Annotated in this window: 54 protein-coding genes, 2 tRNA genes and 1 pseudogene (2 of these 57 cut by a window edge); 35 read left to right on the forward strand and 22 right to left on the reverse strand. The window is 63.1% G+C overall.

Annotation, left to right across the window (positions count from 1 at the left end; translation table 11 throughout):
* Both THI_RS12840 and THI_RS12845 read right to left on the reverse strand, forming a co-directional pair.
* Window positions 1–1,351 carry the 5' portion of a DUF5666 domain-containing protein gene (locus THI_RS12840; protein WP_013106687.1) on the reverse strand. Its footprint begins 86 nt before the window's first position, so only the first 1,351 of its 1,437 coding nucleotides appear in the window; the start codon lies at window positions 1,349–1,351; its stop codon lies beyond the left edge, outside the window.
* Window positions 1,348–2,202: a DUF6502 family protein gene (locus THI_RS12845; RefSeq protein WP_013106688.1), complete on the reverse strand. Its 855-nt coding sequence runs from the start codon at window positions 2,200–2,202 to the stop codon at window positions 1,348–1,350. Before THI_RS12845 ends, THI_RS12840 begins: the two co-directional genes overlap by 4 nt.
* Before the next feature lie 127 nt (window positions 2,203–2,329).
* Here THI_RS12845 and THI_RS12850 point away from each other — a divergent pair, with 127 nt between their 5' ends.
* Window positions 2,330–3,082, forward strand: a complete 753-nt coding sequence (locus tag THI_RS12850; protein WP_013106689.1) for a hypothetical protein — start codon at window positions 2,330–2,332, stop codon at window positions 3,080–3,082.
* 37 nt (window positions 3,083–3,119) lie between these two features.
* Here the strand turns inward: THI_RS12850 and THI_RS12855 are convergent, their stop codons facing one another.
* Together THI_RS12855 and THI_RS12860 are read right to left on the reverse strand one after the other, a co-directional pair.
* The gene (locus tag THI_RS12855) at window positions 3,120–3,779 is read right to left on the reverse strand and encodes an HAD-IA family hydrolase (protein ID WP_013106690.1); all 660 of its coding nucleotides are present in this window, start codon (window positions 3,777–3,779) and stop codon (window positions 3,120–3,122) included.
* A gap of 23 nt (window positions 3,780–3,802) precedes the next feature.
* Window positions 3,803–4,792, reverse strand: a complete 990-nt coding sequence (locus THI_RS12860; protein WP_013106691.1) for an RluA family pseudouridine synthase — start codon at window positions 4,790–4,792, stop codon at window positions 3,803–3,805.
* Between the two features lie 753 nt (window positions 4,793–5,545).
* Here THI_RS12860 and THI_RS12865 point away from each other — a divergent pair.
* Entirely contained in the window at window positions 5,546–8,575 is a 3,030-nt protein-coding gene (locus THI_RS12865) for an Rne/Rng family ribonuclease (RefSeq protein ID WP_013106692.1), read from the forward strand.
* A 44-nt stretch (window positions 8,576–8,619) separates the two neighbouring features.
* On the opposite strand, the gene THI_RS12870 is transcribed toward THI_RS12865, so the two are convergent.
* Complete coding sequence (locus THI_RS12870) at window positions 8,620–9,546, reverse strand: SDR family oxidoreductase (RefSeq protein ID WP_013106693.1); 927 nt, start codon at window positions 9,544–9,546, stop codon at window positions 8,620–8,622.
* Between the two features lie 24 nt (window positions 9,547–9,570).
* Between THI_RS12870 and THI_RS12875 the strand changes: the two genes are divergently transcribed.
* On the forward strand, window positions 9,571–10,602 hold the full coding sequence (locus THI_RS12875; RefSeq protein ID WP_013106694.1) for a CDP-6-deoxy-delta-3,4-glucoseen reductase: 1,032 nt from the start codon (window positions 9,571–9,573) through the stop codon (window positions 10,600–10,602).
* Window positions 10,603–10,666: 64 nt separating this feature from the next.
* Here the strand turns inward: THI_RS12875 and THI_RS12880 are convergent, their stop codons facing one another.
* The 8 genes from THI_RS12880 to THI_RS12915 all read right to left on the reverse strand — a co-directional run bounded on the left by THI_RS12880 (window position 10,667) and on the right by THI_RS12915 (window position 19,922).
* A complete protein-coding gene (locus THI_RS12880) occupies window positions 10,667–11,380 on the reverse strand; it encodes an ABC transporter ATP-binding protein (RefSeq protein WP_013106695.1) in 714 nt (237 codons plus the stop codon).
* 2 nt (window positions 11,381–11,382) lie between these two features.
* Window positions 11,383–12,153, reverse strand: a complete 771-nt coding sequence (locus THI_RS12885) for an ABC transporter ATP-binding protein (RefSeq protein WP_013106696.1) — start codon at window positions 12,151–12,153, stop codon at window positions 11,383–11,385.
* A complete protein-coding gene (locus THI_RS12890) occupies window positions 12,150–13,271 on the reverse strand; it encodes an ABC transporter permease subunit (protein ID WP_013106697.1) in 1,122 nt (373 codons plus the stop codon). The genes THI_RS12885 and THI_RS12890 overlap by 4 nt, the downstream gene beginning before the upstream one ends.
* An 11-nt stretch (window positions 13,272–13,282) precedes the next feature.
* The gene (locus THI_RS12895; protein ID WP_013106698.1) at window positions 13,283–14,215 is read right to left on the reverse strand and encodes a branched-chain amino acid ABC transporter permease; all 933 of its coding nucleotides are present in this window, start codon (window positions 14,213–14,215) and stop codon (window positions 13,283–13,285) included.
* 359 nt (window positions 14,216–14,574) lie between these two features.
* Window positions 14,575–15,987: a replication-associated recombination protein A gene (locus THI_RS12900; protein WP_013106699.1), complete on the reverse strand. Its 1,413-nt coding sequence runs from the start codon at window positions 15,985–15,987 to the stop codon at window positions 14,575–14,577.
* Window positions 15,984–16,637: an outer membrane lipoprotein periplasmic chaperone LolA gene (gene lolA / locus THI_RS12905; RefSeq protein WP_231836194.1), complete on the reverse strand. Its 654-nt coding sequence runs from the start codon at window positions 16,635–16,637 to the stop codon at window positions 15,984–15,986. The genes THI_RS12900 and lolA overlap by 4 nt, the downstream gene beginning before the upstream one ends.
* Before the next feature lie 60 nt (window positions 16,638–16,697).
* Window positions 16,698–19,043 (reverse strand): DNA translocase FtsK, encoded by a 2,346-nt coding sequence (locus THI_RS12910; RefSeq protein ID WP_013106701.1) that lies wholly within the window; start codon window positions 19,041–19,043, stop codon window positions 16,698–16,700.
* 207 nt (window positions 19,044–19,250) lie between these two features.
* Window positions 19,251–19,922 carry a Crp/Fnr family transcriptional regulator gene (locus tag THI_RS12915; RefSeq protein ID WP_013106702.1) on the reverse strand — a complete coding sequence of 224 codons (672 nt, stop codon included), beginning with the start codon at window positions 19,920–19,922 and terminating at the stop codon, window positions 19,251–19,253.
* A gap of 212 nt (window positions 19,923–20,134) precedes the next feature.
* Here THI_RS12915 and trxB point away from each other — a divergent pair, with 212 nt between their 5' ends.
* The 3 genes from trxB to rpmG all read left to right on the forward strand — a co-directional run bounded on the left by trxB (window position 20,135) and on the right by rpmG (window position 21,613).
* Window positions 20,135–21,091 (forward strand): thioredoxin-disulfide reductase, encoded by a 957-nt coding sequence (gene trxB / locus THI_RS12920; RefSeq protein WP_196794234.1) that lies wholly within the window; start codon window positions 20,135–20,137, stop codon window positions 21,089–21,091.
* Between the two features lie 76 nt (window positions 21,092–21,167).
* Window positions 21,168–21,401, forward strand: coding sequence for a 50S ribosomal protein L28 (rpmB, locus tag THI_RS12925; protein WP_013106704.1), 234 nt, complete (start codon window positions 21,168–21,170; stop codon window positions 21,399–21,401).
* 41 nt (window positions 21,402–21,442) lie between these two features.
* Window positions 21,443–21,613, forward strand: coding sequence for a 50S ribosomal protein L33 (gene rpmG, locus THI_RS12930; protein ID WP_013106705.1), 171 nt, complete (start codon window positions 21,443–21,445; stop codon window positions 21,611–21,613).
* Between the two features lie 177 nt (window positions 21,614–21,790).
* Here the strand turns inward: rpmG and THI_RS12935 are convergent, their stop codons facing one another.
* From THI_RS12935 to purN, 3 genes are all read right to left on the reverse strand, one after another.
* Complete coding sequence (locus THI_RS12935; protein ID WP_013106706.1) at window positions 21,791–22,996, reverse strand: DesA family fatty acid desaturase; 1,206 nt, start codon at window positions 22,994–22,996, stop codon at window positions 21,791–21,793.
* A 111-nt stretch (window positions 22,997–23,107) separates the two neighbouring features.
* Window positions 23,108–24,415 (reverse strand): RsmB/NOP family class I SAM-dependent RNA methyltransferase, encoded by a 1,308-nt coding sequence (locus THI_RS12940; RefSeq protein WP_013106707.1) that lies wholly within the window; start codon window positions 24,413–24,415, stop codon window positions 23,108–23,110.
* Window positions 24,416–24,424: 9 nt separating this feature from the next.
* Window positions 24,425–25,048, reverse strand: a complete 624-nt coding sequence (gene purN / locus THI_RS12945; protein ID WP_013106708.1) for a phosphoribosylglycinamide formyltransferase — start codon at window positions 25,046–25,048, stop codon at window positions 24,425–24,427.
* Window positions 25,049–25,162: 114 nt separating this feature from the next.
* On the opposite strand from purN, the gene nrdR reads away from it, so the two are divergent.
* From nrdR to THI_RS13020, 15 genes are all read left to right on the forward strand, one after another.
* On the forward strand, window positions 25,163–25,654 hold the full coding sequence (gene nrdR / locus THI_RS12950; RefSeq protein ID WP_013106709.1) for a transcriptional regulator NrdR: 492 nt from the start codon (window positions 25,163–25,165) through the stop codon (window positions 25,652–25,654).
* Window positions 25,651–26,814, forward strand: a complete 1,164-nt coding sequence (ribD, locus tag THI_RS12955) for a bifunctional diaminohydroxyphosphoribosylaminopyrimidine deaminase/5-amino-6-(5-phosphoribosylamino)uracil reductase RibD (protein ID WP_013106710.1) — start codon at window positions 25,651–25,653, stop codon at window positions 26,812–26,814. The genes nrdR and ribD overlap by 4 nt, the downstream gene beginning before the upstream one ends.
* 6 nt (window positions 26,815–26,820) lie before the next feature.
* Window positions 26,821–27,453 carry a riboflavin synthase gene (locus tag THI_RS12960; RefSeq protein ID WP_013106711.1) on the forward strand — a complete coding sequence of 211 codons (633 nt, stop codon included), beginning with the start codon at window positions 26,821–26,823 and terminating at the stop codon, window positions 27,451–27,453.
* The gene (locus THI_RS12965) at window positions 27,446–28,258 is read left to right on the forward strand and encodes a class II glutamine amidotransferase (RefSeq protein WP_013106712.1); all 813 of its coding nucleotides are present in this window, start codon (window positions 27,446–27,448) and stop codon (window positions 28,256–28,258) included. Before THI_RS12960 ends, THI_RS12965 begins: the two co-directional genes overlap by 8 nt.
* 146 nt (window positions 28,259–28,404) lie before the next feature.
* On the forward strand, window positions 28,405–28,983 hold the full coding sequence (locus THI_RS12970; RefSeq protein ID WP_013106713.1) for an Antimicrobial peptide resistance and lipid A acylation PagP: 579 nt from the start codon (window positions 28,405–28,407) through the stop codon (window positions 28,981–28,983).
* A 42-nt stretch (window positions 28,984–29,025) separates the two neighbouring features.
* Entirely contained in the window at window positions 29,026–30,192 is a 1,167-nt protein-coding gene (gene ribBA, locus THI_RS12975; protein WP_013106714.1) for a bifunctional 3,4-dihydroxy-2-butanone-4-phosphate synthase/GTP cyclohydrolase II, read from the forward strand.
* Window positions 30,193–30,244: 52 nt separating this feature from the next.
* Complete coding sequence (gene ribH / locus THI_RS12980) at window positions 30,245–30,730, forward strand: 6,7-dimethyl-8-ribityllumazine synthase (RefSeq protein WP_013106715.1); 486 nt, start codon at window positions 30,245–30,247, stop codon at window positions 30,728–30,730.
* Window positions 30,727–31,335, forward strand: a complete 609-nt coding sequence (gene nusB / locus THI_RS12985; RefSeq protein WP_013106716.1) for a transcription antitermination factor NusB — start codon at window positions 30,727–30,729, stop codon at window positions 31,333–31,335. The genes ribH and nusB overlap by 4 nt, the downstream gene beginning before the upstream one ends.
* A gap of 193 nt (window positions 31,336–31,528) precedes the next feature.
* Complete coding sequence (locus THI_RS12990; RefSeq protein ID WP_013106717.1) at window positions 31,529–32,710, forward strand: pyridoxal phosphate-dependent aminotransferase; 1,182 nt, start codon at window positions 31,529–31,531, stop codon at window positions 32,708–32,710.
* A gap of 10 nt (window positions 32,711–32,720) precedes the next feature.
* On the forward strand, window positions 32,721–33,242 hold the full coding sequence (locus THI_RS12995) for an ATPase (protein ID WP_013106718.1): 522 nt from the start codon (window positions 32,721–32,723) through the stop codon (window positions 33,240–33,242).
* Window positions 33,239–33,451 (forward strand): hypothetical protein, encoded by a 213-nt coding sequence (locus tag THI_RS13000; protein WP_013106719.1) that lies wholly within the window; start codon window positions 33,239–33,241, stop codon window positions 33,449–33,451. Before THI_RS12995 ends, THI_RS13000 begins: the two co-directional genes overlap by 4 nt.
* Window positions 33,448–33,930, forward strand: a complete 483-nt coding sequence (gene ybgC, locus THI_RS13005) for a tol-pal system-associated acyl-CoA thioesterase (protein ID WP_013106720.1) — start codon at window positions 33,448–33,450, stop codon at window positions 33,928–33,930. Before THI_RS13000 ends, ybgC begins: the two co-directional genes overlap by 4 nt.
* 143 nt (window positions 33,931–34,073) lie before the next feature.
* Entirely contained in the window at window positions 34,074–34,826 is a 753-nt protein-coding gene (gene tolQ / locus THI_RS13010) for a protein TolQ (protein ID WP_013106721.1), read from the forward strand.
* A gap of 50 nt (window positions 34,827–34,876) precedes the next feature.
* Entirely contained in the window at window positions 34,877–35,344 is a 468-nt protein-coding gene (locus THI_RS13015) for a biopolymer transporter ExbD (protein ID WP_013106722.1), read from the forward strand.
* A 46-nt stretch (window positions 35,345–35,390) separates the two neighbouring features.
* Entirely contained in the window at window positions 35,391–36,389 is a 999-nt protein-coding gene (locus THI_RS13020) for a cell envelope integrity protein TolA (protein ID WP_013106723.1), read from the forward strand.
* Here THI_RS13020 and dnaE read toward each other — a convergent pair whose 3' ends face one another.
* Genes dnaE through THI_RS13035 form a run of 3 tightly spaced genes read right to left on the reverse strand, consistent with a single transcriptional unit; the run spans window position 36,390 to window position 40,409 of the window.
* Window positions 36,390–39,830, reverse strand: a complete 3,441-nt coding sequence (gene dnaE / locus THI_RS13025; protein WP_013106724.1) for a DNA polymerase III subunit alpha — start codon at window positions 39,828–39,830, stop codon at window positions 36,390–36,392.
* A 37-nt stretch (window positions 39,831–39,867) separates the two neighbouring features.
* Window positions 39,868–40,188, reverse strand: coding sequence for a type II toxin-antitoxin system PemK/MazF family toxin (locus THI_RS13030; RefSeq protein ID WP_013106725.1), 321 nt, complete (start codon window positions 40,186–40,188; stop codon window positions 39,868–39,870).
* Window positions 40,188–40,409, reverse strand: coding sequence for an antitoxin MazE family protein (locus THI_RS13035; protein ID WP_013106726.1), 222 nt, complete (start codon window positions 40,407–40,409; stop codon window positions 40,188–40,190). Before THI_RS13035 ends, THI_RS13030 begins: the two co-directional genes overlap by 1 nt.
* Window positions 40,410–40,692: 283 nt before the next feature.
* Between THI_RS13035 and THI_RS13040 the strand changes: the two genes are divergently transcribed.
* Genes THI_RS13040 through THI_RS13055 form a run of 4 tightly spaced genes read left to right on the forward strand, consistent with a single transcriptional unit; the run spans window position 40,693 to window position 45,227 of the window.
* Entirely contained in the window at window positions 40,693–41,925 is a 1,233-nt protein-coding gene (locus tag THI_RS13040; protein WP_013106727.1) for a cation:proton antiporter, read from the forward strand.
* Complete coding sequence (locus THI_RS13045; protein WP_013106728.1) at window positions 41,922–43,064, forward strand: YbdK family carboxylate-amine ligase; 1,143 nt, start codon at window positions 41,922–41,924, stop codon at window positions 43,062–43,064. The genes THI_RS13040 and THI_RS13045 overlap by 4 nt, the downstream gene beginning before the upstream one ends.
* Window positions 43,042–44,073 carry a glycosyltransferase gene (locus THI_RS13050; protein ID WP_013106729.1) on the forward strand — a complete coding sequence of 344 codons (1,032 nt, stop codon included), beginning with the start codon at window positions 43,042–43,044 and terminating at the stop codon, window positions 44,071–44,073. The genes THI_RS13045 and THI_RS13050 overlap by 23 nt, the downstream gene beginning before the upstream one ends.
* Before the next feature lie 50 nt (window positions 44,074–44,123).
* Window positions 44,124–45,227, forward strand: a complete 1,104-nt coding sequence (locus THI_RS13055) for a glycosyltransferase family 4 protein (RefSeq protein ID WP_231836201.1) — start codon at window positions 44,124–44,126, stop codon at window positions 45,225–45,227.
* Here the strand turns inward: THI_RS13055 and THI_RS13060 are convergent.
* A complete protein-coding gene (locus THI_RS13060) occupies window positions 45,176–46,972 on the reverse strand; it encodes an ATP-binding cassette domain-containing protein (RefSeq protein ID WP_013106731.1) in 1,797 nt (598 codons plus the stop codon). The two genes, THI_RS13055 and THI_RS13060, sit on opposite strands and share 52 nt — an antisense overlap.
* A 47-nt stretch (window positions 46,973–47,019) precedes the next feature.
* Between THI_RS13060 and THI_RS18520 the strand changes: the two genes are divergently transcribed.
* From THI_RS18520 to THI_RS13100, 10 genes are all read left to right on the forward strand, one after another.
* Window positions 47,020–48,243, forward strand: a complete 1,224-nt coding sequence (locus tag THI_RS18520) for an O-antigen ligase family protein (protein WP_231836203.1) — start codon at window positions 47,020–47,022, stop codon at window positions 48,241–48,243.
* A gap of 1 nt (window position 48,244) precedes the next feature.
* Window positions 48,245–49,006 carry a glycosyltransferase family 2 protein gene (locus THI_RS18525; protein ID WP_079668505.1) on the forward strand — a complete coding sequence of 254 codons (762 nt, stop codon included), beginning with the start codon at window positions 48,245–48,247 and terminating at the stop codon, window positions 49,004–49,006.
* On the forward strand, window positions 48,990–49,865 hold the full coding sequence (locus THI_RS18530) for a glycosyltransferase (protein ID WP_079668506.1): 876 nt from the start codon (window positions 48,990–48,992) through the stop codon (window positions 49,863–49,865). The genes THI_RS18525 and THI_RS18530 overlap by 17 nt, the downstream gene beginning before the upstream one ends.
* A 185-nt stretch (window positions 49,866–50,050) precedes the next feature.
* A complete protein-coding gene (gene tolB, locus THI_RS13070) occupies window positions 50,051–51,367 on the forward strand; it encodes a Tol-Pal system beta propeller repeat protein TolB (RefSeq protein ID WP_013106735.1) in 1,317 nt (438 codons plus the stop codon).
* Between the two features lie 120 nt (window positions 51,368–51,487).
* Complete coding sequence (pal, locus tag THI_RS13075; protein WP_013123969.1) at window positions 51,488–52,030, forward strand: peptidoglycan-associated lipoprotein Pal; 543 nt, start codon at window positions 51,488–51,490, stop codon at window positions 52,028–52,030.
* Window positions 52,027–52,842: a tol-pal system protein YbgF gene (ybgF, locus tag THI_RS13080; RefSeq protein ID WP_013106737.1), complete on the forward strand. Its 816-nt coding sequence runs from the start codon at window positions 52,027–52,029 to the stop codon at window positions 52,840–52,842. The genes pal and ybgF overlap by 4 nt, the downstream gene beginning before the upstream one ends.
* 170 nt (window positions 52,843–53,012) lie before the next feature.
* Window positions 53,013–54,128, forward strand: a complete 1,116-nt coding sequence (locus THI_RS13085; protein ID WP_013106738.1) for a YeeE/YedE family protein — start codon at window positions 53,013–53,015, stop codon at window positions 54,126–54,128.
* A gap of 11 nt (window positions 54,129–54,139) precedes the next feature.
* Entirely contained in the window at window positions 54,140–54,940 is an 801-nt protein-coding gene (locus THI_RS13090; RefSeq protein ID WP_013106739.1) for a tRNA threonylcarbamoyladenosine dehydratase, read from the forward strand.
* Window positions 54,941–54,960: 20 nt separating this feature from the next.
* Window positions 54,961–55,036, forward strand: a tRNA-Lys gene (locus THI_RS13095).
* Between the two features lie 36 nt (window positions 55,037–55,072).
* Window positions 55,073–55,148 (forward strand) — tRNA-Lys (locus THI_RS13100).
* Between the two features lie 210 nt (window positions 55,149–55,358).
* On the opposite strand, the pseudogene THI_RS13105 reads toward THI_RS13100, so the two are convergent.
* Both THI_RS13105 and THI_RS13110 read right to left on the reverse strand, forming a co-directional pair.
* A pseudogene (locus THI_RS13105) lies at window positions 55,359–56,159 on the reverse strand (IS1634 family transposase); the annotation flags it as partial.
* A gap of 63 nt (window positions 56,160–56,222) precedes the next feature.
* Window positions 56,223–56,307, reverse strand: the 3' portion of a protein-coding gene (locus THI_RS13110; protein ID WP_013104896.1) for an IS1634-like element ISThsp7 family transposase. The gene runs 1,607 nt beyond the window's last position; the window shows 85 of its 1,692 coding nt (coding positions 1,608–1,692); the start codon falls outside the window, past its right edge — the gene reads right to left on this strand; it ends in the stop codon at window positions 56,223–56,225.

Here is a 56,307-nt window from a genome sequence, read left to right on the forward strand (position 1 = left end):
CTGTCGGCGTCACAACGACGGGCACTTGCGGCGGTGCGACCACGGGGGGCGCCACGGTGAGCATGTTGACGGCGGGCATTTGCGGCACCTGCGGCACGGCGGGCGCCGCGGGAATCGAGGGTGCGGTGAACCCCGGCTGGATCACCGTAGGCACTGTCGGCGCAACGAAGGCCGGGCTCGACAGGTTCAGCCCCGCACCGTTCGATATGAACTGGGGTGTCGCGCCGGTCACCGAGCCCTTATCGCCCGCTTTTGCAGGAGGCGTCTGCCCACCGGCCAGGGGCGGCAGCGCAAATTGCAGGGCGTTCACGTTCGGGATCACGCGCTCGACCGCCACCGTCTGCGCTGCTGTCAAGGTGCCGGCGATGAACACCGGCGCGGCCTGCGACCGAGCGGCGGACTGCAGTTGCGCCTGCATCAGCGCGTCGGCGCCCCTGATCTGAAAGCCTTGCAATTCCCAGCCTGGCCTGCCCTGCGACCCGGCCTGCAAAAAACCCACCATCGCCACACGCGTGCCGATGGGCGCGGCCAAGGGCGCTATCGCCTGAAGAGAATCGATCACATTTCCTTGGCTCTGCTGACTGCCGCGCGCCACGACCTCGGCGCCGACCGTCAGCCCGGTTTGCGCCGCCCCGCTGCGCACAGACAGCCAGACGCCATTGATCTTGACCCGCTGCGGTTGAGCGCTGGTCGCCTCGATTTTGCCGCGCAGCAAGAACGGCGAACCGTGTCCCGCGGGCTGAACCGAGAGCTGAGTCAGCCGCATCGCCTGCCAATGCCCCGCGCCTTGATCGAGCGCGCTGATGCGCACCTCGTCGCCCACCTTCAGGCGTGATAGCGGCAAAGGCTGATCTTCAGCGGTGCGCAACAAAGTGCCGGGCAGGATTTGCACGGTCTGGCCCAGCACCACCAGTCGCCCCTGAGATTGATCGATCTGCGATACGCGACCGATCACCGCATAGCTGATGTCCACCGCCAGCGCATCCAGCCGCCCGCCCTGCTCTACAGCATGGACGCGCACCAGATCGCCCAAATGCAGGCTGTTCTCGGACGCGGGCTGACCATCCGCGCGATAGCGTGTCTGCGCGGGCAGTTCATATTCGCCGCCGTTGACGAAAATGCTGCCGAAACGCTGAACCGGGCCGATGGCCACGATTCCCGTCCCGCCGATTCCACCAGGGCTGATGCCGGTGCCGCCGATGCCGCCGGGGTCGATACCCGTACCGCCGATCCCGCCTGGCGTGGCCGCAATCGAGCCCACCAGACCCAGCATCAACCCTAAGCAGGCCACGCCCACGAAGCGCAGCCCCGGGAGCCAGGCACGAACGACGGCTTTCAACGTGGCTTTCACGGCTGCTCCCCGGCTGAGTTCGAAGCGGGCATATCGTCTTCGTAGTAATAGACACCGAGGCGCAGGCGCTTCTTGCTGGTTTGCGGCGCACCGAGATCGTCAGCTTGCGCGGATTGAGCCGTCTTTTCCGCACGCACGATGCGCTGGTAGGCCTCCTGCAAAACCTGTTCACCGAGCTGACGCAGATCGTCGCGCATCTCGCCCGGCACGATGGGCGGCAGATCGTCGAAATAGACCGATTGCTCCAGATAAGTCGGCGTGCGACCTTCCAGGTTGTGAACCGTGGCCCGCAGATGGTCGCCGATATGCGCCCCCATGAAAGCCAGCCTGTCCTCGGGCAGATCGGAGACGTAGCCGCCGCGCGCCAGCCTCACCATGTCATCCTGCTGCTCCACCACGCCAGCGCGCAGCAGTTCATCCAGCACGGTACGCGGCCGCATGTCGGCCTTCACCAGCCGCACCAGATTTTCAAAACTGGCCGCGGCGCCCGCAGCGCGCAGCGGCAGGGCAAGCGGTTCACCTTGCGGGTCGCGATACGCCTCGCAAGCCACCCAGGCCGCCACCACCTGCGCCGACATATTGGCGCCATGCCGCAGGGCAATCTCACCCGATCCGCTCTGCAATTCTTCTCGCAGACGCCGGACTTCCTTGCGGTGGATGCCGCTGAGCAGACTCACACGGCTATCGGTCGGTACGGGTTTGCCGTCGCGCTGATCGAGCGCGATGACTTCGCCCACATAGACAAATTTGAGCAACTCGGCCAGAGCGCCATAAGTCCAGCCCTGCGTAATGAGATAGCGCACGAAGGGCCGCAAGATGGACAGGGCGGCAGATTTGAGGGCGGCGGACATGGCAAAAGGATAAACGAAGCGATTCGGCTTGACGTGGGAAATTTTGCCACTATTATAAACACAAGCGCTTCAGTGGGAATATTTGCCACACTGCGTGAATCATCCTTCCTTCTTTCAGGAGAACATCATGTCCAAGACCCGTACCCTCGCCGTTCTGTCCGCCGCTGTTGCAGCCGCTTCGCTCTCCATCGGTCTCGCTTATGCCCAAACCGCCGTGAATGCCGTTCAGGACGGTCAACTCTCGGCGACGACCTCGACGCGCACGGCCGATCAACAGGCCAAGCCCGCCACTCGCTCCGAGACCGCCACTTTGGCAAACACCCGTGCTGAAACCCGCACCACGACCCAGAACCACACCCGCACATCAAGCGGCGAATCGGTGCGCAATACATCCGGCCAAACCGGGGCGCAAAATCGCACCGAAGCGCAGCATCGCAATACGGTGCAAACACGTTCCGCTACGCAAGGTCAGACGGGCGCCGCCGGAGCAGCCGCTCCCACGCTGCGCACAGGGGACGCGGGCGTTGGCCAAGGGCTAGGCGCGCGCGCAGGGGCGCAAGTCACCACGCAGGCACCCTCGGTGCAAACTCCTTCAGTGCAAACCCCCAATGCGCCTGCCGTTGCCTCGCCTGCGGTCACCATTCCCGTGATCAATAGCCCAGCGGTCAATGTGCCTTCGGTCAACACGCCGTCGATCAACGTGCCCGCGGTGACAACGCCGCAAATCAACATCCCCGCGGTGGCAACGCCCTCGGTCAACGTGCCGGTAGTGACAACTCCGAGTGTGAATGTTCCGGTGGTGCAGACTCCCACGGTCAATGTGCCGGTAGTGAATTCCCCGGCCATCAACATCCCGAACTTGATGCGTCCGCAGATGTAAGACGCGGCGGCAGTCAGCGAGTGGCTGACTGCCGCGCTTACCCGTGCTGGGCGAGAAATTCCTGCAGTTCCGCGACGGAATGCACCAGCCCAGCGGGGGACAGCGACTCCAGACGCGCCACATCGTGCGCGCCGTAGCTCACGCCGATGGCATCGCATTCGGCGTTGAGCGCCATTTGCAGATCGTGCGTGGTGTCGCCCACCATCACGGTGCGCTGCGGCGGGCTGGCAAGTTCGGCCATGATTTCGTGCAGCATCGCCGGGTGCGGCTTGGAAAAGGTTTCATCAGCGGTGCGGGTGGCGTCGAACAAGCCGCGCAGTTCGGGCCGGTCCATCGCCCGCGTCAGACCGATGCGAGACTTTCCGGTCGCCACCGCAAGGTTGTAGCCGGCCGATTTGAGTTCATGCAGCAAATCCAGCACCCCGTCGAACAGCACCAGTTCGCCATCGAGCGCGAAGTAATGCTTGCGATAGGCCGCAGCCAGTTTGGGATAGTCGGCATGCGGCAACTCGGGTGCGGCGTGCCGCAGGGCATCCTCCAGCCCGAGGCCGATGACATACGACGCCGCCTCGCGACTGGGAACCGTCAGCCCCAGATCCTTGCAAGCCTGCTGGATCGCCCCGGTGATGGCCGCGGTGGAATCCATCAGCGTGCCGTCCCAGTCGAACACAATCAGGTCATAGTTCTGTCGGTGCATGGTGCGGGCAAGGGTTCAGGAAGTCAGGACTGCGCGCATTGTGCCCGCAAATGATGAAGCCACTGCGCGCAGTTTTCGGGCAAGGGCGCGCGCAGTTCCAGCCGCTCGCCGCTTGCCGGGTGCGCAATCGCCAGCGACTCGGCGTGCAAAAACATGCGCCGGAAGGGCGGCACGCCCGCCTGGCCCCGCGCCAGCAGGGCGTTGAGGCTGTCATCCCCATATTTATCGTCGCCGACGATGGGATGGCCGCAGTGCGCCAGATGCACCCGGATCTGATGGGTGCGTCCCGTCAGCAACCGCGCCTGCATCAGGCTCAAGCCGCCCCAAGGCCCCAGGCCCGGCAGCGCAAATTGCTCTTGGGAACGAAACTGAGTACGCGACTCTTGCCCCTGCTGCACGTCCACCCGCACGCGCCGTTCGCCATTGGCGAGCAGGTATTTATGCAGCGGCGCCTCGATCATCACCGCCCCACGCGTCCAGAGCCCGGCAACCAGCGCGAGGTAGCGTTTGTCGGCGTGACGTTCGCGCAGCGCCGCGTGCAGCGTGGTCAACGCGCTGCGCTTCTTGGCGATAAGCAGCAGACCCGAGGTGTCGCGGTCGAGCCGGTGCACCAGTTCGAGAAACTTCGCCGTGGGCCGCGCCGCGCGCAAAGCCTCGATCACGCCGAAGCTAACCCCCGATCCGCCATGCACCGCCACGCCTTCGGGTTTGTTGATCGCCAGCAGAAAATCATCTTCAAACACCACGGGAAACTGCAGCGCAGGCGCCGCGCGCGGCGCGTCGGGCTGCGCCACCCGCACCGGCGGAATCCGCACCTGATCGCTCGACTGCAGTTTCTGATCTGCGCTGGCCCGACCGCCATTGACCCGCACTTCGCCCGATCGCACGATGCGATGAATATGGCTGCGCGGCACGCCCTTGAGGTGGCGCGCCAGAAAGTTATCCAGCCGCTGCCCCTCGCCCGCATCGCCGACCTGAAGGAGCCGAACCTGGGGAGATGGCGCGGTGTGCATATAATCGAGCGTGAAGTTGTGAAGTTGGAAGACCGAATTTTGGCAATATTTCCGCGAAGTTGCGTGCAGTTTTACATGATGCACCTGCGCGACGTGCCAAAAGCGGAAAGACTGCTTCCTGACAGGTTTTCGTGCGGGTACTGCATGTGCCCGGGTTGCTGATATCACCCGATACGAGTGCATGCGAAACCGGCGAATCTGCCGTGACAGGAAAGGCATTCTAGGTTCAGCTTCACACTGCTCGTTTTGCCACACCACCGATTCCGGTCGGGGCAGATCGGACAGACTTCACCGAAATGAGCGTTGGCCCAAAGCCCGAGTGATGCCGTCGCGCAAATGCGTTTGACGCCTGCGACGACCGCCCGGCTTTGCCATCCTGGATCTGAAACCTTGAATCGACTCTTCGCCCTCGACCGCCCCTCAGCACTGATTCTGCGCTGCGTGCTTTTGTTGTTGGCGAAATCTGCTTGTGCTCACCTGCCGCGAACCCTCTGCTCCCCCGCTGTTGCGCCTGATCGCTGCAACAGCCTGCGCATCGCCACGCCTGGGCCAAACGCCCTGCATCGCGAAGACCACGCGCTCCGAGGCAGACCGATTGGTGGAGGTTTTTGCATGAGTCCTGTCTGATTCTGCCCGCCGGGCGTGCCGCACATCAGCGGCGAACCCGGCCTGGTTTTAGCTCCGGAGATCAACGCATGGGGGCGCCCTGGCGCCCGCTTTGTATCGGCCGCATGAAGTGGCCAGGAGCTTGAAATGAAACGCATGTTGTTCAACGCCACGCAGTCGGAAGAATTGCGCGTGGCCATCGTCGATGGACAGAAACTTCTCGACATCGATATCGAACAGGCCGGGCGCGAGCAGCGCAAGGGCAATATCTACAAGGCCGTCGTCACCCGCGTCGAGCCCTCGCTCGAAGCCTGTTTCGTCGATTACGGCGAAGAGCGCCACGGCTTTCTGCCGTTCAAGGAAATTTCGCGCCAGTACTTCAAGGAGGGCGTTTCCCCCTCCCAGGCGCGCATTCAGGACGTGATCACCGAAGGCCAGCAACTGCTGGTGCAGGTGGAAAAAGAAGAGCGCGGCAACAAGGGCGCGGCGCTGACCACCATCATCTCGCTGGCCGGGCGCTATCTGGTACTCATGCCCAACAATCCGCGCGGCGGTGGCGTGAGCCGTCGCATCGAAGGCGAAGACCGCCAGGAATTGCGCGAGACGATGGACCAGCTCCAGCATCCCGAAGGCATGAGCCTGATCGCCCGCACCGCAGGCATCGGCCGCAGCGCAGAAGAATTGCAATGGGACTTGAATTACCTGCTCAAACTCTGGAGCGCCGTGCGCGACGCTTCGGAGACGCAAAAGGGCGCCTTCCTGATCTATCAGGAATCTTCGCTGGTCATCCGCGCCATCCGCGACTACTTCACCAGTGACATCGGCGAAATTCTGATCGACACCGAAGACGTGTTCGAGCAGGCACGGCAGTTCATGCTGCACGTCATGCCCGACACGGTCGACCGCGTCAAGCGCTACCGCGACGATCTGCCGCTGTTCTCGCGCTTTCAGATTGAGCAGCAGATCGAAACCGCCTATTCGCGCACGGTCAACCTGCCGGCCGGCGGCGCCATCGTCATCGACCACACCGAAGCGCTGGTGGCGGTGGACGTCAACTCCGCACGCTCCACGCGCGGCAATGCCATCGAAGACACCGCTCTGCGCACCAACCTCGAAGCCGCCGACGAAGTCGCCCGCCAGATGCGGCTGCGCGACCTTGGCGGCCTGATCGTGGTCGACTTCATCGACATGGAAGAGCCGCGCAACCAGCGCGCGGTCGAAGACCGCCTGCGCGACGCCATGCGCCAAGACCGCGCCCGCGTGCAGGTGAGCAAGATTTCCAAGTTCGGCCTGCTCGAACTCTCGCGCCAACGCCTGCGCCCCGCCCTGTCGGAAGGCGCTTACGTGACCTGCCCGCGCTGCAATGGCACCGGCCACATCCGCGATACCGAATCGAGCGCCCTGCAAATCCTGCGCATCATCCAGGAAGAGGCCATGAAGGAAGGCACGGCCGCCGTGCACGTGCAAGTGCCAGTGGAAGTCGCCTCCTTCCTGCTCAACGAAAAGCGCGCCGAGATCACCAAAATCGAACTGCGCCAGCGTCTGTCGGTGCTGCTGATCCCCAACAAGCACCTCGACACGCCCAACTACAAGCTCGAACGCCTCAAGCACGACGATCCGCGCCTGGACAATCTGCCCACCAGCTACAAAATGGCTGACGAGGCCGAAGAAGACACGGCCATCACACGTCGCGAAAAAGAACAGCGCCCGCGTCAGGAAGCCCTGGTGCGCGGCATCACCCCGGAAGGCCCGGCCCCGGTCATGCCCGCCCCGGCTGCCGACGAGGCTCCCGCCCCCGCACCGGCCCCGGCGGTTGCAACCCCCGCCGCCGCGCCTGCTGCTGCCGCAACGGCTGGCGGCGGTTTGTTTGGCTGGGTCAAGCGTCTGTTCTCCGCCGAACCACAACCCTCCGCTGCCGTGCAAGAGCCGCCGGTTGCGGCGCAGCCTGCCACCCCGGCCCTGACCAAGGCGGATGGGCAAGGCGGCCGCGGCGCACGCACGGCTTCCGGCCAAAACGGCAACCGCCGTCGCGGCGGCCGTGACCGCCAGCGCGAAGGCCAGGGCGAAAACCGTCAGCGCGGCAACCCGGCCGTTGGCACCCAACCCGCCGAAGCCGCCGAAACCGCAGCAGGAGAAACCACCAACCCCCGCAACCGGCCACCCCGCGGTCAACAGAGCCAAGCCGAACGCAGCGAGCGCCCCAAGCGCGAGCGCGACCCAGAAGAGGCCGCGGCCCGCAAGGAGCGCGCGCAAGCCGTACCTGAGCAAACCCGCGCACCCGGCGAAGAATCGGCCACGGATACGGCCGAACGCTCCTCCGAACGTGCATCCGGAAGCGGGCGTGGCGGCAATCGCCGCCCGCGTCGTGAGCCCGTTGAAGCGGCGCCCGAAGCCGAACTGATCGATGCTCAGGCGCTTGAAACCCAAGCCGAGGGTGATACCGAGGCAACCCCAGCCCTGACCGAAGGAAGGGGTGACGAAGCGCAGACCGAGCGCAAATCGCGCAATCGCCGCGGTCGTGGCCGCCGTGGTGGACGCCGCGAAGGCGCCGCCGCTGACGAGAACGGCAATCTGAGCGCCGAAGCGAACGAAGCCGTTACCGATGCCGATGCGGACGAAACAGCGGGTCGCAGCTTCGGCTCCCTGGCCGCGCCGCTGGCTTTGGGCGCCGTCGAAGCCCCCGCCGCGCCCGCGCTGGAAGATCAGACACCGCTGATCCTCATCAGGATCGACGCCCCGGCCGACCTGGCCCTGGAGGCTGCTCAGCCTGCCCCTCGGCCCGTTGCCCGGCCTTCCGAAGAAGCGCCGCTCGCCGCGCCCGACTCCCCGCCCGCCGCAGCAGAGTCGTCCTCCCTGATCGTCACAGCGGTTGAAAAAGCCACTGTGGCAACGACGTCCGCAGCCGAGCCCGCACCCGCACAGGCCGCTGCCGCCTATGTGCTGCCGGTCGATGCTCTGCAAGCAACGGCGCAAGCAGCCGGGCTGCAATGGGTGCAGTCCAATGCTGACGCCATCCGCCGCGTGCAGGAAGAACTGGCCGCGCAACCCGCGCCCATTCATGTGCCGCGCGAACGCAAGCCCGCGCCCAAGCTCGACGATGGCCCGCTGATTCTGGTGGAAACCGCTCGCCCGCTGCCTACGCTGCAACTGCCGGAAAACAATCCGCCGGCGCATTGATCGGCGGGATCGGTCGGCGGGATCGGTCGGCGAAATTGGTCGGCTTATCGAACCTCGCCTGAACGCAACCCTAGCAGCACCTCGGGGTAGCGCAGGCGAGCGCCGAGTTCGGCTTTCATGCGCGTGTTGTCCAGTCTTCTCGATTCGCGCATGAAACTGAGCATCATCGGGCTCAGGCCCGATGCTAGTGCCTGGTCACGCGCTACACGCACAGGCCGAGGCAAACCATAGAGATCGGCGGCGAGATCGAAGTAGTCTCCCATGCGCAGCGTGCTGTCGTCACAGACGTTATAGACCCGCCCCGGCGCGGCGCGCTCCAGCGCCAGTAAACACAGCCGCGCCAGATCGTCGGCGTGAATGTGGTTGGTGTAAACATCATCAGCAGGCGCCAGCACCGGCAATCCGCGCTCCAGTCGGCCCTTGGGCGAACGCGACCCACCGTCGTAAATGCCGGGGATGCGCAGCAAGCCCACGCGCCAGCGATGCTGCACACCGGCGCGGCGCCAGAGGCGCTCGGCATCGCAGCGGCGTTGCGCGCGTTCGGTTTGCGGTTGGCACGGGCGCGTCTCTGGCGCGAGTTCGCCCTGGCAATCGCCGTACACCCCCGAGGTGCTGGCATAGACCACGCGCAAGGTATTTTTCCCGGGGCCAGATAACATGCCCGACTGTTTCAGTCTGGAAATCAGGTGGCGACTGCGCTGATCGCGCGGGCCGGACGTATCGCCCGGCGGGGCCAGCATCAGCACCCGTTGGGGCGCAAGCTGGGCCAGCCGCCACAGGGTTTGCGGCTGATCGAGATTGCCGACGAGGGGCACGATGCCTGCGGAGCGCAAGCTCTCCAGCCGCTGGGGCGATGAAGTCAGCGCCAGCAGCCGGTAGCGCCCGCGCGCCAAGGCCGCCACCCGCATGCCGATGTCGCCACAGCCTACGATGAGCAGCCGTGGTCGGCCGCGTCCAGATTGATCGTTCACAGTTCACACCTAATCATTGTTCACATGAGTCATCAAGTCACCGTTCAGCCCAGCGGCCACCAATACGCCGCCGAGGCCGAAGAAACCCTGCTCGCAGCCGCCATCCGTCAATCGGTCGGCCTGCCCTACGGCTGCCAGGACGGCGCCTGCGGCTCTTGCAAATGCAAGCTGCTCCAGGGTGAGATCGAGCTGGGCGTTCACCAGCTCAAGGCGCTGAGCGAGGCCGAACGGGCGCAGGGCTTCATTCTCGCCTGCCGCGCCAAGGCGCTCACCGATGTGGTGATCGAAAGCCACGAAGTGGTTGGCGCGGGCGAATTTGCGGTGAAAAAAATGCCGGCCCGGGTCAGCAGCATCGAGCATCTCGCCCCCGATGTGGTGCGGGTGATGTTGCAACTGCCTGCGGCCGATCCGCTCCGCTATCGCGCCGGGCAATACATCCAGTTTCTGCTGCGTGATGGCGCACGGCGCAGCTATTCCATGGCCAGCGCGCCCAGCGAATCCCCGCAGGTCGAACTGCATCTGCGGCACATGCCGGGCGGCAAGTTCACCGATCATGTGTTCACCGCGATGAAAGAGAAAGAGATCCAGCGCATCGAAGGCCCGTTCGGTAGTTTTTTCCTGCGCGACGACCCCGAAAACAAGCCCTTGATCTTCTTGGCTTCCGGCACAGGTTTCGCACCGATCAAGGCCATCCTCGAGCAGATGCGCACCAACGCCGACCCGCGCGAGGTCACGCTGTATTGGGGCGGTCGCAAGCAGCAAGACCTCTACCTGCACGACTGGGCGGTACAACAATGCGCCGCCATGCCGCATCTGCGCTTCATTCCTGTGCTCTCCGAGCCTGACGCCGACTGGAGCGGGCGAACGGGTTTCGTCCATCGGGCCGTGATGGACGATGTGCCCGACCTTTCCGGCCATGCGGTTTACGCCTGCGGCGCTCCCGTCATGGTCGAAGCCGCGCAGCGCGATTTCACCCAGCAGTGCAAGCTCCCCGAAGACGCCTTCTTCGCCGACGCCTTCACCACCGAGGCCGACAAGGCAGGGGCGAAAGCCTGAAGCGCCAGACACCGTGAAAACAAAAAGGCCCGCATATTGCAGGCCTTTTTGATCATCGGATCGCTCACTCCCCCAGATAAGCCGCCCGTACACGCGGGTCGTGCAGCAACTCTTCGGCCGGACCGGTCATGGTGACCTGCCCCGAGTCCATGACGTAGCCGCGATCGGCCAGACCCAGCGCGCGCTTGGCGTTCTGCTCGACCAGCAGAATGGTCACGCCTTGCTTGGAGATGTCTTCGACTACCTCGAAGATTTTGTCGACCATGATGGGCGACAGTCCCATCGACGGCTCGTCGAGCAGCAGCACTTGCGGACGGCTCATCAGCGCCCGACCCATGGCCAGCATCTGCTGCTCGCCGCCCGACATGGTGCCGGCGAGCTGGTCGCGGCGTTCCTTTAGGCGCGGGAAAATGCCATAGACCTTGTCGATGTCGCTGTCGATCTCTTTGTCCTTGCGGGTGTAAGCGCCCATCTGCAGATTTTCTGCAATGGTCATGCGGGTGAACACCCCACGCCCTTCCGGCACCATGCACAAACCCTGCCGCACCAGGTCGTAGGCGCCCTGGCCATTGATGGTGCGCCCGGCGTAGTGCACTTCGCCGTCAGTGATGGGCTGCAGCCCGGTGATGGCCTTGAGCGTGGTGGTCTTGCCAGCGCCATTGGCGCCGATCAGGCTGACCAGCTCGCCCTTGCGTACCTCCAGATCGACGCCTTTGACCGCCTGAATGCCACCGTAAGAGACGCGCAGGCCCGTGATTTTGAGAACAATTTCGGACATGCTCAGTGCTCCCCTGCGCCCAGATAGGCTTCGATGACTTTCGGATTTTTCTGCACTTCGGCGGGCACCCCTTCGGCAATGATCTTGCCGTAATCGAGTACGGTCACCCGGTCGCACAGGCCCATGACCAGCTTCACATCGTGCTCGATGATGAGAATGGTGCGGCCGTCTTTCTGGATCGCGGTGAGCAGCTCGCGCAGCTGCAGTTTTTCCGTGGCGTTCATGCCGGCCGCGGGCTCGTCGAGCGCCAGCAGTTGCGGATCGGTAGCCAAAGCGCGGGCGATTTCCAGGCGGCGCTGGTCGCCATACGACAGCGTGCGGGCGCGGAAATCGGCATACCGCTCGATGCCCACATAGGCCAGCAGTTCACGCGCCCGTTCGCGGATGGCTTTTTCCTCGGTCTTGAAATGCCGGGTGCGGAACACCGCGCCGATCAGCGCGCTATTGGTACGCACATGCCGCCCGACCATCACGTTCTCCAGCGCCGTCATGTCCGGAAACAGGCGGATGTTCTGGAACGTGCGGGCAATGCCCTCACGCGCCACCTGATGCACCGCGGCCGGCTTGTAAGCCTTGCCGGCCAGGATGAAATCGCCCGAATCGGGCGGATACAGCCCGGTGATGACGTTGAAAAACGTGGTCTTGCCCGCCCCATTGGGGCCGATCAGGCCGTAGATCTGGCCGCGGTCGATCTGGATGCCGACATCGTTCAGAGCCTGCAAGCCGCCAAAGCGTTTGGATGCGCCACTCACGCGCAGAACCGTGTCGCTCATGCCTTGCCTCCTTCCTGCAGCGGAGTGGGCAGTTTGGCGAAGCTCTTGCCATGTTCGGGCGCAGGCCACAGTCCTTTGGGCCGCAGGATCATGATGATGATCATGGCAAGCGCATAGATGAGCTGACGCAGGATGCCGCTGTCCATATACACATGGCCGAAAGTGTGCTGCTGCCAGTCGGAGATGAAGCCCATATAGCGCAGCGCTTCGGGAAGCACCGAAAGCAGCACCGCGCCAAGAATGACGCCGGGAATGTGGCCCATGCCGCCGATCACCACCATGGCCAGCACGATGATCGACTCCAGCAGCGAGAACGACTCGGGCGAGACGAAGCCCTGGAAGGCCGAGAACATCACCCCGGCCACGCCGCCGAAAGTCGCCCCCATCGAGAACGCCAGCAACTTCATGTTGCGGGTATTGATGCCCATGGCCTTGGCGGCGATTTCATCTTCGCGCATCGCCATCCAGGCGCGGCCGATGCGCGAGTCTTGCAGGCGGTAGCTCAGTATCACCACAAACACCACCAGGACCAGGAACAGGTAGTAATACTGCGCCACCGAGGGTATGGTGAAACTGCCGATATTGATATTCTGGTTCAGATCCCAGCCGAACAGATGAATGCCGTGAATGCCCGAAATGCCTTGCGGGCCGTTGGTGATGTTGATCGGCGCGTTCAGGTTGTTCATGAAAATGCGGATGATCTCGCCAAAGCCCAGCGTCACGATGGCCAGATAGTCGCCGCGCAGTTTGAGCACGGGCGTGCCCAGCGCAATGCCCGCACTGGCCGCCAGCGCCGCCGCCATGGGAACGACCAGCCAGATCGACACATCGAAGCCATTGGGGAACATCGCCCCCAGCGCATCGAAATTGCTCGTGAGCTGGTTCGACGACAACAGCGCATACAAATACGCCCCCACCGCATAAAAGGCGATATAGCCCAGATCGAGCAGCCCGGCCAGGCCGACCACAATGTTCAGCCCCAGCGCCAGCATGATGTAGAGCATGGCAAAGGCTGCGATCCGCACCCAGGCATCACCTGCGATCTGCAGCACCATGGGCAGCGCGATGAGCGCAGCAGCGCCCGCCACAATCCAGACCCAGTTCTTTTGTTGGTTCATGTTCAGTCTCCTCAGGCGCGATCGGCCACGCGCTCACCCAGCAGGCCTTGCGGGCGCAGGGTCAGCACCAGAATCAGCACGATGAAGGCGAAGATGTCCTGGTAATTACTGCCGAACACCCCACCGGTGAGCGTGCCGATATAGCCAGCGCCCAGCACCTCGATTAGCCCCAGCAGAATGCCGCCTAGCATGGCCCCCGAAAGATTGCCGATGCCGCCCAGCACCGCCGCGGTAAAGGCCTTCAAACCCGGCGTGAAGCCCATATAGAAGTTCGCCGTGGCGAAGTTGGCAAACCACATCACCCCGGCAATAGCAGCGAGCATGGCGCCGATCACGAACGCCGAGGAGATGACGAAGTTGGGATTCACCCCCATCAGCGACGCCACGCGCGGATTCTCCGCCGTGGCCCGCATCGCCCGGCCCAGCTTGGTGTGATTGATCAGCCAGGTCAGCCCCGCCAGCAGCACGGCCGTAACTATCAGAATCATGATCTGTACCGGCGTGATGACAATACCGCCGACATTGATGACATTGCTCGGCAGCAACCCGGACGGGAACACCTTGTAGTCGCGCCCCCAGATGATCATCGCCAGCGTTTCGAGCAGGATGGACATGCCGATGGCCGTGATCAGCGGCGCCAGCTTGGGCGCATTGCGCAAGGGCCGGTAGGCGATGCGCTCGATAAAGTAGTTGAGCGCTCCCGTGGCCAGCATGGCGATGATCAGGGCGATAACCACGACCAACCAACCTGGAAGATGCGGGGCCACATGATCGAGCACCTTGAACACGGTGTAGGCCGTGAGCGCCCCCACCATCATCACGTCCCCATGCGCAAAATTGATGAGGTTGACGATGCCGTACACCATGGTGTAGCCGAGAGCGATCAGGGCATACATGCTGCCCAGAACCAGACCGTTGACGATCTGCTGAAGAAAAATATCCATACCTTGAATCTCCTGACGAGCGGATGGCTAGTGAGTGACGGCCCGACTCTTTTGGAGCGGCCGGGGTGAAACGAGTAAACCGGGGATGAAAGCAAAGCGCGTGCCGGGACCGCCGCACCGGTTGAGTGCATGCCTCCAGGACATCGTGTGTGAAAGTGGAGCGCCTGCGAGCGCGCACGATGCATGCCGCGTCTGGTACGCGGCGGCACCCGGCAACGATGCTGCCGGGCGAGGGTGAACAGGCTTCATGGTTTTGTCTGGGGGCCGGGCTGTCCTGACCCCTGTTTTTTTGGCTGGCGCGATGATAACCGCCTGCCTCGGGTCACCCGGCACCGGGTCAACCCGCAGTTTGAGGCCGCTCAGTCGCTGGATGGTTCAGTTGCGGCACTGTCACTTTCCGGCCCGAAAGATGACACCACACTACCCCGGGTATTGCGCGCAGCCAAGTCTTGCAGGCGGCGGGCGATGCGCTCCTCCACCCCGCGCGATGTGGGCTGATAGAAGCGGGGCGGCGTCATGCCGTCTGGAAAATAGGTTTCTCCGGCGGCAAAAGCGTCGGCCTCGTCGTGGGCGTAGCGGTAGTCCTTGCCATAGCCCAGGTTTTTCATCAGTTTGGTGGGCGCGTTGCGCAGGTGCAAGGGCACGGGCTGGGTGCCCTGCTCCCGAGCAAACGCGCGCGCGGCGTTGAAGGCCTTGTAAACCGCGTTCGACTTGGGCGTGACGGCCAGATAAACCACCGCCTCGGCCAGCGCCAGCTCGCCTTCAGGGCTGCCTAAGCGCTCGTAGGTTTGCGCGGCTTCGAGCGCAAGGGTCAGCGCCTTGGGGTCGGCCAGGCCGATGTCTTCCACCGCCATGCGGATCAGCCGCCGCGCGAGATAGCGGGGATCGGCGCCGCCTTCGAGCATGCGCGCAAACCAGTAGAGCGAGGCGTCCACATCCGAGCCCCGCACCGATTTGTGCAACGCCGAGATCAGGTCGTAGGTCTGCTCGCCGCCTTTGTCGAAGCGCAGCAGGGTCGCGCCCAGGGTTTGTTCGAGCAGGTCGGCGGTGAGCGTGGTTTGAGCGGCTCGCACAGCGGCCTGCAAAGCCAGCTCAAGCGCGCCCAGCAGGCGGCGGGCATCGCCATCGGCATGGCGAATGAGTCGTTCTTGCGCCGCGGGCTCGATGGCCTCGACGCCGCCACCCGCCAGCGCGCGTTGCAAAAGCAAGCGAAGATCGTCGGCGTCCAGCGGTTCGAGCACGTACACCACGGCGCGCGACAGCAAGGCGCTGTTGACCTCGAATGACGGGTTTTCCGTGGTCGCGCCGATAAAGGTGAACAAGCCGGATTCGACATGCGGCAAAAACGCATCCTGCTGGCTTTTGTTGAAGCGATGCACTTCATCGACGAACACAATGGTGGCCCGCCCCCGTTGCTGCGCGGCCTGGGCCTGGGCGACAGCATCGCGGATGTCTTTCACCCCGGCAAGCACCGCCGACAACGGCAGAAAGTCGGCATCGAAAGCATCGGCCATCAGCCGCGCCAGGGTGGTTTTGCCCACGCCGGGCGGCCCCCAAAACAGCATGGAGTGCAGCCGCCGGGTTTCAAACGCCACGCGCAGCGGCTTGCCGGGCCCGAGCAGGTGGCGTTGGCCCACCACTTCACCGAGATGATGCGGGCGCAAACGCTCGGCCAGCGGAGCGTTGGCCCCAGGCGCGGGCTTGGACGCAGAAAGCGGGCGGGCGGGCGCGGGCAAGTCCGCGTCGTCGAACAGGCCCGGGCCGCTGGTCATGGCTGGCTGATGACCGAAGCCCCTTTGGGCGGAGTGAAACGGAAGCTGTCCGGGCCGAAGGTCGGGTTGTGTTTGATGGCGGTGAAGCGCATGGTGGAAATCTGCCCGAAAGCATCGCGCAACTGAAGCTCGGCCACTTCCGGGCCTTGTGCCGTGCTGCGCAGACCGATGCGTATCCAGTCGAAATTGCTGTCCTTGGCCTTGGGTGTGGCCTGCACCCATTGCAGACCGCCGGCATCGGCTTGGGCCTGCAGGGTGAACAGCCGGGTCAGGTCGGTTCCGGCGAAGATCGCGGCAGGCGTGCCCTTGAACGCCTGCGTGACCGGGGTGATGGTCACCTGATCGAGGTCGTGGTCATAGGTCCAGAGCTGCTTGCCGTCGCTGACGATAACCTGGGCATAGGGCTTGGTGTAGTCCCAGCGGAAACGGTCGGGTCGCTCGAAGGCGAACTGCCCGGTAGCCGGCGCCTGCGCCGGGCCCTTGGGGTTGCTCACAGTCTGAGTGAACTGGGCGCTGGCGCCCCGGGTCTGCTGCAGCCACTGTTCGAGCAGTTGCACCGAATTCGCCGCGAAGGCCGCAGGCAGACTGGCGCCGAGCAGACCGCCCGCGAGAAAAAGCCGCATCAGCGTGGTGAGCCAGCGCGCGTTCATAAACATCATCATTCGGTCTTTCAAAAAATTCAAATCCGGGTGCGTGATGCAGGTGCAAGTTCACTCTGACCGTACCGGCACCAGAATGTCGCGGTTGCCGTTGGCGGTCAGCGCCGACACCAGACCGGATTGTTCCATCTGCTCCAGTAGTCTGGCTGAACGGTTGTAGCCGATGCGCAGATGACGCTGCACCAGAGAAATCGACGCCTTGCGGTGCTGCAGCACGATCTGCACTGCCTGATCGTAGAGCGGGTCGCTCTCGCCGTCTGAGCCGCCCGCGCCACCCACTGCGCCCGCCCCATCCACATCTTCCTCACCAGTGAGGATGCCATCGAGATAGTTCGGCCCGCCCCGGCTCTTGATGTCTTCGACCACGCGGTGCACTTCGGCATCACTCACAAACGCGCCATGCACCCGCTGCGGCATGCCCGAGCCGGGCGGCAGGTACAGCATGTCGCCCATGCCCAGCAGGCTCTCCGCGCCCATCTGGTCGAGGATGGTGCGCGAATCGATTTTGCTCGACACCTGAAAGGCCATGCGGGTGGGAATATTGGCCTTGATCAACCCGGTGATCACATCCACGCTGGGGCGCTGGGTGGCCAGGATGAGGTGAATGCCCGACGCCCGCGCCTTTTGCGCCAGGCGGGCGATGAGTTCCTCGATCTTCTTGCCCACCACCATCATCAGATCGGCCAGTTCGTCGATGACGACCACGATGTGCGGCAACTTCTCCAGCGGTTCGGGCGACTCTGGCGTGAGGCTGAACGGGTTGGTCAGCGGCTCGCCGCGCGCACGGGCCTCCTGCACCTTGGTGTTGTAGCCCGCGAGATTGCGCACGCCGAGCTTGCTCATCAGCTTGTAGCGGCGCTCCATCTCGCCCACGCACCAGTTCAGCGCCTGCGCCGCCTGTTTCATGTCGATCACCACGGGCGCGAGCAGATGCGGAATGCCGTCGTACACGCTGAGCTCGAGCATTTTCGGGTCGATCAGAATCAGCCGCACATCGCTGGGTTCGGCCTTGTACAGCAGGCTCAGAATCATGGCGTTGACGCCCACCGACTTGCCCGAGCCGGTGGTGCCCGCCACCAGCAGGTGCGGCATCTTGGCCAGATCAGCCACCACCGGGTTGCCCACGATGTCCTTGCCCAGACCCAGGGTCAGCATCGAGGCGGCTTCGTGATAGTTGTTGGAACCCAGAATCTCCGACAGCTTGATGGTGTGCCGCTTGGCATTGGGCAACTCAAGCGCCATGGTGTTCTTGCCCGGAATGGTTTCGACCACGCGGATGCTCACCAGCGACAAGGCCCGCGCCAGATCGCGCGACAGATTGACGATCTGCGCACCCTTCACGCCAGTGGCCGGCTCCACTTCGTAGCGGGTGATGACCGGGCCGGGATAGGCCGCCACTACGCGCACCTCCACGCCGAAATCCTTGAGCTTTTTCTCGATCAGGCGCGAAGTGAACTCCAGCGTTTCGTGGCTGACGGTTTCCGCCTGCACCGAGGGCGCGGCATCCAGCAGCCCCAAGGCCGGCAGGGAAGAGTCGGGCAGTTCATTGAACAGCGGTTTCTGCTTTTCCTTGAGCACGCGCGGAGACTGCGGCACATAAGCCACCGAAGGCTCGATCAGCACGGGAGCGAGCACCTCGCGCTCTTCCACCAAAGGCCGCTGCAACTCGACTTCCTTTTCGCGCTCCTGCTTGGCCTGCCGCCCGGCCAGCACATCGTCTTCGCGTCCGCGGCGTTCGCGCTGCCAGGTCCACAGCCGCTCGATCCAGCCGCCAAGGCGCTCGGCCGCATCGGCCCATGAAAAATGACCGACCCAGCTCAGCGAAAACAGAAAGACCGCCAGCAGCACCAAAGTGCCGCCAGTGTCGCCCAGCAAGGTATCAACGGCGATACCCAGACCATGCCCGAGCAAGCCGCCGGCCTCGCCCGGCAGGGCGGAAGCCAGACTCCACAGGCGCGTCGACTCCAGCGCCGCGCTGGAAAGCGGCAGCAGCAGCAGGCCCGCAGCGGCGGCCAGCGGCTGCAGCTTGCGCCACCGGCTCACTGGCGTTTGCTCCTCGGCGGCGGGTGTTTGCGCCTGGGTGTTGCGCCACATGCGCAGCAGTCCGTACAGACCCAGCGGAATCAGCCACAGGGCCGAGAAGCCCAGCAGAAAATAGGCCACATCGGAAAACCAGGCCCCAACCACGCCGACCCAGTTGACCACATGGCCATTGGTGCCCGAACTCGACCAGGACGGATCGGACTTGTGAAAGCTCAGCAGACTCAGGCAAAGCAAAATCCAACCGATGAAGGCGGCCGTCAGGCGTACCTCGCTCGCAAAACGCTGCAGGCGGCTGCGCGGCTCAGAACGGAGCGCCGCCTGGGAAGGGCGACGTCGGGTATCGATTTTCGGCATGGGAGGGGTGTTCAAAATCCAGGGTGATGCATCGCGCCCGCCATCAAAATGGGCTTCAGAGCGGATTTTGCCGCCTTCGCGGCGGTCATGGGCAAACAAGCCAACGCGACAGATCGCCCAGGCTCAGAATCGCAGGCGGATATAGACGACGGATAAGGGACAACGGATCAGGAGCGAGGACGAGGGGCCGTGCACACCCCGCTCGCATCAAATCAGAGTCGAGAGATGCTCTCGGATCAATAGGGTGCCGTCTTCGCGCTCGACCACAAAACCCTGCTGTTCAAAGTCCTTCATCACCCGGCTGACCATTTCGCGCGAGGCGCCGACCATCTTGGCCAGATCCTGGCGTGATAGCTTGTTGCGGATGACGTGCTCGTTCTGCATCTCGTCCGTGAGTTCCATCAGCGCGCGCGCCACACGTCCATAGACATCCATCAGCGCCAGAGATTCAATTTTCCGGTCGGCCCGACGCAGACGCAGCGCCAGCCCGCGCATGATCGCAAAGGACATGCTGGTGTTTTCAGGCAGGCATTGCAGAAACGCCACCCGGCCGAGCATCATCACATCGGTCTGCACCTCGGCCTGCACCGTGGCGCTGTGCGGTTCGCCATCGATCAGGCTCATTTCCCCGATGTAATCGCCCGCATGCAGCACGGCGATGATGACTTCGCGGCCTTTGGCATCCATGCTGATCACCCTCGCCCGGCCGGAAAGCAGAATGAACAGGGCATTCGACTTGCTGCCCTGCTCGACGATGTTCTCGCCGCGCTTGTAGCGCCGCTTGACGATGGATTGCGAAATCGACCAGGCCTGCGATTCGGTGAGCACGGCAAACAGCGGCACGCGCCGAACGAGGTCAATATCGGTGATTTGCGACATCAGTTTCTCCAGTTTATGGGGCGGCGGGGCAATTTCGAAGGCAGGCGGAGAAGCCAGAAAATAGCCGCATGCCGCACGCCCGATATGCCGCACCCCTAAAATCTTATCTATTGTGCGGCGGCTTGCCCTTGTTCTATTTTCGAGGACAGTCCGTCAGCAGCGGTTGCAGCGCAACCTCCTCCCCCATCCTCTCAGCCCGAAGTTTCTCACACATCATGACATCCAAACACGCCAAAGTGCTCATTCTGGGCTCCGGCCCGGCCGGTTACAGCGCCGCCGTCTATGCGGCCCGAGCCAATCTGAACCCCCTGCTCATCACCGGTCTGGCTCAAGGCGGTCAACTCATGACCACGACCGAAGTCGACAACTGGCCTGCCGACGTCGATGGCGTGCAAGGGCCCGACTTGATGGCGCGTTTTCAGGCGCATGCCGAGCGTTTCAACACCGAGATCGTGTTCGATCACATCCACACCGCGCATCTGCGCGAAAAACCCATCCGCCTCGAAGGCGACAGCGGCGTCTATACCTGCGACACCCTGATCATCGCCACCGGCGCCTCGGCCAAATATCTGGGACTGCCCACCGAAGAGGCCTTCATGGGCAAGGGCGTCTCGGGCTGCGCGACTTGCGACGGCTTTTTCTATCGCAACCAGCCGGTGTGCGTGGTGGGCGGCGGCAACACGGCCGTCGAAGAAGCGCTGTATCTGGCCAATATCGCCAGCAAGGTGACCGTCATTCACCGCCGCGACAAATTCCGTGCCGAGCCCATTCTGGTCGACAAACTCATGGCCCGCGCGGCCGAGGGCAAAGTCGAACTCAAGCTCTGGAGCGAATTGAAAGAAGTGCTGGGCGACGCCAGTGGCGTGACTGGCGTGCGCATCCACAACAGCCAGACCGGCGCCGACGAAGACATCGCACTGAATGGCTGTTTCATCGCCATCGGCCATCAGCCCAACACTGAAATTTTCAAAGGCCAGCTGGACATGAAGGACGGCTACATCATCACCCGCAGCGGCAACGAAGGGATGGCGACCGCCACCAGCGTGCCCGGCGTATTCGCCGCGGGTGACGTGCAAGATCACGTTTATCGCCAGGCGATCACCAGCGCAGGTACCGGCTGCATGGCCGCTCTGGACGCACAGCGCTATCTGGAGAATGCGGAGTCTTGACACCGATAGCGGTGGACAAGCAAATCTTTCCGGCTATAATCTTTAGCCTTTGTTCTACACAATTTCGAGGTGTGCCATGGCACGAGTGTGTCAAGTGACAGGTAAAGGGCCGATGGTCGGGAACAATGTGTCCCATGCGAACAACAAGACCAAGCGTCGCTTCCTGCCCAATCTGCAATATCGTCGTTTCTGGGTTGAAAGCGAGAACCGTTTCGTGCGTTTGCGTGTAACGAGCTCTGGGCTGCGCACCATTGACAAAAAAGGCATCGACGTCGTGCTGGCCGAGCTGCGCTCGCGCGGCGAGATCTGATCGCCCTCTCCATTCCTTCCTAGAACTGCACGGAACCCATCATGGCAACCAAAGGCGGACGCGAAAAAATCAAGCTGGAATCCTCTGCGGGTACCGGCCATTTCTACACCACCACCAAAAACAAGCGCACCACGCCCGAAAAGATCGAAATCATGAAATTCGATCCGGTCGCGCGCAAGCATGTGAATTACAAGGAAGGCAAGATTAAGTAATCTGATCTGTCTACCAAAGAACGATCCGCTGGATCGGCCACAGTGTTCAAATTCACTGCGGCCTGACTAGCGGATTTTTTGTGGGCGCCTCTTTTTCATGGGTGCCTCCTTTGGCGCTCCATCAATGTTTAGCCTGGGCATCCGGCATGAATGCCCAGGCGTCGTAAACATCAGAATTCAGGCTGTCGGCGTATAACGTCGCAGCCTCAGCGACAACTCCCGAAGCGGGGCCAAGCCACTGTCTTCGGCACGGCAGCACCAGTCCTGGAGCTTCAAGCGAAGCTGGTCGGCGTTCAGATTGGTCTGCTCCCACACCGATTTGAGTTCTTCGCGCATGTGCAGCAGCTTGCTCAGGTTAGGGCTGGCGCTCGCCGCGGCGTCCACCAAGGCTCGCGAACGCTCGCACAGAATCTCGCGCTCGATGCCGATCCAGCGTTTGGCTGCACGCAAAGTCGGCAGATGGCTCACCGCGCCCTGTTCTGCAGCTCGGGCCAGCTCGGCCTTGAGGGTGGACTTCAACCCCGCGGCATAGCGCGCCATCAACTCATAACGGTTGGCGATAACGGCTTGCAAAGTGAGCTGATCGACCTCGGCGCGCACCTCGCCCAGCCGGAACTGCGGCGGCAGTTTGCGTGGTTTGGCCAAACCCACCCAGGACAAAGCGCGGATATACGCCCAGCCGATATCGAACTCCCACCATTTGACCGAGAGTTTGGCCGACGTGGGATAGGTGTGGTGGTTGTTGTGCAACTCTTCGCCGCCGATCAGCAACCCCCAGGGCGAAATGTTGTGGCTGCGGTCTCGCGCCGAAAAATTGCGATAGCCCCACCAATGACCCAGCCCGTTGATCACCCCGGCTGCCCAGATCGGAATCCACAACATCTGCACGGCCCACACCGTGGCGCCGATCGCGCCGAACATCAGCACATCGAGAATGAGCAAAAGCCCGACGCCCTGCCAGATAAAGCGGGAATAAACGTTGCGCTCCAACCAGTCGTCAGGAGTGCCGTGACCGAATTTGCTCAGGGTTTCGGCGTTTCTCGATTCGGTTCGGTACAACTCGGCGCCGCGCAACAGCACCGTATCGATGCCGCGCGTCACCGGACTGTGCGGGTCGTCGACCGTCTCGCACTTGGCGTGATGCTTGCGATGAATCGCCACCCATTCCTTGGTGACCATGCCCGTGGTGAACCACAGCCAGAAGCGGAAAAAGTGCGAGGCGATCGGGTGCAGTTCCAGCGCCCGGTGAGCCTGAGCGCGGTGCAGAAAAATAGTGACGGACGCAATGGTGATATGCGTGGTGATGAGCGCAAATAAGACGATTTGCCACCACGATGCACGCAAAAGGCCGTGACCGGCCCAATTCAAAAACACATCAAACATCAGAAACTTTCAGATCGATACAACACAATTGGAACTTCGCCGTTGGCGAAAGTTGCATGCATTATCGGTCTTGCACTGACGACAGCACTCAGTGCAAACGAGAAGCCCTTGTCAGTCCGATAGTGTGGCATCGGCTTCGCCACGATCAGATGAGGTCGGGCGCCGCTGCAGCACGGCGGCGTAAAAGCCGTCAGTGGCGTGACGATTGGGCAACAGCTGCAAGTCCCCTTGGGTCACCAGGCCCTCGCCGTCCACGCCTTGCTGACGTAGAACCGTATCGGCGGGAACACGCTCGAAATCGGGGTGCGCGGCCAGAAAGGCATTGAAGATGCCGCTGTTTTCTTCCGGCAAGATGCTACAGGTGGCGTAAACCAAGCGCCCGCCCGGCTTCAGCAACGTTGCCGCCGATTGCAGGATGCTGGCTTGTTTTGTCCTCAACTCGGCAATATCTTCAGGCTTCTGTCGCCATTTCATATCGGGGTTACGGCGCAAGGTACCCAGGCCGGAGCACGGTGCGTCCACCAGCACCCGGTCGACCTTGCCAGCCAGACGTCTGACCCGTTCATCGCGTTCATGTGCGATGGCGACCGGGTAAACATTGGATAGCCCACTGCGCAACAGCCGGGGTTTGAGCTTGGCCAGGCGGTAGTCGGCCACGTCGAACGCATAAAGCCGACCCGTGCTGCGCATCATGGCGCCCAGCGCCAGGGTTTTGCCGCCGGCTCCGGCGCAGAAGTCGACCACCATTTCGCCGCGGCGCGGGGCCAGCAGTACGGCGAGCAGCTGACTGCCTTCGTCCTGCACCTCCACCCAGCCTTCGCGAAAGACGGTGAGATCCTGCAAAGCGGGTTTGCCTTCCAGGCGTACGCCCCACGGCGAATAAGGCGTTGGCTGCGCGGGCAGATTGAGGCGGGCGAACACGTCGAGCACGGCTTCGCGCCGCGTTTTCTGCACATTCACCCGCAAATCCAGCGGGGCCGGGCGCAACATGGCCTGCGCCAGCGCGGGATATTCCGCGCCATAGTTCGCCTGCAAAGCGGCCGCCAGCCATTCCGGCAGACTCCAGCGCACCGCTTCGGGCAGGGCCATCGCGTCTTGTGCCAGCAAGCGTTTGCGCCAGTCGAGTTGCTCGGGAGAAAGCGCCGCATGCAGCGATTGCGCGTTTCCCGACCAGCCCAGAATGGCCAGACGCAGTTCCATGGCGCCGCCGATGCTTTCGTCGGTCGCGGCCAGCGTCTGAAACAAGCGCAGATGCCGCAGCACCTGATAGACCGTGTCGGCCAGGATCTGCCGGTCGGTCTTGCCCAGTTGCGGCTTGGCACGGAACAGCCGCGACAGCACGGCATCGGCCGCGGCGTCGAAACGCAACATATCGCGCAGCACGTCGCGCGCGGTGTAAAGCAGGTCACGCGGTTTCATGGCGCTCTTTCAAAGGGAAGAATCGGAGGACGGACGGATGCGGGTGCGCAAGCCGTCGATCTGCACCCGTCCTTCCAGCAAAGCCCGCACGGCGTGGGGATAAATTCGGTGCTCTTCAAGCAAGACCCGCGCGGCCAGCGTCTCGACCGTATCACCATCCAGCACCGGCACGGCGGCCTGCGCCAGAATCGGCCCGTGATCGAGCGCGCCGCTCACCAGATGCACGGTAGCACCGTGCCACTTCACCCCTTCTTCGAGGGCGCGGGCATGGGTGCGTAAACCGGTGAAAGCCGGCAGCAAAGACGGATGGATATTCACCAGACGGCCCGCAAAGCGGTCGACGAACGCCGCACCCAGCACCCGCATGAAGCCGCACAGCGCGACGACGTCGGGCTCCAGCGCGGCAATCGCGTCGCCCAAAGCACCGTCGAACGCCTCGCGGTTGGGAAAGTCGGCGTGCGCGATCACCTGCGTGGGCACCCCGAAGGCGCGCGCAACATCCAGCCCTGCGGCATCAGCCCGGTTACTGATCACTCCACGCACGCAAACGCCCCAGCCCTGTTCGCGCTCGGCCTGAAGAATGGACTGCAGATTGCTGCCGCGCCCGGAAATGAGGAGAACCAGATTTTTCATCGGCGGGCAGTGTAGCCGCCGCGTCAGGCGTTTGATGCGCGCCGTGTTTGCGCGCGCTGCCGCGAAAACAGGCTGCGGCGTGAATAATGACGGGTTTAATGTTGCCACGCCGCCATGAAATGCCCCTTTTGCCAAAGCCCCGACACGCAGGTGATTGAAACCCGTGATGTGGAAGACGGCACCGCGCTGCGGCGGCGGCGGCGTTGCGGCCATTGCGACAAGCGCTTCACCACCTATGAGCGCGCGGAGGTCAGCTTTCCGGTGGTGGTGAAAAAAGATGGCCGCCGCACCGAATACGACCGCGACAAATTGCGCGCCTCTTTCCTGCTGGCCTTGCGCAAGCGGCCGGTCAGTGCCGACGCGGTGGATACCGCCATCGGGCGCGTGGAGCAAATGCTGCTGCAAAGCGGCGCGCGCGAGCTGCCCTCCACCCAAATCGGCGCCTGGGTGATGGAGGAATTGCGCACGCTCGACGGCATTGCCTATGTGCGCTTTGCCTCCGTCTATCACAGCTTCAAGGATTTGAGCCAGTTTCTCGATGTGCTGCAGGAAATGCAGCCGCCCTCGCCCGCCGCCAAACCCCGACGCGGCAAAACTCCGACATGAGCCCGGACGACGTTTCATTCAGCGAACAAGACCAGCGCTTCATGCGCCGGGCGCTCGATCTGGCGCACAGCGCGATGTACCGCACCAGCCCCAATCCGCGGGTGGGCTGCGTGCTGGTGCGAGACGGCCAGGTGCTGGGCGAAGGCGCCACGCTGGCGGCGGGGCAAGACCATGCCGAAGTCCAGGCAGTGAAGCAAGCCTGGGAGCGCGGCCACGAGGTGCGGGGCGCCACCGCCTACGTCACGCTAGAGCCCTGCGCGCACCACGGCCGCACGCCGCCCTGCGCCGACCTGCTGGCCACGCAAGGCGTCGCGCGCGTGGTCGCTGCGCTGGTCGATCCCAACCCGCTGGTGGCAGGCCAGGGATTGCAGCGTTTGCGCGATGCCGGCATCCAGGTCGATGTCGGGCTGTTCGCCGATGAAGCGCGCGAGATCAACCTTGGCTTCATCTCCCGCATGGTGCGCGGCACGCCCTGGGTGCGGCTGAAGGTGGCCGCCTCGCTCGACGGCGTCACGGCCCTGCCCAACGGCACAAGCCAGTGGATCACCAGCGAAGCGGCCCGCGCCGACGGTCACCACTGGCGCGCGCGCGCCTGCGCCGTGCTCACTGGCCTGGGGACGGTGCGGGCGGACGATCCCCAGCTCAATGTGCGGGCGGTGCAGACGCCGCGCCAGCCCATTCGCATCGTCGTCGACAGCCGCCTGGAATGCCCGGCGACCGTGCGCCTGTTGCAGAGCGCCGACTCGCCGCTGTGGATCGTCCACGCCCTGCCGCCGGAACAGGCCGCGCCGCGTCTGGCGGCGCTGCGCAGCGCGGCCACCGCCTCGCTCGATCTGCAAGACATCGCCCTGCCCGTCGATCCCGACAAGCCGGGCAAGACCGATTTGCGCGCGTTGATGCAGGTGCTCGGCCAGCGGGGCATCAACGAGCTGCACTGCGAGGCCGGCGAAAAGCTCAACGGCTCGCTGCTGCGCGCTGGCGTGGTCGATGAACTGCTGATGTATCTTGCACCCCAGTTGCTGGGCGAGGGCGCCGGATTGGCGGCGCTGGGGCCCTATCAGCAGGTCAACGAAGGACTCGCGCTGCGATGGCACGATGTGCAGCGGATCGGCGCCGATCTGCGCATCCTCGCTCGTTTCCCTCCTTCATTTTCTCCTTGAACCCTCATGTTCACCGGACTCATCACCAGCGTCGGTCGCATCGCCGAAGTCACCCCCCTCGGTTCCCAAGCCAGTCACGGCAAACGCGTGCAACTGCAGGTCGATCCGTCCTGGCTGCAGGGCGTAAAGCTCGGCGAGAGCATCGCCGTCAGCGGCGCCTGCATGACGGTGGTGGAGCTTCAGCCCGGTGGCTTTGCCTTCGACATTTCGGCCGAAAGCCTGGCGCGCACCACGGGGCTGGACGTGCCGGGCGCCCGGGTCAATCTGGAGCAGTCGGTCGCGCTGTCCACCAAGCTGGGCGGCCATCTGGTGACTGGGCATGTGGACGGCGTCGGTCAGGTGGCCCGGTTCGAGCCCTTCGGCGAATCCTGGCTGCTGGAGGTGGACGCGCCCGCCGCTTTAGGCAAGTTTTTTGCGTACAAGGGCTCCATCGTGATCAACGGCGTGAGTCTGACGGTCAACCGCGTCGAAGATCTGCCGCAGCATTGCCGCGTGAGCATCAACCTCATTCCGCATACCCTGCAGCACACCAATCTGCATCAACTTCGCGAGGGCAGCGCGGTGAATCTCGAAATCGACCTCATCGCCCGCTATGTCGAGCGCATGCTGGGCGCACCGGAGGGTCGGAAAGATGTGTGAGTTGTTCGCCTACTCCAGCCGTGTGCCCGCGCGGGTGCGGTTCGCCTTTCGTGAATTCGCGCGCCACGGCGGGCCGCACGCCGCCAATCCCGACGGCTGGGGCGCGGCGTATTACGAAGGCAGCGACGCGCATGTGCTGCGCGAAGCGCAACCCGCGCTGGCCAGCGCCTTCGTTCCGGTGCTCGAAAAGCACGACTTTCACAGCCCGCTAGTCATCGCACATATCCGCCGCGCCTCGCGCGGCCCGGTGACGCTGGTCAACACCCAGCCGTTCGCCCGCGAGCTGTTCGGCAAGCGCCACGTCTTTGCCCACAACGGCGATCTGCCCGACATCGAGCAGGCGCTTCCGCTGGCGCATGCAGCGCACCGCCCGATGGGCCAGACCGATTCCGAACATGCCTTCTACGTGCTCATGCAATCACTGCAAGTGCTCGATGCGGCGGGCGAAAGCGGCGATCTCAAACGCCGCATCGAAGCGGTCTCCGACTTCGCGGCCAAATTGCGCACTCTCGGCGCGGCGAACTTCCTGTTCACCGATGGCGACCTGCTGTTCGCTCACGCGCATCGCCGCCGCAGTCATCCGGGCAACACCTGGGTGCCCGGTTTGCACCTGCTCATGCGCGAAGCCGCCAGCGAACATCAGATGCGCGCCTCTGGGCTGCATGTTCAGGGCCGCGATGACAAACCCGCGCCCGCCGTGATGCTCGCCAGCGTGCCCCTCACCCCGGAAGACTGGGAGCCCCTGCCAGAGAACACCCTGCTCGTCGTGCAGCAGGGCCGATTGATCGCGCGTCTCGGTGCTTGATCATTGCCCCGATCAGCGCCCCAACCCGGCTCTGAACAGCGCTTGAGTCAGCCACACACATGCCGCCCGTTGCAAACGGACACAGGCTCAATCTTTTCCGCTGATAAAGTCTGGCCCGACTTCCCTGAGACGCCCGCCAAGAGCCCATGAAACATTTTCCAGCCCGCCTTCTATCCACTTTCGCCCTCCTCTGGCTGGCCCTGGTTCCCCGCGCGAGTTGGGCGCTCGGGCTGGGCGGCGTATCCGACTGGGCGCAGTCCACCTGGAATGCCGCGGTCAGCACCACCCAGACCGGACAGGACGATCTGTACTTCAGCGGCTACACCTGGCACGACCCCGGCACCTACACCGCCGCCAAGCGCGCCACGCTCAACAAACACGCCTGGGGCATAGGCTGGGGCCGCCATCACATCAATGCCGACGGCAACGAAGACATGGTGTACGCCATGATCTTCTCCGACTCGCACTGGAACGCCGAGCCCGTGGTCGGCTACGCCCATCAGTGGATGTTCAACAACGACGCGCCGGTGGGCTTCGGTCTGGGCTACACCCTGGCGGTGACCTCGCGCGCCGACATCTTCCACAACATCCCCTTCCCCATCGCGCTGCCCATCGCCTCGATCCGTTTCGGCAGGCTGTCGATTTATGGCACCTTCATCCCGAAGGTGAATAACAAGCTCAACAACGGCAACGTCGCGTTTTTCTTCGGACGCTACGAATTCTGACAAGGCAAGCGGCGCAAGCGCGCCGGGTGAGGCAGTTTTATAATGATGGGCTTTTCAGCAGCGCCCGTCCCCATCATGCCCCTGTCCCCCGTTCCCGACATCATTGCCGAGCTCAAGGCCGGGCGTATGGTCATTCTGGTCGATGAGGAAGATCGCGAAAACGAGGGCGATCTGGTCATTGCCGCCGAGCACATCACCCCGCAGGCCATCAATTTCATGGCCACGCATGCGCGCGGTCTGATCTGCCTGACCCTCACCGCCCAGCGTTGCGCGCAGCTTGGCCTGCGGCATATGGTCGAGCACAACGGCTCTTCGCACGGCACCGCCTTCACCGCGTCCATCGAAGCTGCCGAAGGCGTCACCACGGGCATTTCGGCGGCCGACCGTGCGCGCACCGTGCAGGCCGCCGTGGCGCGCAACGCACAGGCCAGCGACATCGTGCAACCGGGTCACATCTTCCCGCTCATGGCCGCTGAAGGCGGCGTGCTGATGCGCGCCGGGCACACCGAGGCCGGCTGCGACCTCGCCGCTCTGGCCGGGCTGGAACCCGCCGCCGTGATCTGCGAGGTGATGAACGCCGACGGCACCATGGCTCGCCTGCCCGATCTCGAACAATTTGCCGCGCAGCACGAGCTGAAAATCGGCGCCATCGCCGATCTCATCGAATACCGCAGCCGCACCGAATCGCTGGTGCAGCGCGTAGGCGAACACCCCATGCAGACACCGTTCGGCCCCATGCGCTGCGTGGCCTATACCGATCGCGCCGGTCATGGCCTGCATCTGGCGCTGGTGCATGGCGACCTAGCCGCGCAGGCCGCGCCGCTGGTGCGGGTGCACGAGCCCCTGTCCGCTCTCGACCTGCTCGATGCCGCCTGCCAGCGCCATTCCTGGAATCTACCGCAGGCGCTTGGCCGCATCGTGCGCGAAGGCGTGGGCGTGGCCGTGCTGCTCAACTGCGGTGAATCGGCCGCGCAATTGAAAAACCAGTTTGAGCGCTTGTTGCAGCCGGCGGCCACGCCGCCCAAATCGGGCGTCACCGCCTTGCGCGACTACGGCATTGGCGCGCAAATCCTGCGCGATCTCGGCGTGCGGCAGATGCGCCTTCTCGGCCAGCCGCGCAAAATGCCCAGCATGGCAGGCTACGGGCTGGAGATCGTCGGCTTCGAGTCCGCACAGGACAGCGCCCCCATCCTTGCGCCCGGCGCGTAAGCTGTTGCCCTTCTGCGCCCCGCGGCGCGCCACTCCTCTGCACTCCAACGCCATGCAAAACGTCCAGAACCGCATTCTTTCCGAACAACTCGATGGCCGTGAGCTGCGCGTCGCCGTGGTGCAGGCCCGCTTCAACACCGCCATTACCGACCGCATCACCCAGTCCTGCCTCGACGAACTCCAGCGCCTGGGCGTGAACGAAGACGATATCGGGCTCTACACCGTCCCCGGCGCGCTCGAACTGCCGCTGATGCTGCAGGCGCTGGCCGAGAGCGAGGCCTTCGATGCGCTCATTGCCATCGGCTGCGTGATTCGCGGCGACACCTATCACTTCGAGGTCGTCTGCAATACCAGCGCGGCCGGTATCGCTCAGATGGCGCTCGACTACAACATGCCGGTGGCCAACGGCGTGCTCACCGTGGAAAACGAAGCGCAGGCCGAAGCCCGCATCGACAAAGGCGCCGAATGCGCCCGCGTCGCGGTGGAAATGGCCAACCTGTTCATCGACATCAGCGACAACGACGACGAGGCCGCATGACCGCAACCACCGCCCCCAAAAGCGCGCGGCGCAAGTCGCGCGAGCTCGCGTTCCAGGGCATTTATGAATGGCTGCTCGCCGGCAGCGATACCGGCGCGATCGAAGCCTTTCTGCACGAGCGCTACCCCACCATCAAGCTCGACGACGATCACTTCCAGTCGCTGCTGCATGGCGCGCTGGCCGAGGCCGGGCCGCTCGACGCCCTCATTCAGCCGCACATCGACCGCCAGACCAGCGAGCTTTCCCCGGTAGAGCACGCCCTGCTGCTGATGGGCGCCTTCGAGCTGCAGCGTCATCTCGACGTGCCTTACCGCGTGGTCATCAACGAAGCGGTCGAACTCGGCAAGGTGTATGGCGGCACCGACGGCTACAAATACGTCAACGGCGTGCTCGACCGCATCGCCGCGCAATTGCGCAAGACCGAGGTCGAAGCCGCCAACCAGTCGCACCCGCAAGCGCAGCCCACGGCCACCGACTTCAGCCCGCCGCCCAACCCCTACGCGAACGTGCCCGTCAGCCACAAGGCCAAAACCCCGCCGCGACGTGCGGCCGCTTCTTTCCCCCGGCGCGCCAGTGCCAGCCCGCGCCCGCCGCGCAAAGACTGAGAGGGTGTGAACAAATCCGCCATGCCCGCTCCTCGCGCCCAAACACCCCCGCTCGGCGTTGCGTTCGGTGTTGTAAGCGCGCGCCGTGCCGATGGGCACGGCTGTGCTTTGCGCCTTGATCGGAAGCGTTTGGGCACGCTGCTCGGCCACGCCGGATTCATTTACACCCTCTGATCTCCCTCTGATAGCCGCCATGCGCTTAGCCCAACGCAACCAGTCCATCGAACCCTTCTACGTCATGGACGTGGTGCGCGCCGCGGCCGAACAACAAACGGCCTGGGAAGCGCAGGGCAGGCGCATGATCCATCTCAGCGTGGGCGAGCCCGATTTCACCGCGCCCGAACCCGTGGTCGAAGCCGCCACCCGAGCCTTGCGCGACGGCCGCACCGGCTACACCCTGGCGCCCGGCCTGCCTGCGCTACGCGAACGCATCGCGCAGCACTACGCCCAGGTGCACGGCGTGACGCTCGACCCGGCGCGCGTGTTCATCACCGCAGGCGCCTCGGGAGCCCTCACCCTGGCCAGCCTGCTGCTGTTCAATCCGGGCGATGAAGTGCTCATGCCCGACCCGAGCTATCCTTGCAACAAGAACTTCGTGGCCGCTGCAGGAGCCCGGGCGCGCATGCTGCCCGCCCCCGCCGCGCAACGCTTTCAGCTCACCGCCAGCGAAGTCGAGGCCGCGTGGACGCCGCAGACCGCCGGGGTGTTGCTGGCCTCGCCCTCCAACCCCACCGGCACCTCCATCGCGCCAGAGGAGCTGCGCCGCATCGCCGATGTGGTGCGCGCGCGCGGCGGGGTGAGCATCGTCGACGAAATCTATCTGGGCCTCAGCTATGAAGCCGGCTATGGTCACACCGCACTGGCCGCGGGCGACGACATCATCACCGTCAACAGCTTCTCCAAATACTTCCAGATGACCGGATGGCGGCTGGGCTGGCTGGTCGTGCCGCCCTCGCTCGTCGCTCCGCTGGAACGCATGGCCGGCAATTTGTTCATCTGCGCCAGCAGCGTGGCACAACAGGCCGCGCTGGCCTGCTTCGAACCCGACACCCTGACCGAATACGAACGCCGCCGCGCCGAGTTCCAACGCCGCCGCGACCTGATCGTGCCCGGCCTCGACGCCTTGGGCCTGCGCGTGCCCGTGCGGCCGGACGGCGCGTTTTATGTGTACGCCGACTGCTCCGCCTACAGCGCCGACAGCTGGGACTTCTGCTTCGAGGTCATGCGCGATACCGGCGTGGTGCTCGTACCCGGCAAAGACTTCGGCACCGCCGAGCCCCAGCGCTACTTCCGCCTGAGCTACGCCAACAGCATCGCCAACCTGCAGGAAGCGCTGTCCCGGCTGCGCGGCTATCTGGAACGCAAGGTGGCATGAAAATCGCCCAATGAACCCGGAGCATCGCATCCTGCTGATCGCGGGGCCGAATGGCGCTGGAAAAACCACCTTCGCCAAGATTTTCCTGCCCGAAGCGGATTACAGCGACTTCATCAACGCCGATCTCATCGCCTCGGGCTTATCCCCATTCGATCCCGATAGGGCTGCCCGACGCGCTGCGCGCCTGATGCTGGAAGAAATTGACTTACGGGTGAAAAACGGGAAAAGCTTCGCCCTGGAAACCACCCTCAGCGGGCGCGGCTATGCCGCGCAAATTCCGCGGTGGCGTGCATTGGGCTATCACGCCAAGCTCGTGTTTTTGTCCTTGCCCGATGCGGAAATGGCGGTACAGCGTGTGGCGGCCCGTGTGACGCAAGGCGGGCATGCCATCCCTGAAGCCGTCATCCGACGCCGTTTTTCAGCCGGATTACTCAATTTCCATCATCTCTACAAACCGTTGGTGAACGCCTGGGCACTTTATGACAACTCGGGTGATCTACCCTCTCTGATCAGCAGCGGGGACAACCCATGACCATCTCTCCGATCAAGCACACCCCGCCTTCTGTCGACCCCGACCTGCAAAAAGTCGAGCCCGCCCTGCGCCGTGCAGCCCAAAGCGCGCGTGAGCTCGCGCTGCGTACCGGCACGCCTTGCTATGTCTGGCGCGATGGCAAGCTGATCAACATTGGCAGCCCGCAGATGAATCCCTCAGCCGACACCCACACCACCGAGAAGGCATGAACTCGACCGCCAGACCTTCGGCGCAACCCCCTTGCCTCGCTGTTTTCCACTGGCCCGTGCGGGTGTACTGGGAAGACACCGACGCCGGGGGCATCGTCTATTACGCCAACTATCTCAAGTTCTTCGAGCGCTCGCGCACGGAATGGCTGCGCAGCCTGGGGCTGGCGCAGTCGGAGCTGGCGGCGCAATCGGGAATGGTGTTCGTCGTGGCCGACGTGCACCTGCGCTACGCCGCCCCCGCCAAACTCGACGACGCGCTGCAGATCCAGCTTCGCTTGCAGGACATCGGCAGCGCCAGCCTCACCGTCGCGCAACAGGCCTGGCGCTGCGACGCCAGCGGTGCGCCCGCCGCGCTGCTGTGCGAGGCCACGGTACGCGTGGGTTGCGTGGCGGCGGCCACGCTGCGGCCATCGCGCATTCCGCGGGAAGTCTTCGACCGCGTCACCCGCTGGGCAGCGCCTGCTTCACCCGCACCCTGAGCTGCAACCCTTCCTTTCGTGAACCTTTTTTCCTCAATCCTGTCTTCTCCGCAGCGGCCGCGCCCGTTGGGGATTTGTTGTAATGCAGGCTGTCTCTCCTGAGCCGCGCGCTCACTCTCCCACTACTACAGCCAGACCTCCCTATGGATCAAAACTTCTCCATCGTATCCATGGTGCTCGGCGCCAGCATCGTGGTGCAGCTGGTGCTCGCCCTTCTGCTCTCCGTATCGCTGGCGAGCTGGACCGTCATCTTCCGCAAATATTTTGCCATCAAGTCGGCGCGGGTGAAGTCTGAAGACTTCGAACAGGAGTTCTGGTCGGGCACGGGACTGAACGACCTGTACCAATCGGCGCTGAGCAACGGCCGCCACGGCAGCCCGCTGCAGCGCATCTTCGCCTCGGGCATGCGTGAATACCTCAAGCTGCGCGAGCGCCATGTGCTCGACGGCTCCACCCTGGTGGACGGCGCCCGCCGAGCCATGCGCGCCGCCTTCCAGCGCGAGATGGACGCGCTCGAAGCCAACTTGTCCTTTCTCGCCTCGGTCGGATCGGTCTCGCCCTATGTCGGCCTGTTCGGCACGGTGTGGGGCATCATGCACGCCTTCGTCGGCCTGTCCAATCTGCAGCAGGTCACGCTGGCCACCGTGGCGCCCGGCATTGCCGAGGCGCTGGTGGCCACGGCCATCGGCCTGTTCGCGGCCATCCCCGCGGTGATCGCCTACAACTTCTTCGCCCGCGACATCGACCGCTTGGCCAATCGCTACGAGTCGTTCACCGAAGAGTTCTCCAACATCCTGCAGCGCCAGAGCACGCCCGCGCCGAGCGCCGCGCAGTCGGCCGCGGCAGCAAGCGCCGGGCGAGCCGGGCCGGTCACCGGCTTTGGCGGAGGGCGCTGAGGTGACTCCCTCGCGCTCACTTCGTTCGCTGATCCCTGGGAACTTCTGACATGCCCGCCCTCCAATCGAGCAGTCGTGGGCATCGCTCGCGGCGCGCTCTGGCCGACATCAATGTCGTGCCCTACATCGACGTCATGCTGGTGTTGCTGATCATTTTCATGGTCACCGCGCCGCTCATCACGCCGACCATGGTCAAGCTACCTACCGTGGGCAATGCGCCGCAGGCCCCCAGTGTCTTGGTGCAGGTCACCATCCAGAAGGATGACATGCTCGAAGTCTCGCTGCGCGACCCTAAGAGCAAGGCCGCCAACGCCGCGCCGCAGCCCGTCAGCCTCAAGGACTTGCCGCAGACCGTGCAGCAACTGGCCGCGCAGGCTGGCCTGAGCCTCGATGCCATGCCGGTGCTGATCGCCGCCGACAAAAACGTGAAGTACAACGCGGTGATGCGCGCGCTCAATCTGCTCAAACAGCACGGTGTGGAGCGCGTGGGCCTGGCCGTCCAGTCCAACCCATCCTGATGCGTTTTTTCTCCCGCTTTTTAGCCCGGTTTTTTCCCCTTTTCCCATGAACACCGCGCGCTTATCCCCAGGCGACCCCTCCGCGCTGCAGCCGCCGCACGAACGCGGTACGCTGCGCGCCTTCGGCCTGGCCGCCCTGTTCCACCTACTGCTCATCGCCCTCATCGCCTTCGGCGTGCACTGGAAGAGTCACCCGCCCGAAGCGGTGGAGGCCGAGTTGTGGTCGCCCACGGTGCAGCGCGCCGCGCCCCGGCCCACCGCGCCGATGGAACGCAAGCAGCCGCAACCCCAGCCGCAGCCCGCCCCTCCGCCACCGCCGCCGCCCAAACCCGTGGCCGCCCCCAAACCCGAGCCGCAGGTGCAACAGGCCGACATCGTGCTGAAGCAAGAGCGCGAAGCCGCGCTCAAAAAACAGCAGGCCGAGCAACAGGCGCTGATCGAAAAACGGCTCAAGGAAGAACAGAAAAAACTCGCCGAGGAAAAGCAGCGCCTGGCCGAGCAAAAGCAGCAGCAGGAACTCAAACAACAACAGTTGGCCGAACAGCGCAAACAGCAGCAGGAACAAAAACTGCGCCAGGAAAAGCTGGCCGAGCAAAAAAAGCTGGCCGAACAAAAGCGGCTAGCCGAGCTGAAGCAGAAAAAACTGGAGCAGCAGCAGACGCAGCTTGCCGCCTCGTCGCGCGACGATTACATGAAGCAGTTGATGCAGCAGGCGGGCACCGGCGCGGCCAACAGCACCGGCACTGCGGCGCGCACCTCCGGTCCGTCGGGCACGTATGCGGCGCGCATCGCCAGTCTGGTGCGGGAGAACGTGACCTATCCCGAGATCAACCAGATCACCGGCGATCCGCGGGTGACGGTGCTGGTCAACTTGGCGCCGGACGGCGCCGTGCTCACCGCGAAAATCGAGCGCTCCAGCGGTGTGACGAGCTGGGATCAGGCCGTGCTGCGCGCCATCGAGCGGGTGCACCACTTCCCGCCCGACAGCAACGGCAAGATCTGGACGCCGATGTTGGTCAAAGCCGGGCCGCGCGACCCAAGCTGATCAGTAGTCGATCTCCGCCCGGCCATCTTTCGAGAGCTGGGCCAACGCGCTCAGGATCGGATCGGTGGGCGGCAGGCGGCAGGCCGGCACACTCAGGCGCACTTGCGCCCCGGCGCGCTCGACGTCGAGCAGCAGCGGCAAGCCATCTTCGCTGGCGTGCTGGCGGGCCAGCCCCACCAGCGGCTCGGCCGAGCTGGCGCCGTTGAGTTTGAGACGGATGCTCTTTCCCAGACGGGCGCGGGCTTCTTCGAGCGTCCACACCGAGTCGGCGTTGAAACGCAGCCCGCCATTGAAGCGGTCGGTCTGCGCCTTGCCACGCAGCACCAGCAGGGCGTCGTCGCGCAGGCGGTCGCGCACGGTGTCGAGCAGGCTTTCACCGATGACGATTTCCATCGCGCCCGATCGATCTTCGAGCGCGAGGATGGCGATGCGCCCGCGCTGCGACTGCACCAGACGCACCCCGGCCGCGATGCCCGCGATAAGCACCGGGTCGCGCGAATCGACCAGATCCATCAGCGCGGTCGGTGCAAAGCGCCGCACCTCCTCGGCGCTGGCGTCAAACAGATGACCGCTGAGGTAGTAGCCGATGGCGGTTTTCTCAAAGGAGAGCTTGGTGCGCAGATCCCAGGGCTCGACCTCGGGCAGCCGTGGCTCGTGCGCCGGGTTGTGGCCGCCATCGGCGGCGTCGGCGGCGAACAGGTCGAACAGCCCGGCCTGCTGCCTCGCGGCCTCGCGCTGCGCGGCGTAGTCCATCGCGGTTTCCACCGCGGCCATCACCGCGGCACGCTCGGGGTGCAGGCTGTCGAACGCGCCGGCCTTGGCCAAGGCTTCGAGCACACGTTTGTTGAGGCGGGTGCGATCCACCCGTTCGGCAAAGTCGAACAGCGAAGTGAAAGGCCGCTCTTGCCGCGCGGCGATCATGGCCTCCACCGCAGCCTGGCCATTGCCCTTGATGGCACCCAGGGCGTAGCGGATGGTTTTGCTGTCCACCGGATCGAAGCGCCACTGCGAGGCGTTCACATCGGGCGGCAGCACGTTGATGCCGCAGGCCTGCGCGTCTTCCACCAGAATCTTGAGTTTGTCGGTGTCGTCGAGGGCGATGCTCATGTTGGCCGCGAGAAATTCGGCGGGGTAATGCGCCTTCATCCAGGCCGTCTGTACGGCGAGCAGCGCGTAGGCGGCGGCGTGCGATTTGTTGAAGCCGTAGCCCGCGAACTTCTCCATCAAATCGAAGATCTCGTTGGCCTTCTCCGGCTTGATGCCATTCTTGGCCGCGCCTTCGGCGAAGATGCCGCGGTGCTGCGCCATCTCCTCGGGCTTTTTCTTGCCCATGGCGCGGCGCAGCAGGTCGGCGCCGCCGAGCGAGTAGCCGCCGATGACCTGCGCCACCTGCATCACCTGCTCCTGATAGACCATGATGCCGTAGGTTTCCTCCAGCACCGAGGCCATGCGCGGGTCGGGATAGACCACGTCTTCCTTGCCCGCTTTGCGCGCGCAGTAGGTGGGAATGAGGTCCATCGGGCCGGGGCGGTACAGCGCCACCAGGGCGATGATGTCTTCGAAGCGGTCGGGCTTGGCGTCGCGCAGCATGCCTTGCATGCCGCGCGATTCGAGCTGGAACACGGCGACGGTGTCGCCCTTGGCCATGAGTTTGTAGCTCTTGGCGTCGTCCAGCGGAATGTCTTCGAGTTTGAAGTCGGCGCGGTCGGGGTGGTTGCGACGGATGAGTTGCGCGCCCAGTTCCAGGATGGTCAGTGTGGCCAGGCCGAGAAAGTCGAACTTCACCAGCCCGGCGGCTTCGACATCGTCCTTGTCGAATTGTGAAACGGCGTCGGTGCTGCCCGGCTGCGCATACAGCGGGCAAAAGTCGGTGAGTTTGCCCGGCGCGATGAGCACCCCGCCCGCGTGCATGCCGATGTTGCGCGGCAGACCTTCGAGCTGCTGGGCGAGATCGAGTAGTTGCCTGACCTCCTCTTCCTCCTCGTAGCGCTGCGCCAGCAGGGGCTCCTGCTTGAGCGCGTCGGCTAGTGAGATGTGCTGGCCCGGTTTGGCCGGAATGAGCTTGGCGATGCCGTCACAGAAGGTGTAGCTCAGATCGAGCACCCGCCCGACGTCGCGCACCGCGGCGCGCGCGGCCATGGTGCCGAAGGTGGCGATCTGCGATACCGCATCCACGCCGTACTTCTCCTTCACATAATCGATGACGCGGTCGCGGTTCTCCTGGCAGAAGTCGATGTCGAAGTCGGGCATCGACACCCGCTCCGGGTTGAGAAAGCGCTCGAACAGCAGCGCGTACTCCAGCGGGTCGAGGTCGGTGATGCGCAGGCTGTACGCCACCAGCGAGCCCGCGCCCGAACCCCGTCCCGGCCCCACCGGGCAGCCGTTGTTCTTGGCCCAGTTGATGAAGTCGGCCACGATGAGGAAGTAGCCCTCGAAGCCCATCTTGGCGATGATGCCCAGCTCGTACTCCAGCCGCTGCTGATAGCGCGGGCGGGCCGCTTCGCACTGGTCGGCCTGCGGATAGAGCACGGCCAGCCGCTGCTCCAGCCCGTCCTGCGCCTGCTGGCGGAAGAACTCGGCGGGGGTCAGTCCCTGCGGCGTGGGGAACAGCGGCAATTGCGGTTTGCCCAGATCGAGCACCAGATTGCAGCGCTGGGCAATCGCCACGGTGTTGGCCAGCGCCGAAGGCACATCGGCAAACAGCGCCTCCATCTCGGCCTGCGACTTGAAATACTGCTGGGCAGTGAACTTGCGCTGGCGGCGCGGGTTGCCCAGGGTTTCGCCCTCGGCGATGCACACCCGCGCTTCGTGGGCATCGAAGTCGTCGGCCTTGAGGAATTGCACCGGGTGCGTTGCCACCACGGGCAAACCCAGTTCGGCCGCCAAGGGCACCGCCGCCTGCACGTGGGGCTCGCACGCGGCATGACCGCCGCGCTGCAACTCGATGTAGAAGCGCCCCTCGAACACGGCCGCGTGCTGCCGCGCCAGATCACGCGCGGTGGCCGTGTCGCCCTGCAGCAGCGCCTGCCCAATGGCACCTTCATGCGCACCCGAGAGCGCGATCAGACCTTCGGCCAGCCCGCCCTCCAGCCATTCCCACTGCACCACGGCACGGCCGCGCTGCTGGTTGTCCAGCCAAGCCCGGCTGAGCAAATCGCAGAGGTTGAGATAGCCGGTGCGGTTCTGCACCAGCAGCAGCAGCCGTGTGAACTGCCCCGGATGGCGGGCGCTGCCCAGCAGCACATCACAGCCGATGATCGGCTTGACCCCGGCGTCCAGCGCGGCTTTGTAGAACCGCACGGTGGCAAACAGGTTGTTGAAATCGGTGATCGCCAACGCCCCCTGCCCGTCGCGAGCAGCCGCGGGCACCATGTCGTCCACGCGCAAGGCGCCGTCAACGATGGAGTATTCAGTGTGGGTGCGGAGATGGACGTAGGGCATCGGGGTATTTTAGGGAGGCGCCGCCCGGTTCACAGCATCAAATCACGCCGATGACCAGCAGCAGCGCCCTGTCGACCGCTTTCATCCGCTCCTCATCGAGTCGCCCGCAAGGTTCGCTTATTTTGCTTCGCGGCAGTGTCGAGATTTTGTCCACCATGACCTGCGATAGTGCACGCAGTCCGTTCGCTGGATTCGGCTCGACGGTGACGCGAAACGCGGCATTGCGCAAATCGCTCGTCACTGGGCACAGCATGACGCTTTCCAAGTCGCCCAACAGGTCGGATTGAATGATCACCGCAGGCCTTGGTTTGCCGTAATCGCCCTGCAGAGAAACCGTCACCAAGTCGCCCCGCTGCATCACTCCCAGCCCTCAACTTGCGATGCAGCCTCTTCGGTGAATCGCAGCGCTTCGGCTTCTGCCGGATCGCCTTTCAGGTCTTGACACTGCCGACGCACTTGCGCCGCGAACTCGGGCGAGCGGGTGTCCGGCACCCAAAACTGCACCGGTCGCAGTCCGGCAGCGCGCATCCGCTCGCGGTGACGCGCGACCTTGTCGGTTGATTCATGGATGAATGGCATGATGCTCTCCGCTGGTTGCATACATGGTTACATGATACTCCGCATGCAACCCGTCGATCCGGCATGCTGATGTGTGAAGTTCGTGGCTCAAAGCCTCCCCATCCCTACCCTCCCCAAAAATGGGGAGGGCGCGTTTGCTCCTCCTCCACGCAGTGGGGGAGGCCGGGAGGGGGATGATGTCTTTTCCCGCTATTCCGCTCGATTTTTTCCCACTTTCCGCTCTGCTATGGTGTCAACCAAGGCAGCGACGACGGCCCATTTCACACACCGGAGACCCCGCACGATGATCAACAGCTACCTGCCCGCATGGCCCTTGCATCCTGACGGGGTGTTCTGGGTGGGTGCCGCGCTGGTGTTGGCCACGCTCACGGGGGAATCGGTGTTTCGCTTTCTCAAGTGGCCGCGGCTGGTGGGCTATGCCGCAGCGGGCATGATTCTGGCCGCAGGCGGAGCCGGGCTCAATGTGTATGAGCTGCAGAACAGCGCCCGCGCCATTGTCGATACGGCCCTGGCCGTGCTGCTCTTCGAGATCGGCCACCGGGTGAATCTGCGCTGGCTTCGCGCCAACCCAGCCCTGCTGGGCATGAGCCTGCTTGAATCGGCGTTGGGCTTTGGCGCGGTGTGGATCACTCTGGTGTTCCTCGGCTTCGCCGCGCTGCAGTCGGCCATCGTGGCTGGGCTGCTCATGGCCACCTCGCCCGCAGTAGTGCTGCGCATCAGCAGCGAGTTTCGCACCAACGGGCAGGTGACCGAGCGCCTGCTGCTGCTCTCGGCGCTCAACACGTTTTACGCCCTGCTGGTCTGCAGCCTGCTGCTGGGCATGATGGACGCCGACGGCCCGCAGGGCGCGGCCGCCTCGGCGCTGCATCTGCTGTACCTGCTCGGCGGCTCGGTGCTGGCGGCGGCGCTGCTGGCCTGGGCGGTGAACTGGGTGGAGCGGCATTTCGACTTCCGCGACGAGGGCGGCGCGCTGATGCTCGTCGGCCTCATTGTGCTCACCCTCTCGCTCACCCGCATGCTCAACTGGTCGGCTCTGCTCACGCCCCTGCTGGCCGGCGCACTGCTGCGCTGGCGCAGCCCCAGGCCCCGGCTGTGGCCGCGCCATTTCGGCACCGCAGGCGGTGTGCTCATGGTGCTGCTCTTTCTCATTCTGGGCCTGAGCCTCAACGCCCGCATTCTGCTGGCGGGCGGGCTGGCGGCGGCGTTGGTCATCGTCGTGCGGCTGGTGGCCAAGCTCGCCGGGGCGCTGGCGTTCGGCCGCGTTAGCGGCGCGAGCTGGCGGCAGTCTGTCGCGCTGGGCCTGTCGCTCAACCCGGCCGCGGGCGTGAGCTTCGTACTTGCGCTGAGCTTTCTCGGCAGCTCGGCCGGGGCGGCGCTGCACCCCATGCTGGCCGTCGCGTTCAGCGCCATCGCCCTGCTCGAACTGCTCGCCCCGCTGCTCACCCGCTGGGCGCTGGGCTATAGCGGCGACATCGCCCCCGGCCCGGTCAGCCGCACCACGGGAGGAAGCGCATGAGTCTGGGGCCCTTCACCAAATCAGGCGCCTTGAGCATCGGCATCGAGCTGGAGTTGCAGATCGTCAACCGGCACAACTACGACCTCATGCCCTGCGCGCCCGACCTGCTGCGTCTGCTGCAAGGCCACAAGCTGCCCGGCGTGGTCACGCCGGAAATGACCGAGAGCATGATCGAGCTCGCCACCGGCATCTGCACCGGTTATGACGACGCCATCGCCCAGCTCACCGAGATTCAGGGCGCGCTGATGGAAGCCGCCAACAAGCTCGACGTGGGCCTGGCCGGTGGCGGCACTCACCCCTTCCAGCACTGGGCGCAGCAGCGCATTTTCGACAAACCGCGCTTTCTCCAGCTCTCCGAGCTGTACGGCTACCTGAGCAAGCAGTTCACCGTGTTCGGCCAGCATGTGCACCTGGGCTGCCCCGACGCCGATACCGCGCTCTACACCCTGCACTGCATCTCCCGCTTCATTCCGCACTTCATCGCCCTCTCCGCCTCGTCGCCCTATGTGCAGGGTGAAGACACCGGTTTTCACTCCGCGCGGCTGAACTCGGTGTTCGCCTTCCCGCTCTCGGGCCGCGCGCCCTTTGCCCTGACTTGGGAAGACTTCGAGCGCTACTTCGACAAAATGACCGCTACCGGCGTGGTCAAGAGCATGAAAGACTTCTATTGGGACATCCGCCCCAAGCCCGAGTACGGCACCATTGAAGTGCGGGTGATGGACACCCCGCTCACCATCACCAAGGCCGCGCGCATCGCCGCCTACATCCAGACCCTGGGCGCCTACATTCAGCGCGAGCGGCCCTTCCAGCCGCAGGAAGACGACTACCTCGTCTATACCTTCAACCGCTTTCAGGCCTGCCGCTTCGGCTTCGACGGCACCTTCGTCGACCCCGCCACCCGCGAACACCGCACCCTGCGCGAAGACCTCATCCGCACCCTCGTCAAACTCGAAGGCCACGCCGCAGACTGCAAATCCGACGCCGCCCTGCGCGAGTTACTGGCCGACGTCAGCGCCCGCGGCAACGATGCCGAATGGATCCGCGAGGTGTTCTCACGCGAGCATCACCTGCCTGAAGTGGTGCGGCAGCAGGCGGGGCGGTGGATGGTGCACACCAATGAACGCCACAACTCCACCTGAGCAATCGGACCAACCGCTGGTCAGCCTGTTGCTCGCCTGCTATGAGCAGCAGGACGTTGTGGAGCGTGCAGTGCAGGCCGCCCTGGCCCAAACCTACTCGCCCCTGGAAATCCTGATTTCCGACGACGCCTCCAGCGACGACACCTTTGCGCGCATCGAGCATGCGGTGCGCGGCTATCGCGGCCCGCATCGCGTCCTGATGCGGCGCAATGCGCAAAACGAAGGCATCAGCGCGCACTTTTCCCGCCTGGTGACGCTGGCGCAGGGCGAGCTGCTATTCGTCGCCGCAGGCGATGATGTCAGCGAGCCGCAGCGCTGCGAGCGCGTGGTTGCGCATTGGCTGGCGCAACACCGCCAACCGCTGCTGATCGCCACCGACCTGTACGACTTGGACGAACACGGTGAAATTCACGGGGTGATCGCGCACACCCCGCTCGACGGCTTCGACCTCGATCAATGGTGCCGCGCCAGACCCTGGCTGGTCGGCGCCTCGCATGTGTGGGCCAAGACGCTGTTCGAGCACTTTGGGCCAATGCAGGCCGGCGCTCACGCCGAGGATCAGATCATGCTGCTGCGCGCCATCCTGATCGGCCACGCCAGCACCTTGCATGAGCCGCTGGTGCGCTGGCGTCGCGGCGGCCTGTCGAGCAAACAGCGCCCGGCAAATCTGGCCGCGCACATCGCGAGAATGTGTCGGGGCAACCAGGCCGCGCTTGTCGCCTTGCAGCAGCATGTCGCCGACGCTGTGCGGGCTGAGCGCGCTGCCCCGGTACAGGCGGCGCTCACCACCTCGCTCTGCCGCGCGCGCTACACCGCGACCATGCTCTGCAACTCCGGCGCCAACCCAGCGCTGCGCGCCGTGGTTGATGCGCGCGGGGTACCGCTAGGGTATCGTCTGCGTCTGTTCGGCTATGCCCGCCTGCCCTGGATGTATGATTTTTTCATTCGGCTCAAGCACCGCTTGCGCATTCGCCGCGGCGCGGACGCTGCCGGCCGTCCGCCCAAATGACCCAGCCCTTTGATCACAACCGATTGCATCTGGCCATTACGGCACAAGCGTTGAACCACGGCGGCGGCGCCGAGCGCTACGCGCGCGACGTCCTGTCCGGACTGCTGGATTTGGGTATTTCCCCGCTGGTCATTGCCCGCAAGATCGATCGCAGTCTCCCGCAAGCGCAGCGCACGCGCTGCCTCGTGGCAAGCACTCAAGGGGTACCGCGCCCGTGGCGCAACGCGGTGTTCGACCGCGCCGTGCGTCGCATCATCGTGCGCGAGGGCATCGACTGCGTATTCGGCGTCAATCAAAGCCTGCATGCACACATCGTCGTCTGCGGTGGGACGCATCCGGGTTTTTTGCGCGCGATGGGAAAAAAACCCGGCTGGATCGACCGCCGTCAGATCGAACATGAGCGCCGGTGTTTTACCCAGGCCAAACGCATCGTCGCGCACTCGCACAGAATGCGCGACGAGTTGCAGGATTTCTACGGCGTGCCTGCCAGCAAGATCGACGTGCTTCACCCGCCGGTGGACACGGCCCGGTTCAAGCCCCTCGATGAACAACACAGGCGTAGCGTGCGGCAGCGCCTGGGACTGCCTGCCGACCGCGTCGTCTTCCTGCTCGCATCGACCGGCCATGCGCGCAAAGGTTTTGCCGAACTGCACGCCTTGTTCGCCCAAACGTCGCTGCCGATCTGCTTGGCCGTGGCAGGCAGACCAGTGCCGCAGCGAGCGCCAAACATCATTGAGCTCGGCTACCGTACCGATATTGAGGCCGTTTTTGCCGCGGCGGACTACACCGCGATCGCTTCGCACTACGAGCCTTTTGGTCTGGTCGGGGTCGAATCGATTCTGTGCGGCACGCCGGTCGTGATCGGGCAACAGGTCGGCAGCGCCGAAGTCATCGATTCCAGCGCGAAAATCGTCGTCGCCCCCACCGATGCTACGGATCTGGCCCAGGCGATCGCCGCAGCCTGCGCGCGAGCCCTGCGAGGTGAGCACCGCATCGCCGATCCTGCCAAAGCCTTGCTCTATGACCCGAGCGTGCAGACGCATGTGCGGCAACTTTTGGGCTTTTTTGCGGCCTGCCAGACAAACTCTGGGAACAGCCCGGCCTATTTCGCGCTTCCCTCGCGCTCTGCCGGGTTCGGCGCCGCCGAAACATGAAACTGCATGCGGTGTAGTTGGGCATAGAGGCCGTCTTTTTGCAGCAACTCGGCCTGCGTGCCGAGTTCAATCAGACGGCCCTCGTCGAGCACGGCGATGCGGTGGCAGTGGGCTATTGTTGCAAGCCGGTGGGCGATCACGATGGTGGTGCGGCCTTCCATGAGGCGGTTGATGGCTTGCTGCACAAGGCGCTCGCTTTCGGCGTCGAGCGCGCTGGTGGCTTCGTCGAGGATGAGCAGCGGGGCGTTGCGGTACAGCGCACGGGCAATGGAGAGCCGCTGGCGCTGCCCGCCTGAGAGCTGCGAGCCGTTGTGGCCGACCGGGGCCTGCAAACCGCCGGGCAAGCCGCGCACGAAATCACCCAAGGCGGCGGCATTGAGCGCGGCCCAGGCGCGGTCTTCGTCCACCTCGGAGCCGAAGCTGACGTTGGCGCCAATGCTGTCGTTGAGCAGCACCACGTCTTGCCCGACATAGGCAATCTGCTCGCGCAGGCTGTGCAGACTCCAGTCGCGCAGCGGCACGCCGTCGAGCAGCAGTCGGCCCCGAGTGGGCTCCAGCAGGCGCGGCACCAGGCGCATGAGCGTGGTCTTGCCCGCGCCGGACGGGCCGACGAGCGCGAGGCTTTCGCCTGCCTGCACGCGCAGCCGAATGCCGTCAAGCACCGGGCGGTCCATGGCACTGAGGGTGACGCCCACATCGTCAAACTCAAGGTCGCCGCGCACACGCTCAGTGGTGTGCGTGCCAGTGTCTTGCTCTCGCGGCGCATCCACAATGCTGCGCAGACGGTCGAGGGAGCTGAGCGCGCGCATCATCGGCTGGACGATGTCGGCCACACGACGCAGGGGCGAGAGCGTCATCATCATCGCGGTGATGAACGCCACAAACCCGCCCACGCTGTGCTGCCCCGACACATCGCTCTGCCACATGGCAAACACGATGACCACCGAAACCGCCAGCGCCGACAGCCATTGCGATACCGGCGTGGTCGTGGAGCCCGACACCAGCGTTTTCACCGTGGTGCGGCGCAACGATTGGTTGATGCGATCGAACCGAGCGGCAAAACCGCTCTGCGCGTTGTGCACACGAATCACCGGCGCGGCCAGCATGCCCTCCTCCAGCGCGTAGGAGGTTTCTTCCGCCGCCTTCTGCATCTGCGCATTCAAGCGCTTGGCGCGGCGGCTGATGATGCGCATGGTGAAAATCAGCGGCAGCAGAATGCCCAGGGTCAACAGCGTCAGACTCCAGTTGACCCACAGCAGATAGCCGAACAAGGCGATCAGGGTGAAGCTGTCGCGCACCAGCGTGAGCAGGCCCGGAAAGATCATGCCAAGCGCCAACTGCGCCTCATACACCGACGCCCCGATCAGGCTGCTGGCGCTCTCGCGCTGGAGTTGCGCCAGCTGCGCGTGCACAATCTGCCCGTAAACCAGTTCCCGCACCCGCGCGAGCACGTTCTGCGTCAACCACTGAGTGAGAAATTGCGAAGCCAGCCACGCCAAACCCCGTATCGTGAACAAGCCCATGAGCACCGCAGGCACAGCCCACAAGGGAAAGTCCCGCTTCGCCGTGAAGCCCACGTCGAGCACATGCTTCATCAGGGCTGGGAGCACCGGCTCGGTCGCTGCCACAATCGCGGCGAAGAGCACGATGAGCAAGGCGGCGGAGCGGTTGCGAGGGTTGGCTTTAAAAAGTTGCCGCAACAGACGAACCGCAGAGCCAGACGGTCTCAAACTTCTTTCAGACATATAGAACACTCATGCTTATAAAGCGACAGAGCATAGCCTGCAGCAGCTTGACCGACACTTCAATATTTACAACTTTTGCCATTGTCTTTGCCGCGGCCTCCACTCCGCTACCGACAGCATGGGGCTCTGCTTCGTTGGTTTTTTTGCTGATCGCGTTTTTCCTCCAATCCCTCAAGAAAAACACATGGCTTCGCATTCGCAGAAATTCTCTAGCTTGGGCCGCGATGGGATTACTCACGGCGCTAGCCATAGGTATGCTTTATGGCGCAACGCCGCTTTCACAAGCATTCGAGTTCTGGACAAAATATCTCAAATTGCTAGCAATCCCAATCATCATTGGACTCGCTCCCGATGAAAGATTGAAGCGCTTGGCATTAAACGCGGCGTTGACCGCACTAGTCCTGTCATTGCTAGTATCTTACGCTCGATATTTTGGCATCATACCGCTCTATACCGATCCAAATCAAGCCTATATTGGCTTTCAAAACAGGATCACCTTTGGCCTTTATACATCAATTGCAAGTTACATATTCGCATACCGCGCCATTAAGCATAGTGACAAGAACTGGAAAGTTGCTTATTTAATACTTTTTCTATCCAGCTCCTTTAATACTTTGGCCGTCAACAACGGACGAACCGGCTATGTGATATTTTTCGCACTCACAGCTATGTTTCTTTATCGAAACATACAACCAAGATGGAGGCTGCCATCGGCTGGGGTTGCACTAATCACCATTACCGCGCTTCTATTGGCCTCTCCAGTCTCGCGTGATCGCATAGAAAGAAGTATATCGAATGCGGAAACAATTCAACAAAAAGCGCCGGTGGAACAAAATTCGACTGTTATTCGATGGCAATTTCTGAAGAATAGCATAGACATAATTCGGAGCGCACCCTTATTTGGACATGGCACGGGAAGCTTCGAAAGCCAATACGAAAAGCGCATAATTGGCACCACTCAAGTCGGCAGCTCAAACCCGCACAATGATTATCTTTTGATACTATCACAGCTTGGAGTATTTGGCCTATTTTTTGAAATATTTTTTATAGCCACAATATATATAAAAGCGAGGCTGATGAACAATGAATCACAGGAGTGGGCATATGCCTTATTAGTTGCGTTCATTTTATACTCAGGCCTTAACTCCACACTTCTTGATGCAGGCGAAGGGAGATTTTTTGTAGTTCTTTTGGCAATAGTACTCCAACACAGCACGGGCCACACCATTAAAAATTTCGCCTACAAAAATAATCATTCGGGGCTTGATTAAGATGGCAAGTTTGAGCTTGATAATAATCACAAAAAATGAAGCGCATAACATCGCGAAATGCATTAATTCCACGCAAGGAATAGCAGAGGAAGTTATTGTATTTGACTCGGGAAGCACCGATGGAACACAGGAAATTTGCCGCCAATTGGGTGCAAGAGTTTATGAAACTGATTGGCCTGGATTCGGGCCACAAAAAAACCGTGCATTGCAAGAAGCCGCTGGCGAGTGGATATTATCACTCGACGCAGATGAGCAACTCAGCCCCGAACTAAAAGAGGAAATAATCACCATATTAAATGGCGAGCACAATAATGCTGTCAGCTATTCAATCCCCAGAAAGTCGAGCTATTGCGGTCAATTTATGAAGCATAGCGGGTGGTGGCCAGATCGGGTTGTGCGCCTTTTCAAAAAATCTGCCGGGAAGTTTACTGACGACATCGTACACGAAAGAGTCATTTTCTCAGGAAAACTTGCGGAATTAAAAGGCTGCATCATACATAATTCCATAGTCAGCATTGAGCAGTCGATTGAAAAAATGAACTCCTACTCAACTTCTGGCTCCATGCGACTCACCGAGCTAGGCGTTCGCACATCTATTACAAGAGCAATTTTTAAAGGGCTATGGGCTTTTTTCAGAACTTATATTCTAAGACTCGGTATTTTAGATGGCCGTATGGGGTTTATTTTGGCTGTTGCCAATGCAGAGGGAGTTTATTATCGTCATGTCAAGACATGGGTGAGGCAACGTGACCAGTCCAAATGACACAGAGAACAACCTGAGTGTAGTTATATTGACATACAATCGTAGTGATGCACTTTTTGTAGTACTCTATGGCTTGACCCATCAAAATATAAAGCCCCAGGAAGTAATTATCACAGATGACGGATCTACCGTACATCACAGGCTGGCCATTAAGCAGCACTTAGCAGAGCACGACTGGCCATTCAAAATAAAATATATCTGGCATCCTGATATTGGATTTACGGCGGCCCGCGCAAGAAATCAAGGCGTCATTAACTCATCGGGTGACTACATTATATTATTGGATGGCGATTGCGTTCCAAAGGAAGACTTCATTCTTCAGCATTTATTTCTCAAGAGGCCAGGATGTTTCATAAATGGCAGTCGCGTGCTACTGAATGAAAATTTAACAAAAAAAGTTATAGAATGGCCAGAAACCATCGGTCTTTCATCTTCTTATTGGCTTATGCAAAAAATTGCGGGCCAAGCGAATAAATGGATTCCGACCGTCATGCGTATTCCCCACCAATGCCGACGCGGGTCTGCCGTGTTTCATTGGAAAGGAATAAGGAGCTGCAATTTCTCTCTTTGGCGGGAGGATTTTGACAAAGTCAACGGTTTTGACGAAACGTTCGTCGGCTGGGGGCATGAAGACGCGGACTTTGTCTGGCGGCTACATAAAGCAGGTTGCCGACGTATCAATGGTTTTTGGGCCACCGAAGTGCTGCATCTATGGCACAAGGAGGCCAGCAGAGATCGCGAATCGGCTAATGTCAGGCGCTTACAAGAACGCATGAGCGATCCGAATGCGGGGTATGTGGCAAAAAAAGGCATCCGCGAAGCAGGCTATGACGATTGCGAGATCGTCTACTCCAAATGATGCCTGCCCGGAACCATTCCCCCTTTCCCAACTCAGCCTTTTTGTCGTCCTGTTCTGATTCAATTGCGCATCGCAGCAAGACTTGCGAATTTTTACTCCGGCAGGGCTCTCGTCCTTCTTAGAATTCTATTGCTGTGTTTGCTTCGGTCTGGCCGAAGCAACCCGGCTCTTTCACCGACATCCCCATGCAACGACGCCGCTTTGTTTTAGGTTCTCTCTCTGCTCCGCTTGTTCGCGGGGCGGCTTCTTTTGTTGGGCTCGCCACGCTGGCCAACTCGGCGCAGGCGCAGTTCAAGGTGGATGTTTCGGGCATCGGCGCCACGCAGATTCCCGTAGGCATCGGCGCCTTTCGCGACCTGAACCATTGCCCGCAGCCGATTGCCGACATCGTGCGGGCCGATCTCACGCGCAGCGGGCTGTTCGCAGTAAGCAATCTGGGCGGGCAAACACTCACCGAGCAAGGTCCGCCGAATTACGCCGCCTGGCGTTCGCAAAATCTCGAAGCGGTGGCGGGGGGCAGCGTGGCGCAGGTCACGGGCGGGCGTTGGCAAGTTCAGTTCCGCCTGTGGGACGCGGTGAAGCAGGCCGATCTCGGTGGTCTGGCGCTGACGGTCATGCCGGGCGACCTGCGACTGGCGGCGCACAAGATCAGCGATTACATCTACCAGAAGCTCACCGGACAGCGCGGGGTGTTTGCCACGCGCATTACCTACATCACTAAGGCGGGACAGCACAATTTCTCGCTCAACATCGCCGACAGCGATGGCGCCAATCCGCAGTTTGCGCTGCGCAGTCGCGAGCCGCTGCTCTCGCCAGTTTGGTCGCCCAACGGGCAGGAACTGGCCTATGTCTCATTCGAGACCGGCAAGCCCGTCGTCTTCATGCAGGATGTGCGCAGCGGCGCACGGCGCGCAGTGGCCAATTTCAAGGGCTCGAACAGCGCACCGGCCTTCTCGCCGGATGGCGGCACGCTGGCCGTGGTGCTCACCCTTACCGGGCGCTCGCAGATTTATCTCATGCCCAGCAAAGGCGGCACGCCGCGGCAGTTGATGCGCTCGTATTCGATCGACACCGAGCCGACTTTTTCGCCCGACGGCCAGAGCCTGTATTTCGTCAGCGACCGCGATGGCGGCCCGCAGGTTTACAAGGTCGGGCTCAATGGCGGCAGCGTGCAGCGCATCACCTACAGCGGCGGCTATAACGTCAGCCCGGCCATCAGCCCCGATGGCAAGACGCTGGCCTACATTTCACAACAGGGCAACAGCTACCAGCTCTGGTCGATAAATCTCGCCACCAACGCCACCCAGTTGCTCGATGATGGCAGCGATTGCGGTCACCCGAGTTTTGCCCCGAACGGCCAGATCGTGCTTTATTCTGCCGGGGGGCGTGGCGGTGAAGTGCTCAAAACGGTGTCGATTGACGGTCGTGTGCGCTCGACCTTGTCGCAGGCCGGTGTGCAGGTGCGCGAACCCAGTTGGGGACCCTGGACGCCGGATCGCTGAGGCTGCTTTCCACTGATAATTTTTTATTTCGCTTTCTCTTTCTTTTTTCTCGTTTTATCTGTTCTTCGCTGCACCCACCCCTTTTTACCCACCCTGATCTGATCGGAGAAACTCGTGAACATGCGCACTACCCTGGTATTTACCGCACTCGCTGCCGCCCTGGCCCTTGGTGGCTGCGCGTCACCCGTGCCTGTCAAACAAGCGCCAGTCGAGTCCAAGGCGCCCACCGCCGTGGAAGGCGGCACCGCAGGCGCCAATGCCAACGGCGCTGGTCAGAACCAGGTCGCCGCGGTACAAGCCCCGGCTGAGACCAACGCCGGCCCCGGCCCCAACGTGCCCAAGAGCGTGTATTTCGCGTTCAACAGCTACACGGTGGAAAGCCAATACACCCCGGTGCTCAACGCCAACGCCACCTATCTCACGCAACACCCGCAGGCTCATGTGCAACTGCAGGGCAATACCGATGCCCGTGGCAGCCGCGAATACAACCTGGCGCTGGGCCAGAAGCGTGCAGATGCGGTGATGAAGGGCATGGAGCTGCTCGGCGTGAAGCCCTCGCAGATGGAAGCCATCAGCTACGGCAAGGAAAAGCCCAAGGCCTTGGGCAACACCGAGGCTGACTACGCCGAAAACCGTCGCGTTGACATCGTCTATCAACGATGAGCCGCTTCACTTTTTCGCAAGCCGCCCGCCCGCTGCGCCGTGTGCAGCAGGTGCTGCCTGCGGCTTTGCTGGCCGCGGGGCTGGGCATGGGTCTGGCCGCGCCAGCCCATGCCGACATGTTCCCGGACAACGAGGCGCGGCGCGCCATTCTTGATCTGCGCAACCAGGTGACGCAGAACCAGCAGGCCACGCAGAACCAGCTCGCGCAGCAGGCACAGCAGATCCAGCAGATCCGCAACTCGCTGCTCGATCTGTCGAACCAGATCGAGCAGATGCGCGGAGAAATCGCCCAGGTGCGCGGCAAGCAAGACGCCGCCACACAGCAGCTCAACGATGCGCTGGGCAAGCTGCAGACCAGCCAGCAGCAGCTCACCCAGCGCCTCAAACCGCTGGAGCCGGTGCAGGTGCAGATCAACGGTCAGACTTATACGGTGCAGCCCGCGGAAAAAGCCGCTTTCGAGCAGGCGCTGGCCACCTTCCGCAATGGCGATTTTGCGGGCAGCGCCACGCAGTTGAAGGCGTTTTTGGCGCAGTATCCATCCAGCCCGTATGACGCCGATGCCCAGTATTGGCTGGCCAACGCGCAATACGCGCAAAAGCAGTACAAGGATGCCATCGCCTCGTTTCAGGGCCTGATTCAGAGCAGCCCGAACAACCCGCGCTTGCCCGAAGCCATGCTGGGGCTGGCGAACTGCCAGATCGAAGTGCGGCAAATCGTCGCAGCGCGCAAAACGCTGAACGAACTGGTGAAGACCTACCCGCAGTCTGAAGCGGCCCAGGCCGGGCGCGACCGGCTGGCCAAGCTGCGGTGACTGTCACGGCCGCTGCAGCGGCCGTGACAGAGTGATCGGCAGCGTCGTTCCCGCAAACTGCGAGCCAGATTGCCGAACCCCGTCCCGGCAACACGGCTGGCATCGTCATGGAACAATAACGCATTGCGGCGAGACCCATCCGTTCTCGTCGTCCAGGTGCCTTCTCTTCCATGTCGTCCGCTTCCGTTCCCGTCATCAACGCCACCGTCCTCTGGGCGGGCTTCGCCCTGAGCCTGGTGTTTGGTGCCATCATGCAGCGCACGCGTTTTTGCACCATGGGATCGGTAAGCGATATCGTCAACATGGGTTCTTGGATGCGCATGCGCATGTGGGTGCTGGCCATTGCCACCGCGACCATCGGCTTCAATCTGCTGGCCGCTACCGGGCAGATCGACTCGGCGCAGACGATCTACACCACGTCCAGGGTGCTCTGGCTGTCGGCCCTGGTGGGCGGCGTGTTGTTCGGCTTCGGCATGGTGCTGGCCTCGGGCTGCGGCAGCAAAACTCTGGTGCGCATTGGCGAGGGCAATCTCAAAGCCGTGGTCGTTTTTGTGATGATCGCGATATTCGCCTACATCACCCTGCGCGGCATCACGGCCGAGGTGCGGGTGCGGGTGTTCGACAAAGTGGCGTTCAATCTCTCGGGGCCGCAGGATTTGCCCGCGATCTTTGCCCACGCCACCGGGCTGCCGCTGGCCGATTTGCAACTGGTGCTGGGCCTGGGCGTCGGGCTGCTGCTGGGCATCTGGGCCTTGAGCGCGCGCGAGTTTCGTACCGCCAACAACCTGCTCGCGGGTTTTGGCCTGGGCGCCGTCATCGTGGCGGTCTGGTTCGTTTCGGGCAAACTGGGCTTTCTGGCGGAAGACCCGCAAACGCTGCAGGCCGCGTACATCGGCACGCAGAACAACAAGATGGAATCGCTGAGCTTTGTCGCGCCGCTGGCCTACACCCTGTTCTGGTTCATGATGTACAGCGACGCCAGCAATGTGCTGACGCTAGGCATTGTGTCGGTGTTCGGCGTGATCGCGGGTTCTGCCGGTATGGCGCTCATCACGCGCCAGTTCCGCTGGGAAGGTTTTCGCGGCGCGGAAGATACGGCCAACCACATGGTCGGCGGCGCGCTGATGGGCATTGGCGGCGTGACCGCGCTGGGCTGCACCATCGGCCAGGGCATGAGCGGGGTGTCCACCCTGTCCATCACCAGCTGGATCGCGTTTCTGTCCATCGTGGGCGGCGCTGTGCTCGGGGTGAAGTATCAGGCCTGGCGCGTCGAGCGCACCGCCTGACGCGCTCGACCATGCACGCCTCCCCTTTCGTCGCCATCCCCCCCGCCGAAACGCCCAACTTGGACCGGCGTTTCGGCGGCCTTTCACGGCTGTATGGCCCGGTCGGCGCCCAACGCATCCTCCAGGCGCATGCGGTCGTCGTCGGCGTGGGCGGCGTGGGATCTTGGGCCGCCGAAGCCCTGGCCCGCAGTGGCCTGGGGCAGCTCACACTGATCGACCTCGACCACGTTGCCGAATCCAACATCAACCGGCAGATTCAGGCGCTGGACAGCACCTTAGGCATGTCCAAAGTGGGGGCGCTGCAAGCGCGATTTGCGCAGATCAACCCAGAGTGCCGCGTCAATGGAGTGGAAGAGTTCGTCGATGCCGAAAACGCCGAGGCACTCATTCCAGCTAACGCCCAGGTGGTGATCGACTGCTGCGATCAGGTGCGAGCCAAGGCCGCGCTCGCCGCGCTCTGCCTGCAACGCCGCCAGGCCCTATTCATGGCCGGCGCTGCGGGCGGCAAGCGCCATGCCGACGCCCTGCAATGCGCCGATCTGTCGGAAGTCACGCACGACCCGCTGCTCTCCAACGTGCGCTACCAGCTACGCCGCCAACATGGCGCTCCTCGCAATGGCCGCATCGGCGTGCTCTGCGCGTTCAGCAAGGAAGCCATCATTCGCCCCGAAACAAGCACTTGCGACCCGCTGGCCGAAGAGGCGACACCGCCCGACAACAGCCTCAACTGCGCCGGTTTCGGCTCCAGCGCGATGGTGACCGCCTCCATGGGCATGATGCTCGTCGCCCGCGCCATGGATGCCATGCTATGATCACAAGCTTGATTTCTGTGGGGTCGTTAGCTCAGTCGGTAGAGCAGCGGACTTTTAATCCGTTGGTCGCGTGTTCGAGTCACGCACGACCCACCAGACCCACCAAGACGCACCGTTGAAACCAAATCAAACGGGTTGTTAGCTCAGTTGGTAGAGCAGCGGACTCTTAATCCGTAGGTCGACAGTTCGAGCCTGTCACAACCCACCAATAAAATCATGCACTTAGCCCACATTCACCGGTGGGCTTTTTGCTTCCTGGGGCACTGGTGGGGCACTCAGAGACAAAAACAAGCAACACAGCGCAGCACAAGAGCGGGAAGGTGCAGACTTGACCCCGGCTTTTTTCCCCCTGTCACCCGAGTTCGACACCAACAGCGCCAAGTCTTTGTTTTCATTGGTGTCGGCTAAAAAATTGCCACTACAGCAGGGGCATCTGAGCGTTGCGGGTCGGCTTGGGCAGTTTGAGGGCCTGGAAGAGATGCGCCTGGTTGGCGTCGATGGTGGAGATGCCGTCGATGGGCTCGGCGTCGTTGATGCGTACACGGTGCCTCTGGATGGCGCGCAGTTGTTCGAGCGCGCGTTCCGGGGAGACCTGGGCGCCTGCGAGCTTGAGGCGGCTGCGCATGACCCTGTACAGGATTAGGGCGATGAAGCACAGCATCGCGTGGGCGCGGATGCGATCGGGCAGACGGTGGAACACCGGCGCGATCTCGATTTCGGATTTGAGGGCCCGGAAGCCGCGCTCGATGTCGGCCAGGGCCTTGTAGCTGGCCACGACCTCCTTGGGCGCGAGGTCGGCCACGTTGGTCACCAGCAGCAGCTTGCCGTCCATCAACTCGGCACGCGCCAGCGCCTCCTCGTCGAGGCTGTAGACGAACTGCGGGCTCTTGAGATCGACACGCACGATGCGCAGCAGGTGCGACTCGCTGACCTCGTGATAGAAGCGCGCCGTGGCGCCACCGTCGGAGAGCTGGCGGCCGCGGCTCTTGACGCCGGTGTCCTGTCCGTCGAGCTTGCCCGCGAACTGGGCGGCACGCACCCCCAGTTCCTTGATGCGCTCGCGCCGCCGTGCCGTCTGTTCGGCGGCCTGGGCCGGGTTGTGCGCTACGACCAGGCGCAGGTCCTGCCAGCAGGCCTCGTCAACGACCTCGCTGCTGGCGCCCTCGGCCGCGGACTGGAAGGCCTGCAGGATGTCGGTGAACTCCCCGTAGCGGCGCCCCCGAGTTCGACACCAACTGTCGTAAGTGCTTGATCTGTCTATGGCAGGTTGTTGAAATTGCCACTACAGCAGGGGCAGTTGGGTGTCTTGGGTGGGTTTTTTGATGTTGAGTGCGGCCAGGACATCGGCCTGGCGAGGTTGGATGGTG

This window comes from Thiomonas arsenitoxydans, assembly GCF_000253115.1.
GTDB lineage: Bacteria > Pseudomonadota > Gammaproteobacteria > Burkholderiales > Burkholderiaceae_C > Thiomonas > Thiomonas arsenitoxydans.

Coding starts and splice junctions, on each gene's coding strand:
- THI_RS13090 (WP_013106739.1), top strand. CDS start 54,140: ATGCACGCCTCCCCTTTCGTCGCCATCCCCCCCGCCGAAACGCCCAAC.
- THI_RS13000 (WP_013106719.1), top strand. CDS start 33,239: ATGACCATCTCTCCGATCAAGCACACCCCGCCTTCTGTCGACCCCGAC.
- THI_RS13030 (WP_013106725.1), bottom strand. CDS start 40,188: ATGCAGCGGGGCGACTTGGTGACGGTTTCTCTGCAGGGCGATTACGGC.
- dnaE (WP_013106724.1), bottom strand. CDS start 39,830: ATGCCCTACGTCCATCTCCGCACCCACACTGAATACTCCATCGTTGAC.
- rpmG (WP_013106705.1), top strand. CDS start 21,443: ATGGCAACCAAAGGCGGACGCGAAAAAATCAAGCTGGAATCCTCTGCG.
- THI_RS12860 (WP_013106691.1), bottom strand. CDS start 4,792: ATGCACACCGCGCCATCTCCCCAGGTTCGGCTCCTTCAGGTCGGCGAT.
- THI_RS12885 (WP_013106696.1), bottom strand. CDS start 12,153: ATGAGCGACACGGTTCTGCGCGTGAGTGGCGCATCCAAACGCTTTGGC.
- THI_RS12970 (WP_013106713.1), top strand. CDS start 28,405: ATGAAACATTTTCCAGCCCGCCTTCTATCCACTTTCGCCCTCCTCTGG.
- ybgC (WP_013106720.1), top strand. CDS start 33,448: ATGAACTCGACCGCCAGACCTTCGGCGCAACCCCCTTGCCTCGCTGTT.
- THI_RS13045 (WP_013106728.1), top strand. CDS start 41,922: ATGAGTCTGGGGCCCTTCACCAAATCAGGCGCCTTGAGCATCGGCATC.
- THI_RS13020 (WP_013106723.1), top strand. CDS start 35,391: ATGAACACCGCGCGCTTATCCCCAGGCGACCCCTCCGCGCTGCAGCCG.
- THI_RS12960 (WP_013106711.1), top strand. CDS start 26,821: ATGTTCACCGGACTCATCACCAGCGTCGGTCGCATCGCCGAAGTCACC.
- ribH (WP_013106715.1), top strand. CDS start 30,245: ATGCAAAACGTCCAGAACCGCATTCTTTCCGAACAACTCGATGGCCGT.
- THI_RS12965 (WP_013106712.1), top strand. CDS start 27,446: ATGTGTGAGTTGTTCGCCTACTCCAGCCGTGTGCCCGCGCGGGTGCGG.
- rpmB (WP_013106704.1), top strand. CDS start 21,168: ATGGCACGAGTGTGTCAAGTGACAGGTAAAGGGCCGATGGTCGGGAAC.
- THI_RS12880 (WP_013106695.1), bottom strand. CDS start 11,380: ATGTCCGAAATTGTTCTCAAAATCACGGGCCTGCGCGTCTCTTACGGT.
- THI_RS12990 (WP_013106717.1), top strand. CDS start 31,529: ATGCGCTTAGCCCAACGCAACCAGTCCATCGAACCCTTCTACGTCATG.
- THI_RS12875 (WP_013106694.1), top strand. CDS start 9,571: ATGAGTCATCAAGTCACCGTTCAGCCCAGCGGCCACCAATACGCCGCC.
- THI_RS12915 (WP_013106702.1), bottom strand. CDS start 19,922: ATGTCGCAAATCACCGATATTGACCTCGTTCGGCGCGTGCCGCTGTTT.
- THI_RS12995 (WP_013106718.1), top strand. CDS start 32,721: ATGAACCCGGAGCATCGCATCCTGCTGATCGCGGGGCCGAATGGCGCT.
- THI_RS13035 (WP_013106726.1), bottom strand. CDS start 40,409: ATGCCATTCATCCATGAATCAACCGACAAGGTCGCGCGTCACCGCGAG.
- THI_RS12935 (WP_013106706.1), bottom strand. CDS start 22,996: ATGTTTGATGTGTTTTTGAATTGGGCCGGTCACGGCCTTTTGCGTGCA.
- THI_RS18525 (WP_079668505.1), top strand. CDS start 48,245: ATGGCAAGTTTGAGCTTGATAATAATCACAAAAAATGAAGCGCATAAC.
- tolQ (WP_013106721.1), top strand. CDS start 34,074: ATGGATCAAAACTTCTCCATCGTATCCATGGTGCTCGGCGCCAGCATC.
- THI_RS13040 (WP_013106727.1), top strand. CDS start 40,693: ATGATCAACAGCTACCTGCCCGCATGGCCCTTGCATCCTGACGGGGTG.
- nrdR (WP_013106709.1), top strand. CDS start 25,163: ATGAAATGCCCCTTTTGCCAAAGCCCCGACACGCAGGTGATTGAAACC.
- lolA (WP_231836194.1), bottom strand. CDS start 16,637: ATGAACGCGCGCTGGCTCACCACGCTGATGCGGCTTTTTCTCGCGGGC.
- THI_RS12895 (WP_013106698.1), bottom strand. CDS start 14,215: ATGGATATTTTTCTTCAGCAGATCGTCAACGGTCTGGTTCTGGGCAGC.
- tolB (WP_013106735.1), top strand. CDS start 50,051: ATGCAACGACGCCGCTTTGTTTTAGGTTCTCTCTCTGCTCCGCTTGTT.
- THI_RS12890 (WP_013106697.1), bottom strand. CDS start 13,271: ATGAACCAACAAAAGAACTGGGTCTGGATTGTGGCGGGCGCTGCTGCG.
- THI_RS12865 (WP_013106692.1), top strand. CDS start 5,546: ATGAAACGCATGTTGTTCAACGCCACGCAGTCGGAAGAATTGCGCGTG.
- purN (WP_013106708.1), bottom strand. CDS start 25,048: ATGAAAAATCTGGTTCTCCTCATTTCCGGGCGCGGCAGCAATCTGCAG.
- THI_RS12900 (WP_013106699.1), bottom strand. CDS start 15,987: ATGACCAGCGGCCCGGGCCTGTTCGACGACGCGGACTTGCCCGCGCCC.
- ybgF (WP_013106737.1), top strand. CDS start 52,027: ATGAGCCGCTTCACTTTTTCGCAAGCCGCCCGCCCGCTGCGCCGTGTG.
- THI_RS12940 (WP_013106707.1), bottom strand. CDS start 24,415: ATGAAACCGCGTGACCTGCTTTACACCGCGCGCGACGTGCTGCGCGAT.
- ribD (WP_013106710.1), top strand. CDS start 25,651: ATGAGCCCGGACGACGTTTCATTCAGCGAACAAGACCAGCGCTTCATG.
- THI_RS12845 (WP_013106688.1), bottom strand. CDS start 2,202: ATGTCCGCCGCCCTCAAATCTGCCGCCCTGTCCATCTTGCGGCCCTTC.
- THI_RS12855 (WP_013106690.1), bottom strand. CDS start 3,779: ATGCACCGACAGAACTATGACCTGATTGTGTTCGACTGGGACGGCACG.
- THI_RS13085 (WP_013106738.1), top strand. CDS start 53,013: ATGTCGTCCGCTTCCGTTCCCGTCATCAACGCCACCGTCCTCTGGGCG.
- THI_RS12850 (WP_013106689.1), top strand. CDS start 2,330: ATGTCCAAGACCCGTACCCTCGCCGTTCTGTCCGCCGCTGTTGCAGCC.
- THI_RS13060 (WP_013106731.1), bottom strand. CDS start 46,972: ATGTCTGAAAGAAGTTTGAGACCGTCTGGCTCTGCGGTTCGTCTGTTG.
- THI_RS13015 (WP_013106722.1), top strand. CDS start 34,877: ATGCCCGCCCTCCAATCGAGCAGTCGTGGGCATCGCTCGCGGCGCGCT.
- pal (WP_013123969.1), top strand. CDS start 51,488: ATGCGCACTACCCTGGTATTTACCGCACTCGCTGCCGCCCTGGCCCTT.
- ribBA (WP_013106714.1), top strand. CDS start 29,026: ATGATGGGCTTTTCAGCAGCGCCCGTCCCCATCATGCCCCTGTCCCCC.
- nusB (WP_013106716.1), top strand. CDS start 30,727: ATGACCGCAACCACCGCCCCCAAAAGCGCGCGGCGCAAGTCGCGCGAG.
- THI_RS13050 (WP_013106729.1), top strand. CDS start 43,042: ATGAACGCCACAACTCCACCTGAGCAATCGGACCAACCGCTGGTCAGC.
- THI_RS12910 (WP_013106701.1), bottom strand. CDS start 19,043: ATGCCGAAAATCGATACCCGACGTCGCCCTTCCCAGGCGGCGCTCCGT.